At 61.8% G+C, this 49768-nt stretch carries 42 protein-coding genes (1 of these 42 cut by a window edge); 21 read left to right on the plus strand and 21 right to left on the minus strand.

The window, feature by feature from the left end:
* The 3 genes from BUC04_RS11635 to BUC04_RS11645 form a co-directional block, all read right to left on the minus strand.
* Positions 1-907, minus strand: the 5' portion of a protein-coding gene (locus BUC04_RS11635; RefSeq protein ID WP_067657120.1) for an alpha/beta hydrolase. 569 nt of this gene lie to the left of the window's left edge; 907 of the gene's 1476 nt are visible here — the first part of the coding sequence; the start codon lies at positions 905-907; the stop codon falls past the left edge of the window.
* Between the two features lie 209 nt (positions 908-1116).
* Complete coding sequence (locus BUC04_RS11640; protein ID WP_067657123.1) at positions 1117-1665, minus strand: DUF6942 family protein; 549 nt, start codon at positions 1663-1665, stop codon at positions 1117-1119.
* Positions 1658-2851: a DUF2920 family protein gene (locus BUC04_RS11645; RefSeq protein WP_067657126.1), complete on the minus strand. Its 1194-nt coding sequence runs from the start codon at positions 2849-2851 to the stop codon at positions 1658-1660. The genes BUC04_RS11640 and BUC04_RS11645 overlap by 8 nt, the downstream gene beginning before the upstream one ends.
* 221 nt (positions 2852-3072) lie before the next feature.
* On the opposite strand from BUC04_RS11645, the gene metH reads away from it, so the two are divergent.
* The gene (metH, locus tag BUC04_RS11650) at positions 3073-6741 is read left to right on the plus strand and encodes a methionine synthase (protein ID WP_067657129.1); all 3669 of its coding nucleotides are present in this window, start codon (positions 3073-3075) and stop codon (positions 6739-6741) included.
* 100 nt (positions 6742-6841) lie between these two features.
* Positions 6842-7249, plus strand: a complete 408-nt coding sequence (locus BUC04_RS11655) for a GFA family protein (RefSeq protein WP_067657132.1) — start codon at positions 6842-6844, stop codon at positions 7247-7249.
* Positions 7250-7362: 113 nt separating this feature from the next.
* Here BUC04_RS11655 and BUC04_RS23940 read toward each other — a convergent pair whose 3' ends face one another.
* A complete protein-coding gene (locus BUC04_RS23940; protein WP_156479983.1) occupies positions 7363-7515 on the minus strand; it encodes a hypothetical protein in 153 nt (50 codons plus the stop codon).
* A 433-nt stretch (positions 7516-7948) separates the two neighbouring features.
* Here BUC04_RS23940 and BUC04_RS11665 point away from each other — a divergent pair, with 433 nt between their 5' ends.
* Complete coding sequence (locus BUC04_RS11665) at positions 7949-9304, plus strand: ADP-ribosylglycohydrolase family protein (protein WP_067657138.1); 1356 nt, start codon at positions 7949-7951, stop codon at positions 9302-9304.
* 60 nt (positions 9305-9364) lie between these two features.
* On the opposite strand, the gene BUC04_RS11670 is transcribed toward BUC04_RS11665, so the two are convergent.
* Entirely contained in the window at positions 9365-9562 is a 198-nt protein-coding gene (locus BUC04_RS11670) for a hypothetical protein (RefSeq protein WP_067657141.1), read from the minus strand.
* A gap of 261 nt (positions 9563-9823) precedes the next feature.
* On the opposite strand from BUC04_RS11670, the gene BUC04_RS11675 reads away from it, so the two are divergent.
* From BUC04_RS11675 to BUC04_RS11685, 3 genes are all read left to right on the plus strand, one after another.
* A complete protein-coding gene (locus BUC04_RS11675) occupies positions 9824-10015 on the plus strand; it encodes a hypothetical protein (RefSeq protein WP_067657144.1) in 192 nt (63 codons plus the stop codon).
* A gap of 83 nt (positions 10016-10098) precedes the next feature.
* Positions 10099-11319 carry a sodium/glutamate symporter gene (gene gltS, locus BUC04_RS11680; protein WP_067657147.1) on the plus strand — a complete coding sequence of 407 codons (1221 nt, stop codon included), beginning with the start codon at positions 10099-10101 and terminating at the stop codon, positions 11317-11319.
* A gap of 10 nt (positions 11320-11329) precedes the next feature.
* Positions 11330-11827, plus strand: a complete 498-nt coding sequence (locus BUC04_RS11685) for a SixA phosphatase family protein (protein ID WP_067657150.1) — start codon at positions 11330-11332, stop codon at positions 11825-11827.
* A gap of 25 nt (positions 11828-11852) precedes the next feature.
* Here BUC04_RS11685 and BUC04_RS11690 read toward each other — a convergent pair whose 3' ends face one another.
* Positions 11853-13163 carry an NAD(P)/FAD-dependent oxidoreductase gene (locus tag BUC04_RS11690; RefSeq protein WP_067657153.1) on the minus strand — a complete coding sequence of 437 codons (1311 nt, stop codon included), beginning with the start codon at positions 13161-13163 and terminating at the stop codon, positions 11853-11855.
* 227 nt (positions 13164-13390) lie between these two features.
* A complete protein-coding gene (locus BUC04_RS11695; protein ID WP_067657156.1) occupies positions 13391-14407 on the minus strand; it encodes a porin in 1017 nt (338 codons plus the stop codon).
* Between the two features lie 279 nt (positions 14408-14686).
* Here BUC04_RS11695 and BUC04_RS11700 point away from each other — a divergent pair, with 279 nt between their 5' ends.
* The gene (locus BUC04_RS11700; RefSeq protein WP_067657160.1) at positions 14687-16462 is read left to right on the plus strand and encodes a flavocytochrome c; all 1776 of its coding nucleotides are present in this window, start codon (positions 14687-14689) and stop codon (positions 16460-16462) included.
* 175 nt (positions 16463-16637) lie between these two features.
* Positions 16638-17528: a LysR family transcriptional regulator gene (locus tag BUC04_RS11705; RefSeq protein WP_067657163.1), complete on the plus strand. Its 891-nt coding sequence runs from the start codon at positions 16638-16640 to the stop codon at positions 17526-17528.
* On the opposite strand, the gene BUC04_RS11710 is transcribed toward BUC04_RS11705, so the two are convergent.
* Complete coding sequence (locus BUC04_RS11710) at positions 17518-18816, minus strand: SLC13 family permease (protein ID WP_159437693.1); 1299 nt, start codon at positions 18814-18816, stop codon at positions 17518-17520. The genes BUC04_RS11705 and BUC04_RS11710 overlap by 11 nt on opposite strands.
* A 282-nt stretch (positions 18817-19098) precedes the next feature.
* On the opposite strand from BUC04_RS11710, the gene BUC04_RS11720 reads away from it, so the two are divergent.
* Together BUC04_RS11720 and BUC04_RS11725 are read left to right on the plus strand one after the other, a co-directional pair.
* Positions 19099-19593, plus strand: coding sequence for a hypothetical protein (locus BUC04_RS11720; RefSeq protein WP_067657172.1), 495 nt, complete (start codon positions 19099-19101; stop codon positions 19591-19593).
* Between the two features lie 80 nt (positions 19594-19673).
* Positions 19674-20054, plus strand: coding sequence for a hypothetical protein (locus BUC04_RS11725; RefSeq protein WP_067657175.1), 381 nt, complete (start codon positions 19674-19676; stop codon positions 20052-20054).
* Positions 20055-20073: 19 nt separating this feature from the next.
* Here the strand turns inward: BUC04_RS11725 and BUC04_RS11730 are convergent, their stop codons facing one another.
* The 3 genes from BUC04_RS11730 to prfB all read right to left on the minus strand — a co-directional run bounded on the left by BUC04_RS11730 (position 20074) and on the right by prfB (position 23209).
* Positions 20074-20487 carry a GNAT family N-acetyltransferase gene (locus tag BUC04_RS11730; protein WP_067657178.1) on the minus strand — a complete coding sequence of 138 codons (414 nt, stop codon included), beginning with the start codon at positions 20485-20487 and terminating at the stop codon, positions 20074-20076.
* An 86-nt stretch (positions 20488-20573) separates the two neighbouring features.
* A complete protein-coding gene (gene lysS / locus BUC04_RS11735) occupies positions 20574-22088 on the minus strand; it encodes a lysine--tRNA ligase (protein ID WP_067657181.1) in 1515 nt (504 codons plus the stop codon).
* A 22-nt stretch (positions 22089-22110) separates the two neighbouring features.
* Positions 22111-23209, minus strand: a protein-coding gene (gene prfB / locus BUC04_RS11740; protein ID WP_143165692.1) for a peptide chain release factor 2 whose coding sequence is annotated in 2 segments (ribosomal slippage) — positions 22111-23133 and positions 23135-23209 — 1098 coding nt in all. Because the reading frame shifts where the segments join, the coding sequence is not laid out codon by codon here.
* A gap of 237 nt (positions 23210-23446) precedes the next feature.
* Here prfB and BUC04_RS11745 point away from each other — a divergent pair.
* On the plus strand, positions 23447-25288 hold the full coding sequence (locus tag BUC04_RS11745) for a methyl-accepting chemotaxis protein (protein ID WP_067657184.1): 1842 nt from the start codon (positions 23447-23449) through the stop codon (positions 25286-25288).
* Positions 25289-25345: 57 nt separating this feature from the next.
* Positions 25346-26320, plus strand: a complete 975-nt coding sequence (locus tag BUC04_RS11750) for a pentapeptide repeat-containing protein (RefSeq protein WP_067657187.1) — start codon at positions 25346-25348, stop codon at positions 26318-26320.
* Positions 26321-26773: 453 nt separating this feature from the next.
* On the opposite strand, the gene recJ is transcribed toward BUC04_RS11750, so the two are convergent.
* From recJ to xerD, 3 genes are all read right to left on the minus strand, one after another.
* Positions 26774-28498, minus strand: coding sequence for a single-stranded-DNA-specific exonuclease RecJ (gene recJ / locus BUC04_RS11755; protein WP_067657190.1), 1725 nt, complete (start codon positions 28496-28498; stop codon positions 26774-26776).
* A 98-nt stretch (positions 28499-28596) separates the two neighbouring features.
* The gene (gene dsbC / locus BUC04_RS11760) at positions 28597-29307 is read right to left on the minus strand and encodes a bifunctional protein-disulfide isomerase/oxidoreductase DsbC (protein WP_067657193.1); all 711 of its coding nucleotides are present in this window, start codon (positions 29305-29307) and stop codon (positions 28597-28599) included.
* A 123-nt stretch (positions 29308-29430) separates the two neighbouring features.
* A complete protein-coding gene (gene xerD / locus BUC04_RS11765; RefSeq protein WP_067657196.1) occupies positions 29431-30321 on the minus strand; it encodes a site-specific tyrosine recombinase XerD in 891 nt (296 codons plus the stop codon).
* A gap of 232 nt (positions 30322-30553) precedes the next feature.
* On the opposite strand from xerD, the gene BUC04_RS11770 reads away from it, so the two are divergent.
* The gene (locus BUC04_RS11770; RefSeq protein ID WP_067657199.1) at positions 30554-31741 is read left to right on the plus strand and encodes an efflux RND transporter periplasmic adaptor subunit; all 1188 of its coding nucleotides are present in this window, start codon (positions 30554-30556) and stop codon (positions 31739-31741) included.
* Positions 31742-31749: 8 nt separating this feature from the next.
* The gene (locus BUC04_RS11775; RefSeq protein ID WP_082766590.1) at positions 31750-34902 is read left to right on the plus strand and encodes an efflux RND transporter permease subunit; all 3153 of its coding nucleotides are present in this window, start codon (positions 31750-31752) and stop codon (positions 34900-34902) included.
* A 337-nt stretch (positions 34903-35239) separates the two neighbouring features.
* Here the strand turns inward: BUC04_RS11775 and brnQ are convergent, their stop codons facing one another.
* Positions 35240-36613 carry a branched-chain amino acid transport system II carrier protein gene (gene brnQ, locus BUC04_RS11780; protein ID WP_268762527.1) on the minus strand — a complete coding sequence of 458 codons (1374 nt, stop codon included), beginning with the start codon at positions 36611-36613 and terminating at the stop codon, positions 35240-35242.
* Positions 36614-36941: 328 nt separating this feature from the next.
* Here brnQ and BUC04_RS11785 point away from each other — a divergent pair, with 328 nt between their 5' ends.
* From BUC04_RS11785 to BUC04_RS11795, 3 genes are all read left to right on the plus strand, one after another.
* A complete protein-coding gene (locus tag BUC04_RS11785; RefSeq protein ID WP_067657207.1) occupies positions 36942-37655 on the plus strand; it encodes a tRNA1(Val) (adenine(37)-N6)-methyltransferase in 714 nt (237 codons plus the stop codon).
* The gene (gene srmB, locus BUC04_RS11790; protein WP_067657210.1) at positions 37652-38875 is read left to right on the plus strand and encodes an ATP-dependent RNA helicase SrmB; all 1224 of its coding nucleotides are present in this window, start codon (positions 37652-37654) and stop codon (positions 38873-38875) included. Before BUC04_RS11785 ends, srmB begins: the two co-directional genes overlap by 4 nt.
* 434 nt (positions 38876-39309) lie before the next feature.
* On the plus strand, positions 39310-41463 hold the full coding sequence (locus tag BUC04_RS11795) for a PAS domain-containing protein (RefSeq protein ID WP_067657213.1): 2154 nt from the start codon (positions 39310-39312) through the stop codon (positions 41461-41463).
* Between the two features lie 63 nt (positions 41464-41526).
* Here BUC04_RS11795 and BUC04_RS11800 read toward each other — a convergent pair whose 3' ends face one another.
* The 4 genes from BUC04_RS11800 to epd form a co-directional block, all read right to left on the minus strand.
* Complete coding sequence (locus BUC04_RS11800) at positions 41527-42273, minus strand: DUF481 domain-containing protein (protein WP_067657216.1); 747 nt, start codon at positions 42271-42273, stop codon at positions 41527-41529.
* A 114-nt stretch (positions 42274-42387) separates the two neighbouring features.
* Complete coding sequence (gene fba, locus BUC04_RS11805) at positions 42388-43455, minus strand: class II fructose-bisphosphate aldolase (RefSeq protein WP_067657219.1); 1068 nt, start codon at positions 43453-43455, stop codon at positions 42388-42390.
* A 107-nt stretch (positions 43456-43562) separates the two neighbouring features.
* Complete coding sequence (locus tag BUC04_RS11810) at positions 43563-44741, minus strand: phosphoglycerate kinase (RefSeq protein ID WP_067657222.1); 1179 nt, start codon at positions 44739-44741, stop codon at positions 43563-43565.
* Between the two features lie 24 nt (positions 44742-44765).
* Entirely contained in the window at positions 44766-45785 is a 1020-nt protein-coding gene (gene epd / locus BUC04_RS11815; RefSeq protein WP_067657226.1) for an erythrose-4-phosphate dehydrogenase, read from the minus strand.
* A gap of 169 nt (positions 45786-45954) precedes the next feature.
* On the opposite strand from epd, the gene BUC04_RS11820 reads away from it, so the two are divergent.
* From BUC04_RS11820 to BUC04_RS11830, 3 genes are all read left to right on the plus strand, one after another.
* Complete coding sequence (locus BUC04_RS11820; RefSeq protein WP_067657229.1) at positions 45955-46644, plus strand: pseudouridine synthase; 690 nt, start codon at positions 45955-45957, stop codon at positions 46642-46644.
* 94 nt (positions 46645-46738) lie between these two features.
* Complete coding sequence (locus BUC04_RS11825; protein ID WP_067657232.1) at positions 46739-47572, plus strand: CvfB family protein; 834 nt, start codon at positions 46739-46741, stop codon at positions 47570-47572.
* A gap of 73 nt (positions 47573-47645) precedes the next feature.
* A complete protein-coding gene (locus tag BUC04_RS11830) occupies positions 47646-48260 on the plus strand; it encodes a LysE family translocator (protein WP_067657235.1) in 615 nt (204 codons plus the stop codon).
* 19 nt (positions 48261-48279) lie between these two features.
* Here BUC04_RS11830 and BUC04_RS11835 read toward each other — a convergent pair whose 3' ends face one another.
* Positions 48280-48516, minus strand: a complete 237-nt coding sequence (locus tag BUC04_RS11835; RefSeq protein WP_067657238.1) for a DUF3389 domain-containing protein — start codon at positions 48514-48516, stop codon at positions 48280-48282.
* Positions 48513-48944, minus strand: a complete 432-nt coding sequence (locus BUC04_RS11840; protein ID WP_067657241.1) for a hotdog fold thioesterase — start codon at positions 48942-48944, stop codon at positions 48513-48515. Before BUC04_RS11840 ends, BUC04_RS11835 begins: the two co-directional genes overlap by 4 nt.
* A gap of 231 nt (positions 48945-49175) precedes the next feature.
* On the opposite strand from BUC04_RS11840, the gene BUC04_RS11845 reads away from it, so the two are divergent.
* Entirely contained in the window at positions 49176-49649 is a 474-nt protein-coding gene (locus BUC04_RS11845; protein ID WP_067657244.1) for a DUF2947 family protein, read from the plus strand.
* Positions 49650-49768: the final 119 nt, after the last annotated feature.

Here is a 49768-nt window from a genome sequence, read left to right on the forward strand (position 1 = left end):
TGGCCAACAGGGCACGATTATGGCGCAGCAAACGATGCACCAGGTCGCCTCCATTGATAGCAAAGGAGTTGTACTTGAAGGGGTGATACTCGGGGATCACCGAGTTCCAGGCCAGCTTATCCAGGCCCAGCAGGTGCCCCAACCGGGACTGCCAGCGAGCGGCAGCGGCCGCCGCCGTCACCCCGATGGCCGGTGAGACAAACACCATGGCATCGAATGGCGCAGCCTCGCCATCCCGGATCCTGCGCATTGATAGCTCCAGTGCCAGCGGTGCCCCGGTGGAGTAACCCACCACGATCAGGGGCTTGTCCGGGTGCTGGGCAGCCAGGTGATCCGCTGCCAACTCCACCGCCGAGGTCAGGTCTTGCCACTCCAGCTCCACCAGTGCCGATGGCAGGGTGCCATGGCCCGGCAGGCGCAATCCCAGCACATGGCTGTGGGGGGCAAAATGGTTGGCAAAGTGCGCCACACTGTAGGGGGAGTCGGTCAGCCCATGCAGCAACAACAGGGCATACTCCGCCTCAGGATTGGGCCACTCGTAGCTGCGATTGCCTGCTCCGCCCCATCGTGCCGGGTCAGACAGGCTGCCGTGCTGGTAGCGATTAAGCCGGTCGGCGGGGTCATCACTGAGGGTCAGCGCCGCCAGCTCATCAAACACCCGCTGCTCCTGCTTGAGGTAGTCATCAAAGCTCGGGGCAGGTTCGCGGTGGGAGTAGTCTTCATTCAAAAAGGTATCGTGCCACGGCGAGAGCGCCGGTTTTTGCTGAAACCACAGCACCACGGTGCCGATGACCGGCAGCAGCGCCCCCAGCAGCACCCAGCCCAGCGGTCGCAGCCAACGATAGCGTCGGCGCGAAGACACCCTGTCCTTGCTCGAGTGCGATGGGCTATCCGGTTTGTGCGGCATGATCTGTCCTTGCGTGGCGGTGAGTGGTAACAGGCCCGATTATTGTCCTGCCGATCCGCCAAGCGCATCAGCTGGCATCGGGTTGGCCTTGCTGGCACTGATCTTCCCATTCAGGCTAGCAAAAACAAGGGCTCAGCACGCCAAAGGGGGGATCTGGACTGGTCTCTGCACCAGAGCGGGCTGCGGATAGCCTAAGATTGCGCCGAGGTTTAGCTTGGTTGCCGGGGTGTCTCGCCCTGCATCATCAGCGCCACCAGCCGTTCGATGCGGGCATTGGTCAGCTGACGGTAGTCAAAGTAGGGGCAGAGGATCACCCCATGGTTGGGGCTCACCGCAAACTGACCGTCCAGCCAGGTCAAGGGGATCCCCGCCTGCGCGGCAACCTCGCTGCCATAACCCCGCCCCATCAGGATCTGCCAGCAGGGCTCTGCCGGTTGAGCAACGGGGGGTGAATAGAGCAGTGCCGTTTCACTGCCGGGCTGCAGCAGCTGGGCATCCCGGTATTGCTGCCAGCGCTGTCGACCCTGGCCGGCCTCGAACAGGCTTTGGGGCAGCTGATGCACCAGCTTGGCGTAGACGCTGAACACCTTGCGCCAGCCGTTGCCACAGGCCTGACCGATGGCGGCAATCTCGCCGTTGGTCAGCGCCATCACCCCGTCGGGCTGATCAAAGGGGGCCAGTGCCGGACGGTTACCGATGTGCACCCGCAGCCGGGCGTCGGCGCAGCCCAGCCCCACCGTCCCCGCCCAGCTAGGCATGCGCCGGCTCCATTTCCATCATTGCTTTGCCCTCCACCGAGGCCTGCTCTACCGACGCCTTTATCGGCTGCGCCTCGAGATCGAAACAGTAGCGCTGGTCGCCGTGAACGTAGCGGATCGGCTGCGCGGTCTCGGTCAACCTTGGCTTAACCCGCAGGGCCGGGTAGTGCCGCTGGAAGAACTGCAGCATCGACAGCCCCAAACCGTGGGTAAAGGATTTGATGTAGCTGCCATCGACCTCTTTCTCGCTAACCAGCTGGAGCGTGACCTTAAAGCCCGCGGCCTGCATCTCACGCACCATCTTCTGCTTACAAGCGGTGTTGGCGATGCCATCCTGGCTGGCGTGGATGCAGACGTATTCGGTAACGGTACCGCCCTGTTGCGCCATCTGCTGGATCTGTTCGGCGGCAAAACCGCGGATCGCCAACCGACTGTCGGTCAGGCTGTTAGGCAGGCCAGGAGTCAGGGTCCAGGGAGACTTTACGCACAGCTGGGCATGGATAAGCTCGTGCAGCTTCATACCAAACTCCGCCTTGCCCAGCTCCTTGCCCACCAGGTAGACCAGGTTGGGCTCGGCCCAGGAGGAGTTATCCAACACCGCCCGGCACAGCCCCGGGGCCAGCTTGGTCGCCAGGTTAGCCAGGTAGCCGCCATAGGAGGAACCCACCAGCACCACGTCTTCGGCATCTAACTGATAGCGCGCCAGGACGGTGCGCACCGCATTGATCACATCCAACGCCGCCAGCACGCCGAAGTTCTGGTAATCCCCGTTAGGCGGCAGCAAGGTTGCCGGGATGGTCACCGCCCGGCGTTGCTGCTGACACAACTGGGCCAATAGGCTCGAGTCCTGGTCCCAGCGCCCAGCCGGACGTCCGCCCATCGCCTGGATCATGGCGCTGAGTACCGCCAGGTCACGGGGCTCGGCGTTGATCTGGGCGCCAACCGCTGGGCGTGAGCGGTAGCAGTGGTACTCCACCAACATACTGGTGACACCGTGCTGTTCAGCCACCTTACGGCAAAAGACTTCCGGGTAATCACTGAGATCCGCGCCAAACCCCGGCAGGTAAACCACCAGGGCCTGGCCGGGTTTCGGATTGAATACACGAGCCTCGCAATGGCGCTGGGTCGCCTCGGGGCTCAGCTCAAACTCACCATTGGAGGCGATGGAAAGGGTGTCGACATTCATAACAGTACTCGGTGTCAGTCGGGGCATCGTTGCTCTATAACGGCCATAATCCCCTCATCTGTAGCCCTGACGGCGGTTAGCAGCCACAAAGAGGCGCAAAGTCACAGCAAAAACGCGACGGGATTAAGGCTTGGCAGCCCAGCTTGGCTCCGCTAGGATAGACGTCTATACGGATAAAAGGCCAATTGCAGGTCCGGCAACAAAAAGAAGGAAGTGGCGGTATGTCGACTCAACACCCTCTCCAACAGCAACTTCAGGAGCGGATCCTGATCCTGGATGGCGCTATGGGCACCATGATCCAGGGCCACAAGCTGGAGGAAGCCGACTACCGGGGTGAGCGCTTTGCCGATTGGCCCTCGCCACTCAAGGGCAACAACGACCTGCTGTCGCTGACCCAGCCTGAGATTATCCAAGAGATCCACATCGCTTACCTGGAGGCCGGTGCCGACATCGTCGAGACCAACACCTTCAACGCCACCACGGTGGCCATGGCCGACTATGACATGCAGGCGCTGTCTCGGGAGATCAACCTGGAGTCCGCCAAGCTGGCCCGCGCCGCCTGTGACCAGGTCGCCGCCAAAACCGGGATCCCACGCTACGTGGCCGGGGTGTTGGGACCGACCAACCGCACCTGTTCCATCTCCCCGGACGTCAACGATCCCGGCTATCGCAATATCCACTTCGACGACCTGGTGGAAGCCTACTGCGAATCCACCGAGGCGCTGCTGGAGGGCGGAGCGGATCTGATCCTGGTGGAGACCATCTTCGACACCCTCAACGCCAAAGCGGCGCTGTTTGCCATCGACACCGTGTTCGAGCGCCTCGGCCGCAAGTGGCCGGTGATGATCTCCGGCACCATCACCGACGCCTCCGGCCGCACCCTGACCGGCCAAACCACCGAGGCGTTCTACAACTCACTGCGCCACATTCAGCCGCTGTCCATTGGTCTCAACTGCGCCTTAGGGCCCAAAGAGCTGGTGCCTTACGTCACCGAGCTGCATCGCATCTGCGAGTGTCCGGTCTCGGTTCACCCCAATGCTGGCCTGCCCAATGAATTTGGTGGCTACGACGAAACCCCGGCCCAGATGGCCGACATCATCGGCCAGTGGGCGGCCGAGGGCTGGCTCAACATCGTCGGCGGCTGTTGTGGCACCACCCCTGAGCACATCGCTGCAATCAAGGCCGCGGTGGAGGTACATCCGCCCCGCCAGCTGCCGGAGATCCCGGTGGCCACCCGCCTGTCCGGCCTGGAGCCCTGTAACTTCGATGCCGAATCGCTGTTTCTCAACGTCGGCGAGCGCACCAATGTCACTGGCTCTGCCCGCTTCCTGCGCCTGATCAAAGAGGGCGACTTTGACACCGCGCTGGACGTGGCCCGTCAGCAGGTGGAGAACGGCGCCCAGATCATCGACATCAACATGGATGAGGCGATGTTGGACGCCAAGGAGTCCATGGTGAAGTTCCTCAACCTGTGCGCCAGTGAGCCGGAGATCTCCAAGGTGCCGGTGATGATTGACTCCTCCAAGTGGGAGGCGATCGAGGCCGGCCTCAAGTGCATCCAGGGCAAGGGCGTGGTCAACTCCATCTCGTTGAAAGAGGGCGAGGAGACCTTCATCCAGCAGGCCAAGCTGATCCGTCGTTACGGCGCCGCCGCGGTGGTGATGGCGTTCGACGAAACCGGCCAGGCGGATACCTACGAGCGCAAGGTGGAGATCTGTACCCGCGCCTACAAGGTGCTGACCGAGCAATGTGACTTCCCGCCGGAAGACATCATCTTCGATCCCAATGTGTTTGCCATCGCCACCGGCATCGAGGAGCACAACAACTACGCGGTGGACTTCATCCAAGCCTGTAAGACCATCCGCGACACCCTGCCCCATGCCCGCCTGTCCGGCGGGATCTCCAACGTCTCCTTCTCCTTCCGCGGCAACAACCCGGTGCGCGAGGCGATCCACACAGTGTTCCTCTACCACGCCATCAACAACGGCCTGACCATGGGGATCGTCAACGCCGGTCAGATGGCGATCTACGACGACATCGATAAGGATCTGCTGGAGAAGGTCGAGGATGTGGTGATGAACACCCGCTCCGACGGCACCGAGCGCCTGCTGGAGATCGCCGACGATCACCGCGGCGGCGGTAAACAGGCAGAGGATCCCAAGGACGCCCACTGGCGCAGCCTGCCCATTAACGAGCGGCTCTCCCATGCCCTGGTGAAGGGCATTACCGAGTTTATCGACGAGGACACCGAGGAGGCCCGCCAAGCCGCTGAGCGTCCACTGGACGTGATTGAAGGGCCACTGATGGATGGCATGAACGTCGTAGGTGACCTGTTCGGCGCCGGCAAGATGTTCCTGCCCCAGGTGGTGAAATCCGCCCGGGTGATGAAGAAGGCGGTGGCCTACCTCAACCCCTACATCGAGGCAGAGAAGGTCGAGGGTCAATCCAACGGCAAAGTACTGATGGCCACGGTGAAGGGCGACGTCCACGATATCGGTAAGAACATCGTTGGCGTGGTGCTGCAGTGCAACGGCTTCGAGGTGATCGATCTGGGTGTGATGGTCACCGTGGAGGAGATCATCAAGGTCGCCAAGGAGAAGCAGGTGGACGTCATCGGCATGTCCGGCCTGATCACCCCGTCGCTGGATGAGATGATCCACAACGTGAAGGAATTCACCAAGGCGGGGCTGACCTGCCCGGTGATCATCGGTGGCGCCACCACCTCCAAGATCCACACCGCGGTGAAGATCTTCGAGCACTACCCCCACGGCGCCCTCTACGTGGCCGACGCCTCACGCACCGTGCCGGTGGTGGCCAAACTGATCAGTGATCAGCGCGATGCCTTTGTCGCCCAACACTACGAAGAGTACGCCGCGCTGAAAGAGAAACGGGAGAAGCAGGGCCGACGTAAGACCCTGATCCCGCTGGAACAGGCCCGCGCCAACCGCAACCAGATCAATTGGGCCAACTACACCCCGGCGGTGCCCAATCAGTTGGGCGTGCAGGTGTTTGATGACTACCCGCTCAGTGATCTGGTGGAGCGCATCGACTGGACCCCCTTCTTCCGCAGCTGGGGCCTGCACGGCAAGTACCCGCAGATCTTCAAAAACACCACCGTGGGCAGCGAAGCCCAGGAGCTGTTCGACAACGCCCAGACCATGCTGGCGCAGATCATCGAGCAGCGCTGGCTCACCGCCCGCGCCGTGATTGGCCTGTTCCCGGCCAACAGCTGTGACAACCACGACGACATCTCACTTTACAAAGACGAGTCCAGAAGTGAGGAGTTACTGCGGCTGCACATGCTGCGTCAGCAGGTGGAGCGGATCGATAACGACAACTTTGCCCTGTCCGATTTTGTCGCCCCTAAGGCCTCCGGTAAGGCCGACTACATGGGCGCCTTCGCGGTCACCGCGGGCATTGGCATCGAGCCGCACATTGAACGCTTCGAGGCTGCCGGCGACGATTACAGTGCCATCATGCTCAAGGCCCTGGCCGACCGTTTGGCGGAGGCCTTCGCCGAGCGGATGCACGAGCGGGTGCGCAAGGAGTTCTGGGGCTATGCTGCCGACGAAACCCTGGATAACGAGGCGCTGATCCGGGAGAAGTACAAGGGCATTCGCCCGGCCCCGGGCTACCCCGCCTGCCCGGATCACACCGAGAAGGGCCTGCTGTGGCAGCTGCTTAAGCCCGATACCAACATCGGCCTGAACATCACCGAGAACTTTGCCATGTACCCCACCGCGGCGGTGTCCGGCTGGTACTTTGCCCATCCGGAGTCGCGCTACTTCGGGGTCACCGATATCCAGCAGGACCAGGTGGAAGACTACGCCGAGCGCACCGGCATGTCCGTGGCCGAGACGCAAAAGTGGCTGGCACCGCTGCTGGATTGAAGCCCCTCCCCGGCAACGCCAGCCAGCACTAAGCTTGTAACAAGAGGCGCCAATCCAGTTGGCGCCTCGTCCTTTATTCCTACACCGAGAACCCACTGTCATGAAAACCCTGAACGGGTCCTGCCTCTGTGGCGCCATCCAGTTCCGCGTCGCCGACGCCTTCGATTATGTTGGCAACTGCCACTGCTCCGAGTGTCGCAAGTTCAGCGGTTCCGACTACGCTCCAGCCGGTGGCCTCAGCGCCGAACACTTTGCCTTTATCCAGGGCGAAGAGACGGTTCGCTACTATGAGAAGAGCCCCGCCACCACCCTGGCCTTCTGCCCAACCTGTGGCTCCAGCTTGTTCTCCATCAAGTCGGACACCGGCCGCTACAACATCCGATTGGGTGCGCTGGACGATACCCCCAGCCAGAAGCCCAGCTTCCACATTCATGTGGACTCCAAGGCCCCCTGGCTAACCATTAACGATAAGCTCACCCGCTACCCGGGCCATCCCGAGTCGCTCTAGGCTGTAAAGCTCCACGGCTAACCCTGCCTACTTGTCCAGTGGCACAAAAAAAGCCCTGCATGAGCAGGGCTTTGACTTTGACAGGAAAGTAACAGGCAAGGAGGCGAACGGGATCAGAGATCGAAGCGATCCCCGTCAACGCGTCGTTTGTCGCGTCGATGGCCGCGCCAGCCGCGGTCCTTGCGGCGGGACTCTTGCTCTTCCCACTGCATCCGGCGGGGCTTTTTGCTGGTGATCTCCAGCCACTCATCAGGGATCGTCTTCATCTTTCGAACTCCATGTTAGTACCTCGACACAGGGAAAATGATGAGTTCAGCTGGAACTCAGCGGGAGCTGAGCAAGAAAGCGACTTGAAGGCATAGTGGCTCTACGTCAAAAGTCGCTGACGCAGAGCAGTTTCCGCTGAGGCCAGCCCTCTGGGAGCGCATGAGGAGCAACGAATACTGCGTTGCAGCGCTTCGAAAGAGCGCCACTATTACTTCATCGCTGCGTCTTGTCTTCGTCGCCCTCATGCGCTCTGAACTCATCAACTCCTCTGTGCCGAGGTACTCGATTACCCGTGCATTTGGCCAGAACCAGCCGGATTTGAACATCAAAAACGCTTTATGGTCAGGGTCAATCGGATTCGTCGTCCAGCCCGCTTGAACCCAGGCCAGCCCTGCGGCATGGTCAATAGAGACCAAGCAAGGAAGATGGCCTATGACCTCAGTACGGGTTGCCCTGTTCGCCTCGATGGCACTGTTACCCTGCCTTACCCCGGCGGCCCCTCAGCCAGCGCAAGACAGCAAGCCGGTGACGATACCGCTCGCCGACTACCTCGACCGCCTGGCGGGCTTCTGGCTGGGCCAGAGCATCGCCAACTGGACCGGTCTGGTCACCGAGATGGACAAGATTGGCGGACCCGGCCCCCATGGCCAGTTCTATACCCGGGAGGACTGGGGCCAGCCGGACCAACCCAGCATCTGGGGCGCCGGGGTGCCCAGTGATCTTTCTGCCACCATCGATTGGGTGTTCGAGCCGGAAGGGGGGCTTTGGGGCGCCGATGACGACACCGACATCGAGTACCTGTACCAGCAACTGATGCTGCAGCATCAGACGCCGCTGCTCAGCGCCGAGCAGATCCGCGACGGCTGGCTAGCCCATATCCACAGCGATGAATCCACCCCACACCGAACGCCAGAGGGAGAGCCGGAAAACTACCTTTGGGTCTCCAACCAGCGTGCCTTCGAACTGATGCAGCAGGGGCAGGTCCCGCCTCACACCAGCGATCCCGAGCACAACCCCCACCACCAGATGATCGACGCCCAGCTGAGCACCGAGCTGTTTGGCCTGCTGGCACCAGGTCGACCCGATGTGGCCCTGCAGCTGGCCTACCTGCCGATCCGCACCACCGCCCGGGGGGAGGCTGCGCTGGCAGCGGAGTTCTACATCATCCTCCATGCGCTGGCCCCGGTGGTGGACCCCTCCCTGTCCCGGCACGAACAGATCTTGTGGATGGCCGCTCAAGGCCGGGCTCACCTGCCCGATGGCAGCACGGTAGCGGACATGTACGATTTCGTCTGGCGCCACTACCAGCAACAAACGCCCTGGGAGTCGGTAAGGGATGCCCTGCATCAGCGTTACCAGGTGGAGCAGCAGGCCGGCTACCGGCAAAGCGGCCCGGAGTTCTACTGCAACGGCTGTTTCGCCTCCGGCATCAACTTTGCCGCCAGCCTGGTGAGCCTGTTCTATGGCGAGGGCGACTATCAGGCAACGGTCAAACTGGCGGTGCTGATGGGCTGGGACTCCGACAATCCCGCCGCCACCTGGGGAGGACTGCTGGGCTTTATGGATGGCCAATCCGGTCTGGAGGCGGGATTTGAGCGGCGCTTTGCCGACCGCTTTCATATCCACCGTACCCGTCGCGGCTTTGCCAATCAGGGCATCGACAGCTTTGACAACATGGCCCGCCAAGGCAGTCAGATCATCGACTGGGTGGTAAGGGACTTTCAGATGGGCGAGGCGGACAGCCAGGGCTGGCGCATATTCCCGTCCAGCACCATGGCGGACAAATAACGCCGCTCAGACACAAAAAAGCCCCGCGATGGCGGGGCTTAAAACTTTTCGCTAAAGGGATTACTGCGAGATCATGGTGCTGCGCTGGTACGGCACCTTGAGCAGACGACACAGCTGATGGGTACGTCCCTGCTCCGCCATGGCGTGGGTGTCGTGCATCGGATCCTTCTCCGGTGCGATGCTCGGTTCCAGGTTGGAGCCGGCGTTCTGATTGGTCACAGTAGGAATGCCGAGTTTTGCGATATGCAGTGCGGTCATCTGGGTCCCCTTAGCGTAAAGTCTTTGATTCGATAGACAATATCTCTTTAATTGTCGATTGCCATATGACTGTAACATAAGACTGTTAGTGCGCAAGGAGCTGCCTCACAAATCCCAACCCGATTGACGATTATTTCCCCAGCTTTCAGTCCCGATTCAGAATGGCGCGGACACCACCTTATGATCCCCTCTCCGTGCCTTGATCTCAGCCCGTGCTACGCTCGTAGCGACAGGGTGTATTCGAGACCCAAGGAGGTCGAGATGGAGATCCAGGACATTCGAGAAGGGATGTGGGTGCTGTTCAGTGGCCAGGTGGGTCGCGTGGTTCGATTGGACAGTGATAACGGCAAGGTGCAGGTGGAGCACCTGACCAGCCATCAACTGATGGATCTGAACGCCAGCGAGGTGGAGCCGGATCCCCAACTGCATACCGACTGCGACCTGTATTACTGAGCGATTCGCACTAAGGCATTGGCAGCCCTTAGGATACCGGCTAGGATTTCAGCAACACTCAATCACTACCGGATGGGGCCGCCATGCCCACCCCCCAGCTTGTTGAAGTTCCAGCGTTTATCGCATTCACCCTCGCTATCTTGCTGCTCTTTATCGGCAAGGATCTGACTACCCGTTCGGCGCTGCTGCGGCGCTACTCCATCCCGGAGCCGGTGATCGGGGGCTTCCTCTGCGCCTTGGTGGTGGGGGTGCTCTACTACGGTTTCGACCGCCAGATCGAGTTCGAGCTGGAGGTGCGCGATCTGCTGCTGCTCTATTTCTTTGCCGGCATTGGCCTCAAGGCGGACATTCAAACCCTGCTTAAGGGCGGCCGGCCACTGCTGACCCTGCTGGTGCTGGCCAGCGTCTTTATCGTGTTGCAAAACCTGCTGGGCATGGGCATCGCCGGCAGCTTCGGCATGGATCCCAAGGCCGGCCTGCTGTCCGGCTCCATTAGCCTGATCGGCGGCGTCGGTACCACCCTGGCCTGGGCCCCCACCTTCGTATCGGAGTTCGACATCCTCAATGCCATGGAGCTGGGGGTTGCCTCCAACACCGTCGGCCTGATTGCCGCCTGTCTTATCGGCGGCCCCATCGCCCGCTACCTGATGCACAAACACCAGGTTCAGCCCTCCGGTGACGACGACCTGGATATCGGTGTCACCCACGACAGCGAGCAGACCCCGCGCCTGACCTACTATGGCGTGCTCTGGGCCTGGTTCTGGCTCAACGTAACCCTGATGCTGGGCCATGGCATCGCTGAACTGCTGACCGGGATCGGCGCCAACCTGCCCACCTTTGTCAGCTGCCTGATCGCCGGCATCCTGATCGGTAACCTAGGGCGTTGGTTGACCCGCAACCGGGAGCGACGCTGGGAGCAGGAGGGCGGTGAGGGGCTGGCGATGATCTCCGACATCTGCCTGGGGATGTTCCTCACCATGGCCCTGATGGGGCTGAAGCTATGGGAGCTGGAGGGGCTGCTGGGGTATATCTCGGTGGTGATGGCGCTGCAGATCACCCTGTCAGTGCTGTTTACCCTGTTCGTGGTCTATCGGTTGATGGGACGCAACTACGATGCGGTGGTGATCTGCTCGGGCTTTGGCGGCATCACCCTGGGCTCCACCGCCACCGCCATCGTCAACATGACCGCGGTGACCCGCCAGTACGGTGCCAGCCACCAGGCCTTTATCGTGGTGCCCCTGGTCTGCGGCTTCTTCGTCGACATCATCAATGCCCTGGTGATCGGCTTCTTCGTCGGGTTGTAGTAATGAAAAGATGAAAACCCTGCACCTGCTGCGCCACGCCAAGTCCAGCTGGGACCAGCCGGAACTGGCGGATATCGACCGACCGCTCAACCAACGCGGTTTGCGCAGCTGTCGACGCATGGCGACGGCGCTGGCCGAAAGCCCCGGCTGGCTTGAGAATCTCCATTGCAGTCCGGCGCGGCGGGCCCAGGCCACCCTGGAACAACTGAGCCTGGCACTGCCAAGCCCACTGCAATGGCAAACAGAACCCGCGCTTTACTGCTTTGACAGCCACACCCTGCTGACCTGGCTGGCCCGGCAGGACGACCAACATGCCCAGCTCACCCTCGTTGGCCACAATCCTGCCCTGACCGAGCTGTGTAACACCCTGGGGGATAATACTCTCAACAACCTGCCCACCTGTGGCTATGTCCGCCTGGTCAGCCCCACCCTGACGCACTGGGCCGATATCCTGGCACACCCCTTTCAGCAAACCGCCTTTTTGCGCCCCAAGGACCTGACCGACTGAGCCGGCCCTTTTGTCAGCAGACAGCTCAGTGCAGCTTCATCCTCGGTCGCAGCCATTGGTTCAAGCCGTCAGACAGGGCCAGCAAGCCGGTGCGCCAGATCCCATGGATGGCGATCTGATGCTTGCGATACAGCGAGATGTACGCCATCCGGGCGATCCGCCCCTCGACGCTGAGGCTGCCGCTGCCGATCCCCCCCATCAGCTTGCCAAAGGCGGTGTAGTTGCTCAGTGACACCAGCGAGCCGTAGTCCTTATAGACAAAGGGCTTCAGTGGCTTCTGCTCGACCTTGCGGATCAGGTTCTGCGCCACGGTCTGGGCCATCTGGTGGGCACTCTGGGCCCGGGGCGGCACCCACATCGGCCGTCCATCCTGCTCGCCCAGGACCAGTCCGGCGCAATCCCCCAGGGCGAAGATCCGCTCATCCCCCTGCACCTGCAGGGTCGGCTCCACCAGCAACTGGTTGGCCCGGTTAGTCTCCAGCCCGGTCAGCCCGGTGAGGAAATCCGGGGCCTTAACCCCGGCGGCCCACACCATCATGTCGCAATCAAATTGCTGCCCTTGCGGGGTCTCCAACCCGGCCGCCGTGGCCTGGCCCACCTGGGTATCGGTGTGCACCGCGATCCCCAGCTTCTCCAGCTCCGCCTTGGCCGCCACAGAGATCCGCTCGCTCAAGGCCGGCAACAGCCTGGGGCCGGCCTCGATCAGCGACACCTTGAGGTGATCCGGGGTCAGGTGGGTCAGGCCATAGGTGGCAAACCATTGGCGCGCCTTGATCAGCTCCGCCGACAGCTCCACCCCGGTGGCACCACCACCGACGATGGCCACGTGCAGGCGTTGTTCGTTATCTCCCTGGGCCACCGCCCGATTCACCCGCAGGAACTGATCAACCAGGTTGCGATGAAAGCGCTGCGCCTGCTGCGGGCAGTCCAGCAGGATGCAGTGCTCAGCGACGCCGGCCACGCCAAAGTCGTTGGTCTGGCCGCCGATGGCCATCACCAGGTAGTCGTAGGCCTCCTCCCGCGCCGGCAGCAGCTCCTGGCCCTGCTCATCACAATAGGGCGCGATCTGCACGGTCTGGCGCTGCCGGTCGATGCCGGTGACATCCGCCACCTGGAACTGGAAGCCGTTGCGATGGCCATGGGCCCGGTAGCTGACCGAGTCCACCTCGGCATCCAGCGAACCGGACGCCACCTCGTGCAACAGCGGCTTCCAGATGTGGGTGTGGTTGCGATCCAGCAGCAGTACCTCTGCCTTACCCCGGCGCCCCAGCTTTCGGCCCAGTTGGGTGGCCAGTCCCAGGCCTCCGGCACCGCCGCCAACGATGACGATCCGCATCTTCCACTCCCTCTGCTGCTGCCTATGGTGTCAGGGCTGCCCTGACCACCCGGCGACTTTAATCACAAAAACATCATGATATCGACGATAGCGCACAAAAGCAGTGGAGATGACCGAGTTCTACTGATGTGCGAGTGAGTCAAATTCATCCGACGTCAGCAATCACCGGCTTGTAGGGACAAAAAAGGGGGCCTGTCGGCCCCCCGGATGAATGCACTAATGCTGTCCTAGAACAGGAACTTGGTGTGGACCGTCATCGCCACGTCGTCAAATTCGGTGGTCATGCCGTTGCTGCGGTACTCGCCATCCACGTAGCTCAGCGCGGCGCCCAGGGTCAGCGGCTTGCTCAGCTTGTAGTCGTACCCCAGGGAAACGCCCCAGGACTCGGCGTCTTCGACACTGTCCAGATCCGCCCCGGCGTTCTTCACCAGCTTGCCCAGGCCGGCGTCATCGTATACCGCCTGCGCCTTCACCGTGTGCGCGCCCTGCTTCCAGGCAGCACTGACCAACGCCGAGCTGCCGGACAGCTGGTCGTACACCAGCGAGTCGGAGTGCTGATACAGGGCACCCAGGTCGATGGCACCGAGCTTGATGCCACCCACCACGCGCACCGCCTCCAGGCCGTTGAGGCCATCGGCGTAGCTCACCCCCAGGTAATGTCCCGCCGAGCTCAGGCGCGGATCGCCCAGGGTCGCGCTGATGGCGTAGTTGTTGGCCCCATCCAGCTCGGCGCGGCCACCAAAGTCGTCTTTCAGGGTGTAACTGGCCCCCAGTGTAACCCCGGCCAGCTTAGGAGAGTAGTAGGTAACGGAATCACCCAGTCGATCATTACCGGAAATAAAGAGGTCCATATCATGAGCAGTAATATTGAACTGATCGACTCGACCTTCGGTCTTTTTAAATACCGTGTCATTGCGGCCAAACACCACCTGACCATAGCTGCTGTCAAAGCCAATATAGGTATTTCTCGACTTGAACACTTTATCATCGCTATTGTCGAAGTTTTCAAACCCCGCCTCGAACTTATAAATAAAAGCGAGGGTCTCACTCAGGCGCTCCTCACCTTTAATACCGACGAAGGAGGCGTAGTTTTCCAGCGCACCACCGGCCACCTTCTCTTTGGAGACCAGGCCGTTGTCAGAGTGGTTTGCCGCCAACCAGAAGCGACCATAGACCTCAGGGCTGTCGGCTTGCGCCGGTAGGGTCATCGCCAGACCCAGCACCATAAATGCATGTTTTTTCATAATGACTCCCTATTTTTATGCCCTTTTATGGTGGTCAGACCCGCATGCAGGAAAAGTGACTTACCTCACGCTTATTTCGCCAGGGATTCAGGATTTCTTAACCGGATTAAATAAACCTAAAAGGATAAATTTCTTCGCCTTATTGATTTAAGAAATGCTTAAACCGGCTTAATTTAATAGAGACTCACCGGTGAGCAAACGTGATCCAGATCTGATTTTTACCGGACCATCTCTCTATATGCTTTTGGCAAAACAAACATGTCTATGCAGGAAAGTCCGATGAAAAATAATCTACTGCGCATCACCGCCCTCGCCTTTGCCGTTGGCGCCACCTTCTCCATTCATGCGGCCCAGCCGACCCTGGCCAAGCACCACAGTGACATGCTGGGTTGCGACGCCTGCCACACCAAGCCGATCAAGGTGTCCGACAGCGAGACCCATGAGAACGCCAGCTGCGTCAGCTGCCACGGTGGCCTGGAAGATCTGGCCGAACCGGGCCACGCCAACCACTTTGACCCGCACGCCTCTCACCTGGGCACCATCAACTGCACCAGCTGCCACACCGGCCACGCGGAACCGCAGTACGTCTGTAATGACTGCCACTCCTTCGAGCACGACGATATGCCCTTTGCCAACACCGGCAAAGAGCGCAAGCCGGCCTTCACCGGCTTCGATCAGGACAAGATTGAGCAGGCCATCGCCAAGGGCCCGAAAGAGAGCGTCGACGTGGTAGTCATCGGTGCCGGCAGCGCCGGCTTCAACGCCGCCATCAGCGCCCATGAGGCCGGTGCCAACGTCATCCTGCTGGAAAAACACATGTTCAGCGGCGGTAACTCCATGCTGGCGGCGGGCGGCTACAACGCCACCGGTACCCCGCTGATGGAAAAGAAAGGCATCAAGGACAGCGTCGACTGGTTCGTCGAGGACGCCCTCAAAGGCGGCCGCGGTGCCAACGATGTGGACCTGGTACGGGTGATGGGCGAGCAATCCGCTGACGGCATCGCCTGGCTGGAGTCCCTGGGTGCCGATATGGGCGATCTGAAGCGCTCCGGTGGTGCCCGGGTTGACCGGACCCACCGTCCCTCCGACGGCGCCAGCGTAGGTCCGCACATCGTGGAGACCCTGCGTAACGCCGCCAACAAACGCAACATTGAAACCCGCGTTAACTCCCGTGCCGAAAAGGTACTGCGTGACGAAAACGGCAAGATCAGCGGCGTGGTGGTTCATGGTAAGCACAGCGGTTACTACCTGATCGAAGCCAAAGCCGTGGTGATGGCCACCGGTGGCTTCGGCTACAACGAGAAGATGTTTGCCGAGTACCGCCCGCAGTTTGCCGGCATGTCCTCCTCCAACAACGTCACCGCCACCGGCGATGGCCTCAAGCTGGCCGAAGAGGTGGGCGCTGGCATGGTCGACATCGAGTGGGTACAGGCACACCCGACCATCGGCAAAGGCAGCCGCATCCTGGTCTCTGAGACCGTACGGGGCGTGGGCGCCATCATGGTGAACGTCAACGGTAAGCGCTACGTCAACGAACTGACCACCCGCGACAAGGCCTCCCAGGCCACCCTGAAAGAGCCGGAGCAATACTCCTGGCTGGTGATGGATGAGCAGCTGCTGAAGAAGTCCTCCATGATCCGCGGCTACAAGGATCTGGGCATGATGGTAGAAGCCAACACCATTGAGGAACTGGCCAAGCAGACCGGCATGAAGCCGGAGGTGCTGAGCAAGACCGTGGCGGACTACAACCGCTACCGTGAGAATGGTAAGGATGAAGAGTTCGGCCGTGACAACATGCCGGTCTCCATCACCCAGGCTCCGTACTACGCCGTTGCCGTGAACCCCGGTGTGCACCACACCATGGGCGGCATCAGCATCAACACCTCCGCCCAGGTGAAAGACGATAACGGCAAGGTGATCCCCGGTCTGTTCGCCGCCGGCGAAGCCACCGGTGGCGTCCACGGCCACAACCGTCTGGGGGGCAACGCCATCGCCGACACCGTGGTGTTCGGTCGCATTGCCGGTGACAGCGCCGCCGCCTACGTGGCCGACTGATCCACCGTCCACTCTCCCTTCATCATCCTTGGGCCGGCATTTGCCGGCCCTTTTTTGATGCTCTTTTTCTCTTTGGGAACGCCATCCAGTGACCGTCGTAACATTTCAAGAACAACTCCCTTCTCTCCACCGCCGGTTCTGCCAGACTGAGAGCCTCGTTCAACCCGGAGTGGCTATGCGCATTACCCTCAAACAGCTTGCGGTGTTCAAGGCCGTCAACGAGTCCCGCCAGATCTCCAAGGCCGCCAAGCGGCTGCACCTGTCGGTGCCCGCGGTCAGTATGAATCTGAAGGAGCTGGAATCGGCGTTGGACCAACAGCTGTTCAGCCGCCATAGCACCGGATTGCTGCCCACCGAGAAGGCCTCGGCGATGGAGCCCTACGTCAACGAGATCCTTTCCAAAGTGCGGCAGATCGAACAGATGATGAGTGATGACGGGGCGCTGCAGCAGGGCAGTCTGCGGATCGGCGCCAACAAGACCGCCGGCAACTACATCCTGTCGCGCAAGCTGCCGGCGTTTCAAAACCATTACCCGGATTGTCGCTTCAGCCTGGAGATCGGTGACAGCATTAGCTGCAACGAACAGGTCAGCCTGCGGGAGCTGGACGTCGCCTTTGTCGGCCACATCCCCGCCGATGCCGAGCTGTGCTGCCTGCCCTGGCGCTCCAATCGACGCTGCATCGTCGCCAGCCAGAACCAGCCCCACTACGGTCGCCACAGCGATCCCGCCCGACTGTCGGAGGCCACCTGGATCCTCGACAAGGAGGGCAGTCAGAACTATCGCGAGGCGATGGAGTTGCTGCGGCTCAACGAGATCGTGGCCAAGCGGGTGATCACCATGTCCACCATGGGCGCGATCAAGCGGGCGGTGGGCACCGGCCTGGGGCTCTCCATCCTGCCGCTGCCGGCGGTGGAGGAGGAGTTGGTGCGCGGCGACCTGGTGGAGCTGGGTCAGAGTGTGCCCCAGGAGGAGCAGAACCTGTACGTGGTTTACCGCCAGGACAACAGCAATCCCCTGCTGGGTAAATTGCTGGAGTTCTGTCGCATCTCCCTCACTAAGCCCTGATCACCACCAGCAACATCGCCACCAGCACCATCAGCTTCAGCGGCAAACCGCTGATACTGAGTTCCCGCTGGCGCACCGCGCCACTGGCGTGCAGCATCCCCATCGCCGGCGTGGCCGAGGGCAACACGAAGGCGCTGGCGCACACTACTCCCAGCAGCAGGGCGATGCTGCCCTGCCCCAGTCCCATGGGTGCCAGATAGCTGACCAGGATCGGCGTCACCAGGGCCGCAGTGGCAAAGTTACTGATGAACTCGGTCAGCACCAGCACCAGCAGGATCACCCCCAGGATGACGGCGATGGGCCCGAGCTGACCAAGAAACTGCTCGGTCCATTGAAACAGCACCTGCCCCAGCGCCACCTGGCTGGCGATCTTGCCCAGCACCATCGAGGCGACAAAGATCGCCAAAATACGCCAGTTGACCGCCTGCCAGGCCCGCTTTGGCCCAATCAAGCCCAGCAGCAGAAACGCCAGCGCCCCTGCTAAGGGAATGGCGGTCATCAGGCCGCGGGCATCGGGGCGGTGGATCCCGACCAGTGCCCAACTGACCAGGGTGAGTGCCACTACCGCCACCGCCAGGCTCTGCTTCAGGTTGGTCCACTGCCAGCCGGCCGGCACCGGCACCTGGGCAAAGCGCGGACGGTACAGCCACCACAACCAGGCCATCGACAACGCCCAGAGCAGCGACACCAGGGGAATGGTCAACGCCATCCAGCCGACAAAGTCGAAATCGGTGGCGCCGGCCACCAGCAGATTCACCTTGCTACCGGCAAAGGTGGTCACGCCCCAATAGACGATGGAGTAGATTACGCCGATGGCCAGGAAGCGGCCGTTATCGCTGTCCTGGCCCATGCCACCGATGGCCAGAGCCACCGGCAGCATCAGCGATGCCGCAGCGGTGTTACTGGTCCACATCGACAGCAGTCCACTGGAGATCAGCAGCGCCACCGCCGCTCGGCGTTCGCTGCCGCTGGACCACACCAACAGGTTGTTCAGGGCAATACGATCCAGCGCCAGATCGCGAAACAGCGCCGCCAACAGGAAGCTGAACAGGAACACCGAAAAGATGGGAGAGAGCAGCACCTGGCCAACCCCGGCCCAATCCACCAGCCCCAGGGCCAACGCCAGGGCCGGGATCAACAGCATCGCACTGGTGTGGGGCAGCGCCGGGGTGCACCAGGTGATGGCGGCAACCAGAAACAGCAGGGCGCACTGAACCAGCGGGGACAAAGGCAACAGCAACAGCGCCGCACTCATCCCGGCCACCAGACAGACTAACAATGTGCGCAACCCTGCGACTCCCATACCGATTCATTCTCGATCGACTCAGCATAGCCAGATCCCGCTGCCGAGGCTGCGAGCCAGCTCCCAGCCTCGCTCATCGTTATGCGTCTCTCGTCTCTTGGGCTCTGTGGTGGTAGCGCCTCAAAAACCGGCCTTTTTTTTGCGATTGCGCTTAATTTATGATTATCTAGCGTCGCAACGCACAACTCATGGACGAGCGCGTAACCCCCCTCCTTCACGGAGTGCATTTCGAGTTTTTTGGCCACTGTCCTGGCGAGGTTACGAATCATGGATTGGCGCGACTTCCTGCTCTTTCTGGCGCTTGCCCTGAGCATCTATGCCGCCCTTCGGCATCATCTTCCCAATGGTTGGGATTTCCGCTCCAAGCTTACCGCTTCATCATCCCGAGACGGCAATGATACGCCGGTGCTCGAGCGCGAGGCGCACCCGGAGTTTGACGTGCGCCACGCACCGGTTGCGGCCCACTTTATCAAGGACGCCAACGGCCAGCGCCGGCTGAAGATCTGGAACTGCGGCAACGAGCCGCTGCTGAACCTGACGTTGACCCTGCCCACCCCGACGGACCAGCTGCCGGAGCCGGTGCTGGCCCAGTACTTTCCGCTGGAGCAGTTGGATTGCTTCCAGTCGGTGGATCTGCCGCTGTACGGCAGCGAAGGCGAAGCGGCGGGACCACGCCGTATTATCTTGAACTGGCTCGATGAACAGGGTCTGGCACGGGAACACAGCCTCAAGCCGGGCCTGAGCATCAGCCAGGGGGCCTAACTCGCTCTCCCAAGGTAAAGCACCAGCCCAAGGGTTCAAACTGACTACACTGGAGAGACCTCAATCCAGGGAGAATCGGGATGAACACCTTCTATGTGCTTGCCGGACTGGTGGGTTTGGTCGGGGCTGGCGCCCATATCTCTATGGGCTACTCAAGGCTCAAGCAGCGCCTTTCCGCTGACAGTGGCAGTAACGACGATGACGCTATGCGCCTGCTGCTCACCTTTTTCTGGCACACAGGCTCATTGATGCTTCTCTCTCTCAGCTTGCTGCTGCTGTTGGAGGGTCTGGGAGCCATCCCCATCCATCCTCACCTGCAGTGGTTTATCTGCGCCATCTGGATCCTGATGACCCTGCAGTACGTGGTATTGATCCTACCTTTGGAGAAAAGTACCCGGGTGTTGCTGCCCGCGGTCGCCGGCGTGCTGTCCAGTGTATTGATCCTGCTGGGCCTCAACTAGGTCGTTCTAACCGCGCCGTTCAGTCAATCAGGCCCTGTGTCCGGGCCTGCTGTGGATCCCGAAATAGGCAAAGGGCTGTGGTCATTGGCACAAAGCCCAGCTGGCGATAGAAGGGCATCCGGTCCGGCAAGCAAAACAGCAGCACCCGCTCGTGTTGCGGCAGCATCGCCAGCAGGTGGCGCACCAGCTCCCGCCCCAGCCCCTCGCCATGGTAGGGCGGCAACACGGCCACGTCGGCGATCACCGCACAGTCTCCGCCATCGGAGAAGGCCCGCGCGGCCGCCACCAGTTGGCCCTGGTCCAGCCCAAACAGCTTGTACTGGCTGGCCTGAAACAGCCGCGCCAACCGTTCAGGCGATTTATTGTCAAAGCCGGTGCGTTGATACAGCTGCGCCAACGCCTGCCAGTCGTCATACGCCTCGATGTAGTCCATTGCCTCACCGCCTCCCGATGCCTCAGCCAAGTATTGCAGCCATAAAAAAACCCGCCTTGCGGCGGGTTTATTCATTCAGCGACGGATCACTCCGGCTTTTGGCCGCCCTGGGGGCGCATCGCCGGGAACAGCACCACATCACGGATGGTGTGGGTGTTGGTAAACAGCATCGCCAGACGGTCGATACCGATGCCCTGACCGGCGGTCGGCGGCAGGCCGTGCTCCAGTGCGGTGATGTAGTCCTCGTCGAAGTACATCGCCTCGTCGTCACCGGCGTCCTTAGCGTCCACCTGGGCCAGGAAGCGCTGCTTCTGATCCTCGGCGTCGTTCAGCTCGGAGAAACCGTTGGCCACCTCACGGCCACCAACGAAGAACTCGAAGCGGTCGGTGATGAACGGGTTGTGGTCATTACGACGAGCCAGCGGTGAGATGTCCGCCGGGTACTCGGTGATGAAGGTCGGCTGGATCAGCTGAGGCTCGGCGGTCTCACCGAAGATCTCCTCCAGCAGCTGGCCACAGGTCCAGAACTTCTCGACGTAGATGTCCAGCGACTTGGCGATCTCCACCATGTAATCACGGTCCTGCACCTTGTCGTAATCCAGCGCCTGGATCAGGGCGTTGTCCGGGTTGTACTGCTTGGTCGCCTCCAGCATGCTCAGGCGCGGGTACTGGCCACCAAACTCCACGGTCTCGTCACCGTAGGGCATGGAGGAGCTGCCCAGCACTTCCACCGCCACGGTGGAGAGCATCTCTTCGGTCAGGTCCATCAGGTCATTGTAATCCGCGTACGCCATGTAGAACTCCATCATGGTGAACTCGGGGTTGTGACGAGGGGACAGGCCTTCGTTGCGGAAGTTGCGGTTGATCTCGAATACGCGATCAAAGCCGCCCACCACCAGGCGCTTCAGGTACAGCTCCGGGGCGATACGCAGGAACATCTGCTGGTCCAGCGCATTGTGATGGGTGATGAAAGGACGGGCAGACGCGCCGCCGGGGATCACCTGCATCATCGGGGTTTCCACCTCCATGAAGTTTTTGGACTCCATGAAGCGGCGGATCCCGGCCACCAGTTGAGAGCGGATCTTAAAGGCACGACGGGAGTCCTCGTTGACGATCAGGTCAACGTAGCGCTGACGATAGCGCTGTTCCTGGTCGGTCAGGCCGTGGAACTTCTCCGGCAGCGGGCGCAGCGCCTTAGTCAGCAGCTGGTACTCGCCCATGTCGACGTACAGATCGCCCTTGCCGGACAGGTGCAGCTGCCCCTTGATACCGATGATGTCACCGATATCCAGGCCACCGATGGCCTTGAGTTCTTTCTGCACGTCCTTGGAGGCGTAGCCCTGGATGCGACCGGACACGTCCTGGATCGCCAGGAAGGGGCCACGCTTGGCCATGATACGGCCAGCGATGGAGACAATGTGGCCAGCCTCAGCCAGCTCTTCCTTGGTGTTTTCACCAAACTCAGCCTGCAGATCCGCAGCCTGATGGGTCGGGCGCCAGGTATTCGGGTGACCGTTGGCGTCGCAGTTTTCGCGGATGGTATCCAGCTTGGCGCGACGCTCGGCGATCAACTTGTTCTCGTCTTGGGTTTGTTCAGTCATCTTCAATCCTTACTGCCGCTCGTTACAAGCCGGACTTGAGGCTGGCTTCGATGAAGCGATCCAGATCGCCATCCAGCACCGCCTGGGTGTTGCGGGTCTCAACCCCGGTACGCAGATCCTTGATGCGGGAGTCATCCAGCACGTAGGAGCGGATCTGGCTGCCCCAGCCGATGTCGGACTTGGCGTCCTCGGCGGCCTGCTTCTCCGCGTTCTGCTTCTGCAGCTCCAGCTCGAACAGCTTGGCTTTCAGCTGCTTCATCGCCTGGTCTTTGTTCTTGTGCTGGGAGCGCTCATTCTGACACTGCACCACGGTGTTGGTGGGCAAGTGAGTGATACGCACCGCGGATTCGGTGGTGTTCACGTGCTGACCACCGGCACCGGAGGCGCGGTAAACGTCGATACGCAGCTCCGCCGGGTTGATGTCGATGGCGATGTTGTCATCCACTTCCGGGTAGATAAACGCGGAAGAGAAGGAGGTGTGGCGACGACCGCCAGAATCAAACGGCGATTTCCGTACCAGGCGGTGCACCCCGGTCTCGGTGCGCAACCAGCCGTAGGCGTACTCACCGGAGATCCGCACGGTGGCACTCTTGATGCCGGCAACGTCGCCGTCGGAGGCCTCGATGATCTCCGCCTTAAAGCCCTTGGCTTCGGCCCAGCGCAGGTACATGCGCAGCAGCATGTTGCACCAGTCCTGGGCCTCGGTGCCGCCGGAGCCGGCTTGCAGATCCAGGTAGGCGTCGTTTTCATCCTGGGCACCGGAGAACATACGGCGGAACTCCAGCTTCTCCAGCTGGCCCTCCAGGCCTTCGAGTTCGCCCTTGGCCTCCTCGAAGCTGTCCTCGTCCTGCTCTTCGACAGCCAGCTCGACCAGCTCGCCTACGTCCTCGAGCCCCTGCTCCAGATCGTCGATGGTTTTGACCACCACCTCCAGGCTGCTGCGCTCACGGCCCAGCTCCTGGGCACGCTCAGGCTCGTTCCAGACGTCGGGCTGCTCCAGCTCCGCGTTAACCTCTTCTAGACGCTCTTTCTTGGCGTCATAGTCAAAGGTACCCCCTAAGGAGTGCTGTCCGCTCAGACAGCTCCTTGATGCCGTTCAGCACCGGATTGATTTCGAACATATTCGTCCTACTGCAGTGAAAAGAATTACGGTCAAATGCAAACCCGAAATTCTAACCGAAACCGGGCCATGCTGCCCAGTCTGCCGTCGTCCGAATGCGCAACGCTCGGCATAAAGCTTTTCATGGTCACATGAACGACATTTTCTCAAGTTGTGGGTCAAGCCGTCGATAAACCAAGTTAAGCGGAAGTAATTCTCCTGTTCCCTGAATTACTGCAGTACCGAAGAAGATGTAAACATGACCCTCTCCTCCCTCAGTCACAAGGTGGCCCTGGCCATCGCGTTGCTCTGCTCCAGTGCGGTGGCACTGGTTCTGGTGCTCTCCTATAACAACGACAAGCGCCTGCTGCAGCAGCGACTGGACCAGCAGGTTCAGGTCCTGGCCCAGCAACAAACCCGTCAGATCGCCGATTGGCTGCAAAGCCACCAGGACCGCCTGGCGGCGGTGTCACTCGACGCCAATGCCGTGGCCAGCTTGCAACAGGCCGAGGCCTCCGGCGATTTTGCCGCGGTCTACTTTGGTGGCCGAGACGGTCAGGTGCTGGACTCAGACCCCAGCGTCGACTGGGGCGATACCGATCCGCGCCAGCGCCCCTGGTACCAGCTGGCCTGGCAGCAACAGCAGGCGATCGTGACCGAGCCCTACACCGACATCGGTTACGGCACCCAGGTGGTAACCCTGGCTCAGCCGGTGGCCACTGGGGTGGTAGCCGGCGATCTACCGCTGGAGCGCCTGGCCAGCAGCCTGCAGGCGATCGACCTGCCGGCCAAGGGGCAGCTACTGCTGGTCCAGGGCAATCGCATCATCGGCAGCGATCAGAACCAGTGGCAGGATCGCCCCCTGAGCGAGCGACTGCGGCTTAATGGCAGTGCGCTGGTCGCCGGCATGCAATCGGTACAGGATGGCGACAACCAGGGCTACTGGCTGTGGGCCAGCCCGGTGGCCAACAGCGACTGGCACCTGCTGGTGATGCTGGATGAGGCCTCGGTGATGGCGCCGCTCAACGACAGCACTAAGGTCAAGATCCCCGCCATCGCCCTGTTCCTGGGGCTGGTGCTGACCGTGCTGGTGCTGTGCATCCGTCACCTGCTCAAGCCGCTGCAGCAGGTCTCCCACGCTTTGAAGGCGATCGCCGAGGGCAACGGCGACCTGACCCAGCGCATCGAGCTGAAACAGAACGATGAGATCGGCCGCCTGGCCCAGGACTTCAACCGCTTCCTCGAGGTACAGCACGGCCTGATCCAACAGATCCGCAGCGTCAGTGGCGAGGTCAGCAGCGACGCCCGTCATGCGCTGGAACGCAGCAGCCGCAGCGCCGCCGTGATGCAGAGTCAGCAGGGAGAGCTGAGCCAGCTGGCCACCGCCATCACCCAGATGACGGCGGCCACCGAGGAGATCGCCCGCAACGCCGAGCAGACCGCCGCTGCCGCCCAGCAATCCGCCACCAGCTCGCAACAGGGCCAAGCGGTGGTGTCGGAGAGCGGCCAAACGGTGCAGCGCCTGGCCGGCGAGATTGAGCAGGCCACCACGGTGATCAACCAGCTCAAGGCCCACACCCAGGCCATCTCCGGGATCCTCGCCACCATCCAGGGCATCGCCGAGCAGACCAACCTGCTGGCGCTGAACGCCGCCATCGAGGCGGCCCGGGCCGGGGAACAGGGCCGGGGCTTTGCCGTGGTCGCCGACGAGGTGCGGCTGCTGTCCCAGCGCACCCAGCAGAGCACCGAGGAGATCCAGGCCACCATCGAAACCCTGCAAAGCACCACCAGCGAAGCCGTGGCACAGATGGACGCCAGCCGTGAATTGGCCCACTCCAGCGTGGCCGACACCGAGGCGGCCAACCTGGCTCTGGGGGAGATCACCCAGGCGGTCAATGCCATCTCCGACATGGCCACCCAGATCGCCACCGCGGTGGAGGAGCAAACCCAGGTAGCGGGTGAGATCCACCACAACACCCGGCGCATGGCAGACAGCGGCCAGTCGCTGGCGACCGAAGCCCAACAGGGTGAGAGCGAAGCCCAGCAACTGCAGGACAAGGCCGACCAACTGACCCAGCGGGTCAGTGCTTTCCGCCTCTAAGCCACCCCACCCAGCCGGGTCGCTCAACAGAGTGGCCCGGTTTTCTATACTGGCAGCATGGCTACTCCCCGCTGCCGCTATCAAGACCCACACCAGCACGCCTGCCCGGAACCCGCCGGTGCCAGTGGCTACTGCTATTGGCACGATCCCGACCTGCCCAAGCTGCATCCCGATGACCCGGCCCGGCTAAGCCGACTGGCCCGCCAGGGGGGCCTGCTGCGTGGTCTGCAACTGCGCCGGGCCAAGCTGGCCGAGGTGGACCTTAATCAGCCGCGGGACGCCGGCAGCGGCTACGACCTGCGCGATGGCGATCTGTACCGGGCGGACCTGCGCAAGGCCCACCTGTATCGGGCCGATCTGCGCGGCTGCAACCTGATGAAGGCGGATCTGCGTGGCGCCAACCTCAACCAGGCCCGCCTGGCCGGGGCCAACCTGTTGGGCATCAAGCTCGGCGGCGCACGCATCGAACAACTGCAGTTGGGTGAATCGCTGTGGCAGGAGCAGCAGGCGCGGCAACGGCCTGATCGCGATGGGGCGCTGCCGCTGTACCAGGAGGCGGAGCAGATCTACCGGGACCTGCGCCGGGCAGCACAGAACCATGGCTGCTATGCCCTGGCCTCACAGTGTGCCCATCGGGAACTGACCATGCGGCGCAAGCAGCTGCCACGGTTCAGCCCGTTAAGGGCCTTCTCCAAGCTGGTGGATCTGATCTGCGGCTACGGCGAGGCACCGCAGCGGGTGGTGTTGTTTGGCGCGGTGGTGATGCTGATCTGCGCCGGGCTCTATGGTATCGGCGGGATACTGGACCTGGGTCAGTACCGCAGCTTCGCTTCGCTGCCCAGCTGGCGGGAGCTGCCGCAGCTGTTGGCCAGCTGCCTCTACTACTCCATCGTCACCTTCACCACCTTAGGCTACGGCGACATCGCCCCGGCCCCGGGATTCTCCCGGCTGGTCGCCGCCTGCGAGGCACTGATCGGCAGCTTCTCTCTGGCCCTGCTGGTGGTGAGCTTCGCAAAGAAAATGACGAGATGAGGGGGGCCGGATTGCCCGGCTTCCAGTCAGGGCTCCGCCCGGCTACGCGCCCCGCTCTGACTCCCCTTTGCCTCCAGTCGGTGCTTTTCCTCATTCTCACCCAATGAGCCTGCGGCACCGGAGCAAATCCTAACGGCATGATTGGTACTGAGTCCCGCTCTGATTTCTAATTTCAGTTTCCCGGAGACCAGCGATGAGCAAAATAAATGGGGAAATTGCATGGGGGACTGCGCCTACCCGGCTTTTCGCCGACCTAGAGCCACCTGAGCGGAATGAATTGAGATTGAGGACGTAGGCCTGGATGGCCGGAGAGCCGAGCGGAGACAAGGATGTCGACTCTCGGCGGTGCCTCATTAGCAATTCAAGAGAGCGAGGAACCGGTGGCGATTGGAGGCAAGCGGGGTTCCAAGGGGGCGGCTCGCCCCCTTGGTTGCTGCCGGCAACCCGACAAAACTACTTAGCCGCCAGGTACTCCACCATCAGCTGGACGCTGTCGCGGCCGCGCCAGTGGTTGATGTCCAGCTTGTAGGCCAACTCGACCCACTGCACGCTGGCGTTGGGCCAGGTCTTGAGGTCAACGTTGAAGGCGATGGCATCGAGCTGAACCTGGCCACAGGCACTCTCCACCGCCAGCTTCAGATGTTTCTGGCCGACCAGGCGCTGATCCAGGATACGGAACACCCCATCGAACATCGGCTCCGGGAAGTTCTGGCCCCAGGGGCCGGCATCGCGCAGCTGCATGGCGGTGTCCAGGTTAAGCAGCGGTGCCGCTAGCTCGCCATCGGACAACAGCTCACCGGTCAGTGCACCCTCGTCCAGACTGGCCCGTACCGCGGCGTCGTACAGCTCGGCGAAGCGGTCGTAGTCCTGCTCTTTCAGGCTCAGTCCCGCCGCCATGGCGTGGCCGCCAAACTTGAGGATCAGCCCCGGGTGCTGGGTGTCGATCCCCTCCAGCAGGTCACGCATGTGCAGCCCGGGGATAGAGCGGGCCGAGCCCTTGATCTCGCCGTTGCCCGCCTCGGCAAAGGCGATCACCGGCCGGTGGTACTGCTCCTTGATGCGTGAGGCCAGGATCCCGATCACGCCCTGGTGCCAGTCACTCTGGTACAGCGCCACCCCCCAAGGCAGACTGTCACCGCGCAGGTTCAGCCCCTCCAGTGCCCGCACAGCCTCCTCCTGCATCCCCTGCTCAATCTCCCGACGCTCGCTGTTTAGGCGATCTAGCTCCGAGGCGATCTGGCGGGCCTCCACCATGTCGTCCGCCAGCAGGCAGGCTATGCCCAATGACATATCATCCAAACGACCGGCGGCGTTCAGCCGCGGCCCCACGGCGAAGCCGAGATCCGAGGCCACCAGGCGGCTGGGTTCGCGACCGGCCACCTCCAGCAAGGCGCGGATCCCCGGGCGACAGCGGCCGGCACGGATACGGCGAATGCCCTGGTGCACCAGCAAGCGGTTGTTGTGATCCAGCGGCACCACGTCCGCCACCGTGCCCAAGGCGACGATGTCCAGCAGCTCTGCCATGTTGGGCAGCGGGATACCCTGTTGGGCAAACCAGTCGCGCTGACGCAACTCATTGCGCAGCGCCAGCATCAGGTAGAAGGCCACTCCCACCCCAGCCATGGCGTTAGAGGCAAAGGGGCAGCTGTCCCGGTTGGGGTTGATGATCACGTCGGCGTCCGGCAGCGTCGCGCCGGGCAGGTGGTGATCGGTCACTACTACCGTCATGCCGGCGTCCTTGGCCGCCTGCACCCCGGCGTGGGCGGAGATCCCGTTGTCCACGGTGATCAGCAGCTCGGCCCCGGCCTGCTGGGCCAGCTCCACCAGGGCGGGACTGAGGCCATAGCCGTAGTCGAACCGGTTGGGCACCAGGTAATCGACAAACTCCGCCCCCATGGCACGCATCGCCAGCAGGGTCAGGGCGCTGGAGGTGGCGCCGTCGGCATCGAAGTCACCGACGATCAGCACCCGACGGCGGGCCGCCAGGGCATCCGCCAGGATCCGGGCCCCTTCGGCCGCCCCGGACAGGGTGGCGGGGTTGAGCAGATCGGTCAGCTCCAGCGATAACTCCCCCGGGGCCGCCATGCCGCGGCGGGCGTAGATCTGGCGGATCAGGGGGGCAATATCGGCAGGCAGATGGCTGTCATCGACGGTGGGGCGGCGGACCAGGTTGACCATAGAACACACTCAAAACGAAAACGGTGCGCCAATGCGCACCGTTAGAACCTTGGATTAGCACACAGGGTAATGGCATTGCCCCCCGTGTCACAAGGGCATTACTGACTTTGCAGGCTCATCAGCAGCCGCTCCGGCGGCAGGTAACCAGGCACCATGGTACCGTCCTCCAGCACCATCGCCGGGGTGCCATTCACCCCGAAGGTGGCGCCTAGGGCGTAGTGAGCGCCAACCGAGTCCGCCGCGGTACAGCGGGCACCGCTGGCTTTGCCACTGGCCTTGGCCTGTGTCATCGCCTGCTGCTGGTCCTTGGCACACCACACCTTCTCCATCTCGGTCCAGGCCTGGGAGTTCTGACCACCACGGGGGAAGGCCAGGTAACGGATGGTGATGCCACGGGCGTTGTAGTCGGCCATATCATCGTGCAGCTTGCGGCAGTAGCCGCAGCTGATGTCGGTGAACACGGTGACCACATACTTCTCTTTGTCGGCTGGGAACACGATCATCGAGTCCTCCACCTGGCTGAGCATGTCTTGGCGTACCTTGCCCATGGTTTGCTCGGTCAGGTTGACCATGCCGTTGTCCATGTCATAGACATTGCCATGGATCAGGCGGCTGCCATCGGCGCTGACGTACAGCAGCCCCTGGGGCGTCACCACCTCAAAGAAGCCCGCTATGGGTGCGGGGTTGAGCTCACTGGCGGGGATCCCCAGCTTCTCTTCCAAGGCCGCTTTGGCCGCGCTGCTGTCCGCCTCGGCCTGCACGCCGAAGCTCAGGGCACCGGCCAGGAAAAAACCTAGGGCTCGTTTCATTTCGTCCATCCTTCTTGTATTGCGACGGTAATTAGACCGGCAAAGGTCGCCAAAACTTACCGCAGAACCCCAACCATTGCCACCGGCAGGCCTGATGTTCATGAGCTTCGACCCGGCACCGCACTACTGGCGGGGGTGGTGTTCATGGTGCAGCGCCTGCAAACGGGCCTGGGCCACATGGGTGTAGATCTGGGTCGTGGAGAGGTCGCTATGCCCCAACAACAGCTGTACGACCCTCAGATCCGCCCCATGGTTCAACAGATGAGTAGCAAAGGCGTGTCGCAGGGTGTGGGGCGACAGCGGCTTGCTGATCCCCGTTAGCTGGGCATAGTGCTTGATCCGGTACCAGAAGGTCTGGCGGGTCATCTGCACCCCGCGCTTGCTGGGAAACACCACATCGGAGCGGTTCAGCCCCAACAGCTCGCCCCGGGCCTGGCGCAGGTAGCGCTCCAGCACACTTTGCGCCTGTTCACCCATGGGCACCAGCCGCTCCTTGCCGCCCTTGCCCACCACCCGGACCACGCCCTGGCGCAGCCCCACCTGCTCCAGCTGCAATCCCACCAATTCACTGACCCGCAGCCCAGTGGCGTAGAGCAGCTCCATCATCGCCCGATCCCGGCACTGCACAGGATCGGCATCGTCCGGCGCCGCCAACAGCGATTCCACGTCGCTCTCGGTGAGGGTATCCGGCAGCTTCTTGCTCAGCTTGGGGCGGGCGATGGTGACCATGGGGTCAGCCTGGATCGCCCCCTGGTTGACCATGTCCTGGTAGAAACGGCGCAGTGACGACTGACTGCGGGCGGTGCTGCTGCGGGCCAGCCCCTGGCTGTGGCGCCAGTCAAGGTACTCCTGCACCTGGGCCTGTTGAACCGCCAGCAGCCCCAGCTTGAGCGGCTCGATATGACGGGCAAAAGCCTGCAGATCGGAACGGTAGGCGGCCAACGTATTGTCAGACAGACCCCGTTGCGCCCAGAGGCGATCACAAAAGGTTTCAATCAGCTCGTCGTTACTCATTTGGGTTCCTGACCTTGCACATGTCGCCCAGCCTAAGTCTCTGTGCTGGAAGGATCAATCTACGACTTTCGGATATATGCCTTTACAATTGTCCGGTTACGCTTTGAACACAACATGCTAACGTATGCGCTCAGAGTAGTGCGCATCTCAACCCGTCACACCAGTCCGCTGTGCTCTGAAGTGGTAGCGAGCCGTAGGATTGGCGAAGTGGGTGCTAACAAGGATTTTTTCGATGAGTTTGATACTGCGGCGACTAGCGCCTTTGCTGATCCTGGTCCTGTTTATTGTCCTGGCGATAGTGCTGGGGTCCATGAGGGAACCGCCGGAGAAGAAGGAACAGACTGAGACCCTGCCCATCGTCGAGGTGATGGAGGTGTCTGAGGAGTCCCACCAATTGGTGCTGCGCTCCTACGGCGTGGTTCGACCCAAACATCAAACCCAGCTGGTGGCGGAGATCAGTGGACGCCTGGTGGAGCTGTCACCCAAGTTTGTCGCCGGCGAGTGGGTGCGCAAGGGTGACCTTCTTGCCCGCATCGAACCCGCCGACTACCAGGCTGACCTGATGCAGGCCCAGGCCGGGCTGGCTACCGCCCAGGCGCAGCTGGAGGAGGAGATCGCCCGCGGTAAGGTGGCAGAGAAAGAGTGGCGTGGTGTCATCGACGGCATTCCGCCGGAGCTGGGCCTGCGTAAGCCCCAACTGGCCAAGGAGCAGGCCAACGTCCGCAGTGCCGAGGCTACCCTGGCCCGGGCGCAACGCAACCTCGAACGTACTGAGATCCGCGCCCCCTTCGATGGCCTGATCACAGAGCGCGTGGTGGACCTGGGCCAATACGTCAACGTCAGCCTCAAGCTGGGCATGGTGGAAGGCACCGACATCGCCGAGATCCGCCTGCCGGTGGCGCCGGAGGAGCTGGGTTACCTGGATCAGATCGAAGGTGCACAGGTTGACCTGGCCCAGGACCTGGGCGGTCGCACCGAGCACTGGCAAGCCCGCCTGGTTCGCTCCGAAGGGGTGATCAACGATGGCAACCGCATGGTTTACCTGGTGGCGGAGATCAAAGACCCCTACGGCATCAACACCGATCGCATCCAGCCGCTCAAGTTCGGCAGCTTCGTCAACGCCCGCATCGCCGGCATCCAACTGGATGGGCTGGTCAACCTGCCGCGCTTTGCCGTGCGCAGCCAGCGCGTCACAGTGGTCAAGAGCGACAACACCGTCGAACTGCGACCGGTGGAGGTGGTGCGAGCTGATCTGGAGCGGGTCTACATCCGCACCGAACTGGCCCCGGGGGATCGCATCAGCCTCAACGCCATGGACGCCATCGACAACGGCCGCAAGGTTAAGGTGGCCGGTGAAGAGGGCGACGCCCAGGGTACAGGCACGGCCGGGTCCCAGCTGACGGTAGCAGGAGCCCAGTAATGCGTAACCTGGATACCAACCGGGGCATCATCGCCTGGTTTGCCCGCAATAACGTCGCCGCCAACCTGCTGATGTGGATCCTGGTGATCGGTGGCGTTATCTCCGCGTTCACCATCAACAAGGAGATCTTCCCCAAGTTCGAGTTCAACATGGTGCAGGTCGGCGTGGTCTATCCCGGTGCCGCCCCCCAGGAGATCGAAGAGGGGATCACCATCAAGATCGAGGAAGCGATCAAGGACATCGAGGGGATCAAGCGGATCCGCTCGGTGGCCCGGGAGGGCTATGGTGAGGTCCGTATCGAGGTGCTGGACAAGTTCGAGCCCAAGGAGGTGTTGGACGAGGTCAAGCTGCGGGTCGACGCCATTTCCACCTTCCCCGACAGCATCGAACAACCCAACATCTACCAGATCAAGCCCCAGGCCGACGTGATGTGGGTCTCCATCGCCGGTGACCACCTCAACAACACCGAGCTCAAGGAGCTGGGCAAAGAGGTGCGGGACGAGATCACCGCCCTGCCCGGCGTCACCAGTGCCGAGCTGCAGGGGGCTAAGGCCTACGAGATCGCCATTGAGGTCTCGGAGGACCGGCTGCGGGAATACAACCTCACCTTTGATGACGTCGCCTTTGCTGTCAACGCCTCCTCCATCAACCTGCCCGGTGGCTCCATCCGCGCTGAAAACGGCGATATTCTGCTGCGCACCGACGGCCAGGCCTACGTCGAGGAGGACTTCTCCCGCATCGTGCTGCGCAGCCTGCCGGACGGCACCCGTCTGATGCTGTCCGATGTGGCGATAATCAACGACGGCTTCGAGGAGCGCCTGGGCTACGCCCGCTTCGACGGCCAGAACTCGGTGGTGATCGCGGTGCGCAGTGTCGGTGATCAGGATGCTCTGGCCATTGCTGAGCGGGTCAAGGCCTACGTTGCCGACAAGCAGGCCAGCCTGCCGGAGGCGGTGGTGGTGGATTACTGGGGCGATCTGACCCAATTCCTCTCCAGCCGCCTGGAGATGATGCTCAAGAACATGGCCATGGGGGCACTGCTGGTGTTCCTGGTACTGGCCCTGTTCCTGCAACTCAAGGTCGCCTTCTGGGTGATGCTGGGCCTACCCATCTGTTTCCTCTCCGCCCTTTTCTTTATGCCGTTCCAGCCGATGAGCCTGTCGATCAACATGATCACCCTGTTTGGCTTTATCCTGGTGTTGGGGATCGTGGTGGATGACGCCATCGTTATCGGCGAATCCGCCTACGCCCAGACCGAGAAGGATGGCCACAGCGTCGATTCGGTGATCAAGGGCGCCAAAAAGGTGGCCATGCCCGCCACCTTCGGGGTACTGACCACCATCGCTGCCTTCACCCCGATGCTGATCGCCACCGGCTTCCTCGGTGTGGTGGGCGGTGCCATCGCCTGGGTGGTGATCCTCTGCCTGGCGTTCTCGCTGGTGGAGTCCAAGCTGATCCTGCCGGCTCACCTGGCCCACATGAAGCCCACCCCGCCCGGTCAGGGCTGGGGCCCCTGGTTGCGTTTCAAAGAGGGCTTCAACGGCGGCCTACAGCAACTGATCCATGAGAAGTACAAGCCGGCCATGGGCTGGCTGATGGACGCCCGCTATTCGGTGCTGGCGTTCTTCCTGGGCCTGATGATCCTCTGTGGCGGCCTGATCGCCGGTGGCCTGGTGCGCTTTATTGTCTTCCCCGATATCCCCTCCGACTTTATCCAGGTCAACCTGGAGATGGAGCCCGGGGTATCGGAAAACCAGACCCTCAGGGTAGTGCAGCAGCTGGAGTCCTCGCTGTTCGAGACCGACGCCGAGCTCAACGGTGAGCTGGGCATCGACGTGGTGCGTCACTCCTTCGTCTGGTTAGGCTCCCGTACCCAGGCCGGCATGGTGATTGAGCTGCTCAAGGGCGAGGACCGACCGATGATCGACGGCGTCCAGATCGCCGCCCGCTGGCGCGACAACATGCCGGAGCTGGTGGGAGTCAAGGTGCTGGACATCAACGCCTCCACCAACGACGGTGGCGGAGCGGTGTCGTTCCGACTCAACCACGCCGACATGGACCAGCTGATGGCTGCCAGCAACGAGCTCAAGGCCAAGCTGGCGGATTACGAGGGGCTGTACGACATCCAGGACAACTTCTCCTCCGGCTCCCAGGAGATCCGGCTGGCGATCAAGCCCGAAGCGGAAGCCCTGGGGCTGACCCTGTCTGACCTGGCCCGCCAGGTACGCTGGGGCTTTTATGGCTACGAGGCCCAGCGCATCCTCCGCAACAAGGAGGAGGTGAAGGTGATGGTGCGCTACCCGGCCGAACAGCGCCGCACCATCGGTCACCTGGAGAACATGCGGATCCGCACCCCGGATGGCCTGGAGGTGCCCTTCTCCAGCGTCGCCAGTGTTGAACTGGCCAAGAGCTTCTCCGCCATCACCCGCACCAACGGCGTTCGCTCCATCACCGTCAAGGCCCGTGCCCTGAAGGACCGGGTGGAACCTGGCAAGGTGATCGAAGAGGTCAATCGCGAGTTCATCCCCCAGCTGAAGGAGCGCTATCCCGGCCTCTCCAGCGCCCTGGATGGCAGCGCCGAAGAAGATGCGGAAAACCAGGTGCTGATGATCCAAGGCGCGGTCTTTGCCCTGTTTACCATCTACGCGTTGATGGCGATCCCACTGCGCTCCTACACCCAGCCATTGATCATCATGTCGGTGATCCCCTTCGGCATGATCGGTGCCGTGGTGGGTCACCTGGTGCTGGGGCTGGATATGTCGATGCTCAGCCTGTTTGGCGTCATCGCCCTAGCCGGGGTGGTGGTTAACGACTCGCTGATCATGGTGGACTTCGTCAACCAGGCCCGGGCCGAGGGCTACAGCCTGAAAGAAGCGGTGCAACAGGCCGGCACCCAGCGCTTCCGCGCCATCGTGCTGACCTCGCTGACCACCTTCCTGGGTCTGGTGCCCATCACCCTGGAAACCAGTCTGCAGGCGCAGATTGTTATTCCCATGGCGGTCTCACTCGCCTTCGGCATCCTGTTTGCGACTGTGGTGACCCTGGTGCTGGTACCGGCGCTCTACCTGATCCTGGACGACTTCAAGCGCCTGCTGCGCTGGTGGTGGCGCCCCGGCGGCGAACCTCATCCCTTGCGTCGGCAAGGCTTGAACAAGCCCTGATTCCCAACCTGCCCCGTCCTAGACGGGGCTTTTTTTGGCCTTTCACCAGAGGCTGCTGCCAGCTCAGTACAGCAAGGGGCTAGGTAAATGAAGCCGCAGTCAGGGATGACGTAGCCAGAACCGCCTTTTATTGACCGTTGCACTGCATCCTTGCTGTCGCGAAACATGTACGCCTTACCCAGCAGCAAAACAGCAAAACAAAGCGGCAAGGCAACAAGACGACGAGGCAGAGTTACAGCCGGTTCGGCCGAGGGTATCCAACCCACCAAGCTACGCAGGAAAACAAAAAAGGCCACCCCGGAGGGTGGCCCTTGTGCATCAATGGCAGGCTATGCCATCAGGCTTGCTCTTCGGCGGTGGCCAGGGCGCGCTCATTGCGCTTGTACACCAGGCCGAAGGTCAGCGCGGCAATTACCGGGACAATCCAACCCATGTGCTGGTCAAACAGCGGCAGGATGCTGAACTGAGCCACCAGCGGCTGGGCCAGGCCGGCCACGTTCAGGCCACTGGCAACGCCGGTCACCAGGGCACCGATCAGCATGGCAGCCAGGGTGGTGGTACGGGCAGCGATGGCCGGACGGGCGAACACGTAGATCACCAGGGCCATGGCGATGGGGTAGACCACGAACAGCACCGGAATGGAGATGGCAATCAGCTCGCTCAGGGTCAGGTTGGCAACCACCAGGCAGACAGCGGCACAGATCAGTACCCAGTTCCGGTAGCCCAGCTTGATCTTGCTGTTGAAGTACTCGGCAAACGCGGTGGTCAGGCCCACTGCGGTGGTCAGGCAGGCCAGAACCACAACCGCTGCCAGGATAACCGCACCGAAGCCGCCGAACATGCTCTGTACGTAGGCGCTGAGGATGGCACCGCCATTGTCCGCAGTGGCCGCGATCTCGGCGCTGGCACCACCTACGTAGAACAGGGAGATGTAGACAAAGGCCAGACCGATGGCGGCGATCACGCCGGCGATCATCATGTAACGGGCCTGGTCACCGCTGTCGGTCACACCCTTGCGGCGCAGGATGTCCACCAGCAGGGTACCGAAGATCAGGGCACCGAGGGCGTCCATGGTCATGTAGCCTTCCAGGAAACCGGTGGTGAAAGCGTCTTCCGCCCAGGCGCCAGTGGCTTCCCCGGCCGGTACGGACGGTGCAACCAGGACGGAGACGGCCAGCGCGGTCAGCAGCAGGATCAGGGTCGGGGTCAGGGCCTTACCGACGATGTCCATCAGCTTGCCCGGGTACAGGGCCAGCAGGGTAGCGATGGCGAAGAAGGCGATGGTGAAGATCACCTGGGTGCTGGAGCTGGGATCCTGCAAAAAGGGCACCGCACCAATCTCATAGGCCACCAGGCCGGTACGCGGAGTGGCGAAGGCCGGACCGATCACCACGAAGATGGTGGCGGCGATGGCGGTGCCAACCCAGGTCGGCAGACCCTTGGTCATGGAGGGGATGCCACCACCGATCTTGGCGATAGCCACCAGGCAGATCAGGGGCAGACCGACCGCGGTGATCAAAAAGCCCATCATCGCCGGCATCAGGTTCTCACCGGATTGCAGACCAGCCAAGGGCGGGAAGATGATGTTGCCGGCGCCCAGGAAAAAGGCGAACAACATGAATCCGAAACTTAAGGTATCGGTGGTGGATAAACGCTTGCTCAAAATCGTACCTCTACTACAGCGGCTTGTTATCGTTATTTCGGTTTTCATCACGCCCAAGACGACAATGTACATTCAAATTTACAGGCCAGAATGACACTATCGACCAGCTCCATGGGCATTATTCCTTCAATTGCCGCAACTTTCCTTTGATTTGGTGAAGTGTTGACCAAACTTTCGCCAACCCAAGGGAAAATCGTGCTAACTCGACGAGGGACACTAATACCAGCACAAATGACCACAAACAAGCGACCCAACCAAATAAAAGCATTATTTATCCCACCACCAACACCACAGAAACACGCCATTAACAGACGGAGCGGGTAAAATCTGTTAGAGTCTGCCGCCTTTCCCCCTTCCGAGCCGCTAAGATCGACGGATGCCATTTACTTTTAAGCAGTTTCACGTGGACGACCGCCTCTGTGGCATGCCCGTCAGCACCGATAGCGTGCTGCTGGGTGCCTGGAGTGCGTTGCCCACAACCGGGCGGGTGCTGGACATCGGCACTGGCTCGGGCTTGCTGGCATTGATGGCCGCCCAGCGCAGTAACGCGTCGATCACCGCGGTGGAGCTGGATCCTCAGGCGGCTCGCCAGGCCCAGGCTAACTTTGCCGCCAGCCCCTGGGCTGACCGGTTAAGCCTGGTGGTAGGGGCGATCCAGAGCTGGCAACCTGACTGGCAAGCGGATGCCATCGTCTGCAATCCGCCCTACTTCAGTTCCGGGCTGCGCAGCGAAAAAGGCACCGCCCGGGCCCAGGCCCGCCATCACGACCAGTTGTCCCTGGCGGAGCTGGCACAAAATCTGGACCGTCTGCTGGCCCCCGCCGGGCAGGCCAGCCTGATCCTGCCAGCGGAAGAGGCGGCCTTGCTGATCCAGCACTGTGCCGCCTTGGACCTGCCGCTGGCCCACCGCTGCCAGGTGCGGACTACCCCGCGCAAGCCGGTGCAGCGTACACTGTTACTTTTCTCACGCCGGGCCGATCACTGCGTCCAGGACGAGTTGCTGATCCAGGGGCCAGACGGCCGTTACAGCGACGCGTACTGCCAGCTGACCCAGGCGTTCTACCTCAAAATGGGAAGCCAAACGCAATGAGCTTTGCTGATCTGGACCTGGATCCCCGCCTCGAGCGCAATCTGCTGCAGGCGGGCTACCGCAAACCCACCACCATCCAGCGTGCGGTGCTGGAGGCTGCCCTGGAGCAGCAAGATATCCTGGCCAGTGCCCCCACCGGCACCGGCAAGACCGCCGCCTTTCTGCTGCCGGCCCTGCAACACTTGCTGGACTTCCCTCGCCGCGAACCGGGCCACGCCCGGGTGCTGGTGCTGACCCCGACCCGGGAGCTGGCCCAGCAGGTGGGTGAATACGCCGAGAAGCTGCTGCGTGGTACCGGCCTGAGCCAGGGCGCCATCGTCGGTGGCCGTGACTACCAGTTGGACGCGGACCTGCTGCAAGGCAACCTGGATCTGCTGGTGGCCACCCCGGGTCGCCTGATGCAGTACCTGGAGGAGGAGAAGTTCGATCCCCGTACCGTCGAGGTGCTGATCATCGACGAAGCGGACCGGATGCTGGACATGGGCTTTATGCCGGTGGTGGATCGCCTCGCCGCCGAAGTGCGCTGGCGCAAGCAGACCATGCTGTTCTCCGCCACCCTCGAGGGCCAGGGACTGGAGGCCTTCGTCCGTACCCTGCTGGATGAGCCGGTCCGCTGTGATGCCAAGCCGCCCCGCAGCGAGCGCAAGAAGATCAACCAGCTGGCCTACCGCGCCGATGATGCCAAGCACAAGCTGGCCCTGTTGGACCGGGTCCTGGCGGATCCCGAGTGCGAGCGCAGCATCATCTTCGTCCGCACCCGGGAGCGGGCCATCGCCCTGCACGGCCAGCTGTTTGCCAAGAAGTACCGGGTAGCAGTGCTGCAAGGGGAGATGACCCAGGCCAAACGGGATGATGCCCTGCGCAAATTCCGGGAAAATCGGGTCAAGCACCTGGTGGCCACCGACGTGGCTGCCCGCGGCCTGGACGTGCCGGAGATCACCCATGTGATCAACTACGATATGCCCCGCTCCGCCGACACCTACCTGCACCGCATCGGTCGCACGGCCCGTGCCGGCGCCAAAGGCACCGCTATCAGCCTGGTGGAAGCCCACGACCACCCGATGCTGGAGAAGGTGCAGCGCTACACCGAAGAGGGGATCCGTAACCGCGTTATGGAGGGCCTCAAGCCGCAAACCAAGGTGCCCAGCTTTAAGAAACCTAAGAAGAGCAAGCTCAAGGGCAAAGCCAAGCCTAAGGCCAAAGCCAAAGGGAAAAAGTAACTCTCTGTCCGAGCTAAGTTTTGGGCTCTATAAGAGTTCATATTGGTAGCAAACCATTATGCCCCGCCAGCACTTCGCCGACTTGGAGTCGCCCAAACGAAGTGCTCTAAGACTAGGTCGAAGGCCTGGATGGCCTGAGTGGCTTGCGGAGACAAGGATGTCGACTCAAGCCAGAGCCGCAGGCTTTGAGCACGAAAGCGAGGGTTAGCGACGACTGGAGGCAAACGGGGGTTCCAAGGGGGCGGGACGCCCCTTTGGTTGCTGCCAGCAACCCGGCAACCCTATTGGTAATTGATAATAGAAATCAAAGTTAAATGTGGATTAACGGCTAACACCGGCAGAGCCAGAGGTAACGCTAAGCGCCGGTGCAGCCATTGGCCGTCCCCTCACCCCGTGGTAACATTCCGGCATCAATGCAGTACACGGACGTTACGGTGCCACCCAAGGACGACAGCCAATTCGACATTGCCAGCATCCTGGCAAAGTTCGAACATGCCGACAATCACACGCTGAAGCGGCCCCCCTTCGCCCTTCAGCTGTTGCTGATGGTGCTGCTGGTTATGGGCATCACCCATGCCCTGCTTCACTTCAACTCCCAACGCCTTGACGATCACCTGGCCAGCCGGCGCTTTGCCGAGATGCAGGTGTTCAGTGACCGGATCAACGACGCCATTCAGCGCCAGGGCAGCTCCATCCAGCTGGTAGGCCAATATGGCCTGCCCCAGCTGCAGCAAGGCAACATCGATGATGAGCAAGGGATGCTGCACGAGCTCAAGCGACGATTCAGCAACTACGTTACCCTGGCGCTGCTGGATGCCGACAGCAACGTGGTGATGCAGGTGGGCGAAAGCCCCAACCTGCGCCTGTCCCGCAAGGAGCTGCAAGCCGAGGCCGCCCAGTTGGATCCCGACGAGGTGTTCAAGTCGCCGGTGATGCTGGATGGGCGCCACAACGCCGCCTACCAGTGGCTGCTGGCCCCGGTGGAGGAGAACCCCAGCGGGGTGACTGATCTGTTGGCGGTGGTGGACATCAGCACCGTGTGGGAGGGCTTCTACACCCTCAACGACAACGATTCCCTGCCCCTGCTGCTGGTGGGTGCGGATGGCCAGTGCCTCAACCTGACCCAGCGTGGCAAAGAGCAGCAGCGCCCCATCCATGAGCGCTTCCCGGCGCTTTGGCAGCATATGCAAGAGAACAGCTTTGGCGAGTTCAGCCTGGATGAGCGGCTTTTCGTCTACATGCAGCTGCGCCCGGGCAAGGAACACCCGCTCTACCTGCTCTCCTACATTGACCGCCAGGGTGAGCGGCCAATAGAGAACCGCTTTCGCAGCCAGATCTACCTCTCGGCCCTGACCATCGTGGTGCTGCTGGCCCGCTTGATGTGGTACCGCCGCTACCAGCTGGATGATCGCCAGGGCCGCCAGCGCAGCCTGGCACTGGCGGAGCAGCTGTACGAGGGCAAGCAGGGCGCGATGCTGTTCAGCACCGCGGGTATCTGCCAAAGCGCCAACCGGGCCCTGTGTGACCAGCTCAACACCTCCACCGACCGTTTGGCCGAGCGACATTTCCGCCGGCTGTTTGACAGCGCACCGCTGAGCATCGACATGGTCTGGCAGCTGGCCCGCTCCTCCGGTTACTGGGAGGGCCAATTGCTGCCGCGCCACGGTGTCAGTCACCCGCTGAAGGTCAGCATCCGCTCACTGCGGCTGGGTCGCAACGACCAGCTGATGGTGCTGCGCATCGAGGAGAGCCCGCAGCAGCGCCAGCAGAACGAGCAACTGCGTGAGCTACGCCAGCTGAGCGACAGCGCCTGCGGCCTGGCCCTGGTGGACAGTCAGCAGACCATCCTGGCCTGCAACAACGCCATGGCCCAGATCTGCGGCCACAACCAGGAAGCGATCCGTGGCCTGAACTGGCAGGAACTGCTGCCCCTGGCCAACGCCGAGATGAGTCAAACCCTGCGCCAGCAACTCAACACCCGCGGCAGTTGGCAAGGTCCGCTGTGGCTGACCCGTCGGGACGGCGGCTACCTGCGCTGTCTGGCCAACGTTCACCTGGCAGAGGGGTACCATGGTGATGAGCCCTACCAGGTGGTGAGCCTGACCCCACTGCAGGATGCTCAACTGGGTGACCACATCGCCCAGCCGCCGCTGGCCAAGCACAACCTGCAACGCTGCCTGACCCAGTTCCAGGACCGGCCGGTCAGCTTGATGATGCTGCGGCTGGATCCCCAGGACCCGGTGGCCAGCTTTAGCGACTCCGACGCCATGCTGTTCCAGCAACACCAACTGGAGCACGCCCTGGTGGGGATCCTGCCCAAAGAGGCCCTGCTAGGCCAACACAGCAAGCCCGGCGAGTTGCATGTGCTGCTGCCCGGCTGGAGTGACAGTAAGGCCACGCGGCTGGCGGCCAACCTGCTAAGACTGCTGGATGAGGCAGAACTGGCGGAGGGGTTGGTGATCGGCCTGGCAGCCGGTGAGGGGGAGTCCAACTGGCAGACCCTGCTGGAGAACGCCGATATGGCCATCGAGCGGGCCAAGGCCAATGGCCACAGCTACTGCCAGGCGTTTACCCGGCAAAGCGCATAGCACTCTCTGGTAAAAAAACGCCGCTCTTGTGAGCGGCGTTTTTGTGTCTGGGTTGGCGTCGACTCAGAAGCTGTAGAGCAGCGTGGCACCCAGCTCAGTGTCGGTGCTTTTCAGATCCCCAACCGGGTCACTGTTGTATTTGACGTTGTAGCTGAGCTTCATCGCCAGGTTGCCAATCAGTGCGGCACTGACCGAGGTCTCGCTGCGACTGATGTTGGCGCCATCAAAGGCGATATCGGAAGCCAGCAGCTGGCGAAACTCCGCGGTGCTGGAGAACTGCCACCAGTACTCCAGTTTGACCCGGGTGATCCAGGAGGACTCATCCTCACCATCGGGGTCTTCGTTCAGATCGATCTTCTTGTAGCTGTAACCCGGGCCGATCTCACTTACCAGGGTCATATTGTCCTGGTCAATGATGCGTTGGCCGTAACCGACAGCGCCGGTGGCGATGTAGTCGTAACCGGAGAACTTATCCACCTCACCACTGGCCATGCCAAAGAAGTAGTGCTTGCCGGCACCGGGGTAGTTGCCCTGCACCAGGCCATAGTAGCGCTCGGCGGAACGCTCATCGCCATCTTCGGAATACAAGGTCTCGAACAGGTATTGATTCTGCCAATTGCCGATCAGGTGCTGAGTATCGATCTTGCCCTTAATGTGGGTGGTTTCGGTGTTGCCGGTTGCCATAAAGGCCCCCAACTCAATCCCACCACTGAACGGGGGAACCACCGGTTCGCTACCATCATCGAAGCCCCAGGCCAGGGGGGTAGCAAGGGCAGCCAGCAGGGCCACCGGTTTCGCGACGTTTCTCATTCTGACTCCTTGAACTCGCGCCTGCGTTATTTAACGGGATGATAACACCAGCAGAAGTCAGAACCATAAAAAAACGCCCACAAATGTGGGCGTTTCTCGTAAAGGCAACTACGTTTAAATGTTGACCTTCGGATCCAGCTCGCCAGCGTGGTAGCGCTTGTACATCGCCTGCAGCGACAGCGGCTTGATCTTGGAGCCCTGGCCGGCACAGCCGAAGGCTTCGTTACGGTCGGCGCAAATCGCCGCCATCGCTTCCATCGAGGCCTTGAGGAACTTACGCGGGTCAAACTCGCTGGGGTTCTCCGCCAGGAACTTACGCACCGCGCCGGTAGACGCCAGACGCAAGTCGGTATCGATGTTCACCTTGCGAACGCCGTACTTGATCCCCTCAACAATCTCTTCCACCGGCACACCGTAGGTCTCCGGGATCTCACCACCGTACTGGTTGATCACCTCGAGCCACTCCTGCGGTACTGAGGAGGAGCCGTGCATCACCAGGTGGGTATCCGGGATGCGAGCGTGGATCTCCTTGATGCGGTCGATGCGCAGCACCTCACCGGTGGGCTTCTTGGAGAACTTATAGGCACCGTGGCTGGTGCCGATGGCGATGGCCAGGGCATCCACCTTGGTGGCTGCCACAAAGCGGGCAGCCTCTTCCGGATCGGTCAGCAGCTGGTCGTGGCTGAGCACGCCCTCGGCACCGATGCCGTCCTCTTCACCGGCCATGCCGGTTTCTAGGCTGCCCAGGCAACCGATCTCGCCCTCAACGGACACGCCACAGGCGTGGGCGAAGGCAACGGTACGCTGGGTAACCTGCACGTTGTAGCCGTAATCCGCCGGGGTCTTGCCGTCTTCCCGCAGGGAGCCGTCCATCATCACTGAGCTGAAGCCCATCTGGATGGAGCGCTGACACACGTCCGGTGAGGTGCCGTGATCCTGGTGGATACACACCGGCACATCCGGGTACTGCTCCAGGGCCGCGTTCATCAGGTAACGCAGGAACTGGGGACGGGCGTACTTACGGGCACCGGCGGAGGCCTGCACGATCACCGGGGAATCGGTCTTCTCGGCGGCCTGCATGATGGCGCGCATCTGTTCCAGGTTGTTGACGTTAAAGGCCGGAACACCGTAGTTGTGCTCGGCCGCATGGTCGAGCAGTTGGCGCAGTGAAATCAAAGCCATAGTTGTTGGACTCCTAGTTAAGAGACAAACCGCGGACCAGGGCTGCCGCGGCTTGTCACGCTATCGATGTGTCGTCTTACTGAGATATTGGGTTGCTGCCGCTGTATTTATTTTGATGCGCGGGCTTGCAACATGGCCACCGCCGGCAGGGTCTTGCCCTCGAGAAACTCGAGGAAGGCGCCCCCACCAGTAGAAATGTAGGAAACTTTGTCAGCAATATCATACTTATCCACTGCTGCCAGTGTGTCCCCGCCTCCGGCGATGGAGAAGGCATCAGACTCGGCGATCGCCTGGGCGATGCGCTTTGTACCGGCGCCAAATTGGTCGAACTCGAACACCCCAACCGGACCGTTCCAGACGATGGTCCCAGCGTTTTCGAGGATCTTGGCCAGGGCTTCGGCGCTGTCCGGGCCGATGTCAAAGATCATGTCATCTTCGGCCACCTCGGCCACCGGCTTGAGGGTCGCTTCAGCGGACTCGGAGAACTCTTTGCCGCACACCACGTCGGTGGGCACCGGGATGTCACCGTCGTTGGCGCGGGCGTTGGCGGTCAGTGCCTTGGCCTGATCGATCAGGTCTGCCTCATAGAGGGAGTTGCCCACCGGATGACCGGCGGCCGCGATGAAGGTGTTGGCGATGCCACCACCCACTACCAGCTGATCCACCTTCTTGGACAGGGACTCCAGCACGGTCAGCTTGGTAGAGACCTTGGAGCCACCGACGATGGCCACCATCGGGCGCGCCGGGTTATCCAGCGCCTTGCCCAGGGCATCCAGCTCCGCCGCCAGCAGCGGACCGGCGCAGGCTTCGGGGGCGAACTGGCCCACACCGTGGGTAGAGGCTTGAGCACGGTGGGCGGTGCCAAAGGCATCCATCACGAACAGGTCGCACAGTGACGCATAGGCCTTGGACAGGATCTCGTCGTCTTTCTTCTCGCCCGGATTGAAGCGAACGTTCTCAAACACCACCACCTCTCCGTCGGCCAGCTCGACGCCGTTGAGGTAGTCCTTCTCCAGACGCACCGGGGCGTCCAGTTTGTCGTTGAGGTAGTTAGCCACCGGCGCCAGGGAGAACTCCTCGGCGTACTCACCCTCGGTGGGACGGCCCAGGTGGGACATCACCATCACCTTGGCACCGGCCTTCAGGGCGTGCTCGATGGTGGGCATGGAAGCGCGCAGGCGGGCGTCAGAGGTCACCACCCCATCCTTGACCGGCACATTGAGATCCTGGCGGATCAGCACCCGCTTACCGGCCAGGTCCAGCTCGGTCATCTTCAGAATGTTCATAACGTCTTATCCTCAAAGGTTTGGTTAACTGATTCTTTTCGCTGCCATCGCCAGGGCGGTGTCCAACATCCGGTTGGCAAATCCCCACTCGTTATCACACCACAAGAGTAGCTTCACCAGGTGACCATCGGAGACCCGGGTCTGGGTGCCGTCCACCACACAGGAGTGGGCGTCGTGGTTGAAGTCGCTGGAGACCAGCGGGGCCTCGGTGTAGTCGAGGATCCCCGGCAGCTGCTGGGCTGCCGCCTGCTTGAGCAGGGCGTTGACGCTGGCAATATCGACCCGCTGGGTCAGGGTCAGGGAGAGGTCCATGGCGGTAACATTGGTGGTGGGCACCCGCACCGCGATCGCCTCGAACTTGTCGTGCAGCACCGGCAGGATCCGCTCGATTCCCCGGGCCAGCTTGGTGTCCACCGGGATGATGGACTGGCTGGCCGCCCGGGTACGGCGCAGATCGTCATGGTAGGCGTCGATCACCTGCTGGTCGTGCATCGCCGAATGGATGGTGGTGATCGCCCCTCGCTCGATGCCAAAGGCCTGATGCAACAGGTTAAGCACCGGCACCGAACAGTTGGTGGTGCAGGAGGCGTTGGAGACGATCCGCTCCTGGCCGGTCAGGGTCTGATGGTTGATGCCATACACTATGGTGGCATCCACTGCTGCATCGGCGGGATGGGAGATCAACACCTGGCCAGCGCCGGCCTGCAGATGGGCCTGGCAATCGGCGGCGGTCTTCAGTACCCCGGTGCACTCCAGCACCAGGTCCACCCCCAGGGTTTGCCAGGGCAGCTGACTCGGGTCCGGCTGGTGCAGCAGGGCGATGGGGTCTTCACCGATCCACAGGGTCCCGGGCTCATGGCGCACTGATTGGGCAAAGCGACCGTGGGTGGTATCGAACTGGGTCAGGTGGGCTATCGCCTCGGGCGTGGCCAGCTCGTTGATGGCCACCACCTGGATCCGGTCGCGATGAGGCCCCTCGTAGAGGGCACGCAGGGTGGAGCGACCGATGCGGCCAAAGCCGTTAATGGCGATGCGTAGAGTCATGACAGCCTTGTGTGCTGGGTCCTTCGAAAAAAGCGCGGCTCATTTTATCCCAGAACCGCTCGCCGATATAGCTGCGCTGGCGGCGCTGTCGATAAAAAACTCGATTCATATCATTGGATTTGCGATCCCCATACTGCGCCCATCCGCTGCCGTATGGGATAATGTCGCAATGAGACTGGATCGTTTACTGGGTCAGCACCCGCGCTGGAGCCGCCGTCACGTTCGCCAACTGTTGGCCCTGGGCCAGGTGCGGGTCAATGGCCAGCCCCAGCATCAGGCAACCTGGGAGGTCACCCGCTTCTGCCGGGTGGAGGCCGACGGCGAGCTGTTGCAGGCCGGTCAGGCCGCCCATTACCTGATGCTGCATAAACCGGCGGGGCTGCTCAGCGCCACCGAGGACCCGCTGCACCCCACGGTGATGACCCTGCTGCCGCAAGCACTGCAGGGCGAGCTGCACATCGCCGGTCGCCTGGACCGGGCCAGCACCGGTCTGCTGGTGCTGACCAACGACGGCAACTGGTCACGCCGGCTAACCGATCCCGCCAGCGACAAGGCCAAAACCTACCGGGTCACCCTGGCCAACCCGGTCGATCCGGATACTGCCCGGGTGTTTGCCGAAGGGATCCACTTTCCCTTTGAGGACATCGTTACTCGCCCGGTGCAACTGGAACAGCTGGGTGAGCGCGAGGTCAGGCTGACCCTGACTGAGGGCCGCTATCACCAGATCAAGCGGATGTTTGGCCGCTTTCGCAACCCGGTGCTGGCGCTGCATCGCGAGTCCATGGGGCCGCTGCAGCTCGGTACTCTGCCCCAGGGTCAGTATCGGCGGCTTACCGACGCCGAGGTGGCCGCCATTTGAGCCGCACTCTGGGCCCGGCTCTGGGCCAACTAGACTGGAACAGGGTATACTTCGCCGCTTCACTTTATTGCACATCAGATAATAGGCAGCCTCCATGGTTAAGATCGGACAGCGCAACACCCTTACCGTCACCAAACTCGTGAGCTTTGGGCTCTACCTGGATGGGGGTGACCTGGGGGAGATCCTGCTGCCTAAGAAGGTGGCGCCGAAGGACGCCAAGCCGGGTGATGCCCTGGATGTCTTTATCTACCTGGACTCCGAGGACCAGTTCATCGCCACCACCGCCCAGGCCAAGGCCCAGGTTGGCCAGTTCGCCAACCTCAAGGTCAAGGAGGTCACCCGCATCGGTGCCTTCCTGGACTGGGGTCTGGACAAGGATCTGCTGGTGCCCTTCAACCAGATGAAGCAGCCGCTGGAAGCGGGTCGCTGGGTGCTGGTGTACGTCTACCTGGATGAGCACACCGATCGCATTGCCGCCAGCGCCAAGCTGGATCGCTTCCTCGACAACAGCCCGGCCAACTACAAAGAGAAGCAGAAGGTCTCAGTGGTGATCGGCGGTAAGTCGGATCTGGGCTACAAGGCGATCGTCAACGACAGTCACTGGGGCGTGATCTACTTCAACACCGTGTTCAAGCCACTTAAGACTGGCCAGCGCATGCCCGGCGTCATCACCAAGGTGCGGGAGGGCGGTCGCCTGGATGTCAGCGTCAGCGCCCCGGTGGCCAAGCAGGTGGATGTGCTGGGTGAAAAGATCCTCGCCTACCTGCGCCAGCAGCCCGACGGCTTTGCTCCGCTGTACGACAAGACCGACGCCGAGACCATCAAGGCAGTGTTCGGTGTCTCCAAAGGGGTGTTCAAGCGCACCATCGGCGGCCTCTACAAGGACGGCCGCATTACCATCCTCAACAACGGCATCGAGCTGAAATAACCGTTCCGCTCCATCGCCGCACCCCGGTGTGCGGCGATCCGCTTTCGCCTGCCCACCATCCAGACCCAAGGCCATGATCGACAACGCCCTGCTTGTATTTATCCCCACATTCTTTGCCGTCGCCATCACCCCGGGGATGTGCATGTTGCTGGCCCTCAGCCTGGGCATGAGCATAGGTGTGCGCCGCACCCTGCCGATGATGGCCGGTGAGCTGTTGGGGGTGGCCACTGTGGCTCTGGCCGCGGTGCTGGGGGTGTCGGCATTGATGCTGCAGCAGCCGGCGCTGTTCACCGGGCTGAAACTGGTGGGTGGGGTCTACCTGGCTTACCTGGGTATCCAGATGTGGCGCAGCTCAGGCCAGGTGGATACCGGTTCCTCGGTGTCGGACATCACCCCGAGGGGGCTGTTTGCCCGGGGCCTGATCACCGCCATCGCCAATCCCAAGGGCTGGGCCTTTATGCTGGCACTGTTGCCGCCCTTTATCCGTGAAGACCGCCCCTTGCTGCCCCAACTCAGTTTGTTGCTGGCGATCATCCTGATGGCGGAGCTGGTGTGTATGTTGATCTACGCCAGCGGTGGCCACTCGCTGCGGCGTCTGCTGCGGGCAGAGAACGTACGGTGGGTCAATCGCCTGTCCGGCAGTTTGATGGTGGCGCTAGGCGCCTGGTTGATGTTGGGTCAGGGTTGAGCCCTGGGTCAAAAGTCGATCAGACCCCTTTGATTTCGACCCCAAGCACCTCCGCCAGCTGAGCAAGCTGGTCTTCGCTGTCCAGTTGCAGTGACCAGCTGACACCACCGCCAAAGCCCGTCACCACGTTGGCGATCCCCACCAACTGGATGCAGTCGGCGGCCGCCTGGAAGGTGATGCGGCCGGGCCCATCCAGCCGCACCATCAGCTCATGGGCGTTGGCGATCAACACCCCCTGAGCGAACCGGATCTTCACACCTTACCCCGGCGCTTGCGAACCGCCATGGTCAGGCGACTGATGCACACCAGGTTGCCGGACTCATCCTTGATCTCAATGCTCCAGATCTGGGTGGTACCGCCCAGGTGCAGTGGTGTCGCGGTGCCGATCACCGTGCCACTGCGCATCGCCTTAACGTGGTTGGCATTGATCTCCAGCCCCACACAGTAGTGCTCCTGATCGACGCAGAGGTTGGCGGCCATCGAGCCGACGCTTTCCGCCAGCGCCACCGAGGCACCGCCGTGCAGCAGCCCCATCGGCTGATGAGTGCGATGGTCTACCGGCATGCTCATCGACAGCGAGCGCTCGTCAAAGCCCACCACCTTCATCCCCAGTTGTTGTACCAGGGTGCCCTCACCGCGGGCATCCAGCAGGGAAAACTCCAGTTCCCGCTTCCAGATCGACATGATTATTCCTTCCTCCGTTGGTCCACTTGCCAGCATTGTGCAGCTTGCCAGCATACTGATTCTGCTCCAGTGGGTCCAACCGCTGGCAGAATCCCCCTTGCTGCCGCAGATAGCACAACCAAAGACCCCATTGGCGAAGAACAATGCGGCATTTGCCGGTTTAGGTCATGGCCTATTGGCTCAGCTCTGGTACCCTGTGCCCCATTCTCTCCCTCAATGACATCACCGCCGATGAAATACAGCGAACTGGCCCAATACCCCCTGCACTGGGTGTTTCAACGGGCCGACATGGGCCTGAGCGACGACGATCGCGCCGCCATTCACCCCCTGACCCCGCACTACGCCCGCCAGGTTTGGCAGCAGCAGGTCAGCACCGATGCGGTGGATCTGGAACGGCTGGAGGAAGGAGACTGGCTCAGCCAGGCTAGCTGCTGGCCTGAGACGGCATTGTGGGAGGAGGCGTTCGAGTCCGACGACCCGGTCCTGCCGGAGGCCCTGCAAGGCCACCTGAACTGGGATCCCAATACCATCGTGTTCATCTGCTACGACCAGGAACACGTGCTGGAGACCCGCTACAGCGTGTTCCGCCACGCCTGGAAGGCCTTCCTGTTTGCTGCCGATCAGGCGCTTGTGGTGGGGCGTCGCCGCAACGAGGCGTTGTGGTTTGTGGATGAGCGCCAGGTCAAACTGGGGCAAAAGCCCTAGTGCCAGGTGCTAGGTGCCAGGTGCTAGGTGCTAGGTGCTAGGTGCTAGGTGCTAGGTGCTAGGTGCTAGGTGCTAGGTGCTAGGTGCTAGGTGCTAGGTGCTAGGTGCTAGGTGCTAGG

It is taken from the genome of Ferrimonas marina (genome assembly GCF_900129905.1).
Classification (GTDB): domain Bacteria; phylum Pseudomonadota; class Gammaproteobacteria; order Enterobacterales; family Shewanellaceae; genus Ferrimonas; species Ferrimonas marina.

Bases quoted from the DNA above. Each gene is read 5' to 3' on its own strand.
- BUC04_RS11640 (WP_067657123.1), bottom strand. From the start codon at position 1,665: ATGCCTAGCTGGGCGGGGACGGTGGGGCTGGGCTGCGCCGACGCCCGG.
- BUC04_RS11645 (WP_067657126.1), bottom strand. From the start codon at position 2,851: ATGAATGTCGACACCCTTTCCATCGCCTCCAATGGTGAGTTTGAGCTG.
- metH (WP_067657129.1), top strand. From the start codon at position 3,073: ATGTCGACTCAACACCCTCTCCAACAGCAACTTCAGGAGCGGATCCTG.
- BUC04_RS11655 (WP_067657132.1), top strand. From the start codon at position 6,842: ATGAAAACCCTGAACGGGTCCTGCCTCTGTGGCGCCATCCAGTTCCGC.
- BUC04_RS23940 (WP_156479983.1), bottom strand. From the start codon at position 7,515: ATGAAGACGATCCCTGATGAGTGGCTGGAGATCACCAGCAAAAAGCCC.
- BUC04_RS11665 (WP_067657138.1), top strand. From the start codon at position 7,949: ATGACCTCAGTACGGGTTGCCCTGTTCGCCTCGATGGCACTGTTACCC.
- BUC04_RS11670 (WP_067657141.1), bottom strand. From the start codon at position 9,562: ATGACCGCACTGCATATCGCAAAACTCGGCATTCCTACTGTGACCAAT.
- BUC04_RS11675 (WP_067657144.1), top strand. From the start codon at position 9,824: ATGGAGATCCAGGACATTCGAGAAGGGATGTGGGTGCTGTTCAGTGGC.
- gltS (WP_067657147.1), top strand. From the start codon at position 10,099: ATGCCCACCCCCCAGCTTGTTGAAGTTCCAGCGTTTATCGCATTCACC.
- BUC04_RS11685 (WP_067657150.1), top strand. From the start codon at position 11,330: ATGAAAACCCTGCACCTGCTGCGCCACGCCAAGTCCAGCTGGGACCAG.
- BUC04_RS11690 (WP_067657153.1), bottom strand. From the start codon at position 13,163: ATGCGGATCGTCATCGTTGGCGGCGGTGCCGGAGGCCTGGGACTGGCC.
- BUC04_RS11695 (WP_067657156.1), bottom strand. From the start codon at position 14,407: ATGAAAAAACATGCATTTATGGTGCTGGGTCTGGCGATGACCCTACCG.
- BUC04_RS11700 (WP_067657160.1), top strand. From the start codon at position 14,687: ATGAAAAATAATCTACTGCGCATCACCGCCCTCGCCTTTGCCGTTGGC.
- BUC04_RS11705 (WP_067657163.1), top strand. From the start codon at position 16,638: ATGCGCATTACCCTCAAACAGCTTGCGGTGTTCAAGGCCGTCAACGAG.
- BUC04_RS11720 (WP_067657172.1), top strand. From the start codon at position 19,099: ATGGATTGGCGCGACTTCCTGCTCTTTCTGGCGCTTGCCCTGAGCATC.
- BUC04_RS11725 (WP_067657175.1), top strand. From the start codon at position 19,674: ATGAACACCTTCTATGTGCTTGCCGGACTGGTGGGTTTGGTCGGGGCT.
- BUC04_RS11730 (WP_067657178.1), bottom strand. From the start codon at position 20,487: ATGGACTACATCGAGGCGTATGACGACTGGCAGGCGTTGGCGCAGCTG.
- lysS (WP_067657181.1), bottom strand. From the start codon at position 22,088: ATGACTGAACAAACCCAAGACGAGAACAAGTTGATCGCCGAGCGTCGC.
- BUC04_RS11745 (WP_067657184.1), top strand. From the start codon at position 23,447: ATGACCCTCTCCTCCCTCAGTCACAAGGTGGCCCTGGCCATCGCGTTG.
- BUC04_RS11750 (WP_067657187.1), top strand. From the start codon at position 25,346: ATGGCTACTCCCCGCTGCCGCTATCAAGACCCACACCAGCACGCCTGC.
- recJ (WP_067657190.1), bottom strand. From the start codon at position 28,498: ATGGTCAACCTGGTCCGCCGCCCCACCGTCGATGACAGCCATCTGCCT.
- dsbC (WP_067657193.1), bottom strand. From the start codon at position 29,307: ATGAAACGAGCCCTAGGTTTTTTCCTGGCCGGTGCCCTGAGCTTCGGC.
- xerD (WP_067657196.1), bottom strand. From the start codon at position 30,321: ATGAGTAACGACGAGCTGATTGAAACCTTTTGTGATCGCCTCTGGGCG.
- BUC04_RS11770 (WP_067657199.1), top strand. From the start codon at position 30,554: ATGAGTTTGATACTGCGGCGACTAGCGCCTTTGCTGATCCTGGTCCTG.
- brnQ (WP_268762527.1), bottom strand. From the start codon at position 36,613: ATGAAAACCGAAATAACGATAACAAGCCGCTGTAGTAGAGGTACGATT.
- BUC04_RS11785 (WP_067657207.1), top strand. From the start codon at position 36,942: ATGCCATTTACTTTTAAGCAGTTTCACGTGGACGACCGCCTCTGTGGC.
- srmB (WP_067657210.1), top strand. From the start codon at position 37,652: ATGAGCTTTGCTGATCTGGACCTGGATCCCCGCCTCGAGCGCAATCTG.
- BUC04_RS11800 (WP_067657216.1), bottom strand. From the start codon at position 42,273: ATGAGAAACGTCGCGAAACCGGTGGCCCTGCTGGCTGCCCTTGCTACC.
- fba (WP_067657219.1), bottom strand. From the start codon at position 43,455: ATGGCTTTGATTTCACTGCGCCAACTGCTCGACCATGCGGCCGAGCAC.
- BUC04_RS11810 (WP_067657222.1), bottom strand. From the start codon at position 44,741: ATGAACATTCTGAAGATGACCGAGCTGGACCTGGCCGGTAAGCGGGTG.
- epd (WP_067657226.1), bottom strand. From the start codon at position 45,785: ATGACTCTACGCATCGCCATTAACGGCTTTGGCCGCATCGGTCGCTCC.
- BUC04_RS11820 (WP_067657229.1), top strand. From the start codon at position 45,955: ATGAGACTGGATCGTTTACTGGGTCAGCACCCGCGCTGGAGCCGCCGT.
- BUC04_RS11825 (WP_067657232.1), top strand. From the start codon at position 46,739: ATGGTTAAGATCGGACAGCGCAACACCCTTACCGTCACCAAACTCGTG.
- BUC04_RS11830 (WP_067657235.1), top strand. From the start codon at position 47,646: ATGATCGACAACGCCCTGCTTGTATTTATCCCCACATTCTTTGCCGTC.
- BUC04_RS11840 (WP_067657241.1), bottom strand. From the start codon at position 48,944: ATGTCGATCTGGAAGCGGGAACTGGAGTTTTCCCTGCTGGATGCCCGC.
- BUC04_RS11845 (WP_067657244.1), top strand. From the start codon at position 49,176: ATGAAATACAGCGAACTGGCCCAATACCCCCTGCACTGGGTGTTTCAA.